The sequence below is a fragment of the cyanobacterium endosymbiont of Rhopalodia gibberula genome, from assembly GCF_003574135.1.
GTDB lineage: Bacteria > Cyanobacteriota > Cyanobacteriia > Cyanobacteriales > Microcystaceae > Rippkaea.
On sequence record NZ_AP018341.1, the window covers coordinates 807401 to 865071 of the forward strand.

A 57671-nucleotide genomic window follows, 5' to 3' on the forward strand; every position below is an offset into this window, starting at 1 on the left:
AACATGCCTACAAGAATTAATCCTCGACTCAATAGCCAAATTCCGATAATAAACCATAAGGGTTGTAAAAAAAATTTTCCTAACTTCTGAATACTGACTTTTAACTTCATCTTTATCTTAAATTGGAAACTCCTGGGAGAGTTACTAAATCAATCTGACTCTGAAACTCTGCAATCTTTCCTTGACAAATAGTAAGAACGTGAACCCATTTGTCTTGAAGGAATTTAGCCTTAAACTGTCGTTCTAAAGTTAGTCCATGCCGTCGACTCCTCAGTTAATAAAGGACTTAGCAAGCCGTAATTTCCTTCTTCCTCAACTTTGCAGAGTTGTTTGACAATTACTAAGTTTTTTGATTTATTCATTATCCTTATTATTTCGCTGTCTTTCAATTTAGCAAACTCCAGACTCAAAAAATACCTTAGTCACTTATTTGTTATCACAGATGTCGATAATAAACAAATGATCAAAATTAACCAACTTGGAAAAAAAGGAACTGCCAATTTAGATTGATTTAGAAGTTCTAAGAAATGATCAGTGATTTTATGTTTTTAAAAAAAAAATATTAAAGATGGTCTTAAAACAGGGTAAGCCTTAAGAAAACTTCTTTTTACCAAAAGGTAGATAATCCAAAGCTCACTCATATTTTTTGAATTTAGATCAATTTTTGATTATAGTTTTTTTATAATTTATAGTGTAATAGTACTACAGAAATATAGTGACGGCCTATAATTTTACCTATAACCAAGAAATCTTTCAATTTACAGTCTTATATTGGGATGGTTTACTAAACCTAATTACTAGTTTAGGTTAAGACTAGGGATAGATATTAGGGTATTGATTGTCAGAATCAAGTTTCGAGTTATTTTAAGACAAAACTATGTTCATCAGTCCCTTCAGCTTTATGTAAAAATAGGGTACTAACTAACTGACTCTAAGTTATGCTCGTTGTTGGAATCACTTCTATACTTGTTACTAAATAAGAAAAATAATTCAACAGTCATAGGACCATTCTTCCTCATCGAGTTTTACTCAAATCTAGCTTGTTTGTATAACAACTCGCCAATGGTCATATCTGTTTGATGTTTTTGCTCAAAGGCTTCTTCGACTTCAAATTTTTGAAATTAAACTTTTGTAAAAAAATAACCTTATCCTAATAAAGGAATATAATCTACTCGAGTCGTCAATTTTGAAACTTGTTCGAGGTAAAATTCGACAAATTATTCTAAAGTTCGATTCTTTTGTACGTTTTTAACATTAACATAAGCAAATAAAGGTCGCGACAAGGGCTAATATTCGTTCTTATCCACAGTTTGAGTTGAAATAAATACCCCGTTTTAACCATTATCAATAGCAATTGCTTTGAGTTTATCTTGGTTTTGTTGATAACAAAAGTAGCTAAAGTAACCCAAAGTATTATGATCTTGGGCAACCATAATTACTAATACTTCATCGTCCTTGCTGAAAACATAATTTGAGCAAATTTCTGTTGCTTCACCTATGAGCGCTTCGGTAAGATAATTATAGGTTCCCGAGCCTTTACCGGGACCGTAAATAGTTAAAAATCAATCAGGATAAAAGAAATAAAGTTGATTATAGCTAGAGAAATACCCTGTTTTTAGCTTTAAATTCCTATACTTGTGCTAATAAACTAACTTTTAGCGAATATATTTAAATATTTTGGATATTTGCCACAACTGTGATCGCATTAAAAGCAATAAGAGACTCAATGTAACAAACTATGTTGTCATTGCAAAATTTTGTTTCTGCAGAAGAAATGGGACAAGAGGCTGCTTGTATTTGAAAAATTATTTTCTATGGTCAGATCTTTAACTTGCTTATTATAGATAGGTTGTTTTTGACAGGTTTCTAACACTACTTCAGTTATCGGAAATACCGCACTTAAGCTATCTGTTTTGATTGGTTAAACATTATTGATATCACTTGGCTACAAGCTGGTATAACTACTATGGCTGCGATTACAATCGTTGCTTTCATAACATCTAAAAAACTATTAAGAGATGTAAACTTTATGAATCATCTCACAATTTATTTTGTATCAAAAATACAGTGATCAGATGCATATTATTTCATTATGGTTTTCAACTCATTTTTAGCAACCTAAATTTAAATCAGAGTTAGTTAATAATTCAAGCTTTACCTAACAAAATCACACTACGATCCTAAAAGTTAAGAGCTAAGATAAAAATAAATAAATAGTGAAGATTTATCTATTTTACTTAGACAGTTCATTAACTCTAGACTAAGAACTGTATTTCTTAACCTATTGTTTACCAAAATTCGTTAACTTCTGTTTGAATGTTCATTGTGTAATTAACTCAATTTACAAAACACCCAAATATGTTATACTTTTTCAAACTCGAACAACGTCCTTTTTGTTTAATATCTTCCCTATCAATATTGGCATTAATAGTAAGTTTAGGGGCTTGTGGTGGTGCGACCCATGATGATAGCTCTATCGATGAAACGGCTAATAACATAAACAAACCTCCATTAGAAGGTAAGGTCACTCTGACCGGTGCGGGGGCATCTTTTCCCTCACCTCTCTATCAAAACTGGTTTGTTCAACTCAATAGTGCAATTCCTGAGCTTCAAGTTAACTATCAGTCTATAGGTAGTGGCGCAGGGGTAGAACAATTTACTACCGGAACAGTAGACTTTGGTGCTAGTGATGTAGCGATGAAAGATGAAGAAATCGCAAAAGTTTCTAGAGGGGTGATATTGCTCCCTATGACTGCCGGAAGTATTGTAATAGCTTACAATCTTCCTGGGGTTGAAGGGCTTAAATTGTCTCGGAAGGCTTATGTAGGAATCATGCAAGGCAGTATTACTAACTGGAGTGACCCCGAAATTGTTGAGGCTAACCCTGATTTAAACTTACCTAGTCAATCAATTACCGTCGTTCACCGTTCTGATGGTAGTGGAACCACTGAAGTTTTCACCAAGCACATAAGTGCAATTAGTTCAGAGTGGGCAAATACAATCGGACAAGGAAAAAGTGTAGAATGGCCTACCATTAAGGGAAAATTCATCGGTAGCAAAGGAAATGAAGGAGTAACTGCCACTATTCAACAAATTGAAGGAGCCATCGGCTATATTGAGTATGGCTATGCTAAGAATAATGGTCTAACAATGGCAGCCTTAGAAAATTTATCAGGGAACTATATAGAGCCCAGTGACGAGTCAGCCGAACAGACCTTAGATGCGGTTACTCTTCCTGAAAACCTACGAGTCTTTATCACCGACCCTGAAGGAGATCAATCTTATCCCATTGTGACCTACACTTGGATGCTGGCTTACAAACAATATGACGATCCCCAAAAAGCTATCGCCATGGAGGCCATGGTTGAACATGCGTTAAACCATGGACAAGAAGCCAGTAAGAAACTCGGTTATGTTGCCTTGCCGCCTAGTGTCAAAGAGAAAGTAGCCGCGGCTGCTGATGTAATTAGCCCGGACTACACTATTAAGGTCAAACAAACAGACGATTTTCTAGATTGATAGTCCTACATTGACTAGATTAAATCACTTATAGATTTTTACTAGTCCCTTCTAAAAAACTAAACAACCTGAGTTCAGAGTTCAGGAATCTTTCGGTGTAAAAATTAGGAATAGGGACTTCTGATTGCTGCGAGTTTTCTGTGAACTTGGCTTATGCTGAACTTAGTCCAACAAATTATCTAGTCAAACTATTATTTCTTACTTTCGACTTGGTTATCCTTAATTATGATTGCACCTACTGCTTCTAAGTTTAAACAAACTGGAGTTGGCGTTCGCTCTGTTCTGGAGAAAACTTTCAATACTGGTTTTATTTGGCTGACTTTAGTCTTTGCCGTCAGTATTGGGTTCATTCTATTGTCCATTGCTATTGTAATCATTATGCGAGCCTGGCCAGCAATTCAAACCTACGGGGTTGGCTTTGTTACCAACAGTGCTTGGAATCCTGTTATAGGAAAGGAAAAATTTGGGGCGTTACCGGTTATTTATGGAACTCTAGTAAGTTCCTTCATCTCCTTATTCATTGCCATCCCTTTAGGGATAGGAACGGCACTGTTTTTAAGTGAAGATTTTATCCCTCTTAAATTCCGCACCCCCTTAGTGTTTATGGTGGAACTGTTAGCCGCTATTCCTAGTGTGGTGTATGGACTGTGGGGTATTTTTGTCTTAATTCCCATTCTCAACCCTATTAGTTTCTGGTTACACAACAACCTTGGCTGGGTACCCTTTTTTGCTACCCCCCCTGCCGGACCTGGAATGTTACCTGCAGGAATTGTTCTTTCTATTATGATTCTGCCTATTATCACTGCAGTTTCTCGTGATTCCTTAGCTTCTTTGTCTCCTGAATTACGCCAAGCTTCTTTAAGCTTGGGAGCAACCCGTTGGGAAACGATTTTCCGTGTGTTGATTCCATCAGCTATTTCAGGAATCGTTGGGGGAATTATGTTAGCTCTTGGCCGTGCAATGGGGGAAACTATGGCGGTTACGATGATTATCGGGAATGCTAATAAAATCAGCATCTCTCTACTTGAACCAGCAAACACTATTTCTTCTCTTTTAGCCAACCAATTTGCCGAAGCATCAGGAATGCAGGTTTCTGCCCTAATGTATGCTGCGTTGATTTTAATGGTTTTGACCCTAATTGTTAATGTTATAGCCGATTGCATTGTAACTCAAGTGAGAGCCAAGTATCAGTAATAGACGAATGGCAAAAATTGAGCTTTCGCTCCTCTTTTTCTACCGTTTTACTCCTCAAAAAAAATGACTGATTCAAGTGCAACCGAGATTGGTTTAAGTCTAAAAAAGAAACCAGGCAGTTCCCGCGCCCTATTCAATAGCTTCTGGACAGCTTTAGCTTCCTTATGTATGATTATCACTCTAATCCCATTAGTTGCGGTTCTTATCTTCGTGATGGTTCAGGGATTAGGGCAAGTTAACCTAGATTTATTTACTAAGCTTCCTCCACCGCCTGGATTGTCACAAGGAGGTATTGGTAACGCTATTCTTGGAACTTTACTAACTGTGGGTTTAGCGACTTTTATTGCTGTTCCTATTGGGGTACTCACTGCTGTTTATCTATCAGAATTTAGTGCAGGAAATCAAATTGCCCGTTGGGTTCGTTTTGCGACTAATGTTCTCAGTGGAGTTCCTTCAATTATTGCTGGTATTTTCGCTTATGGTTTATTAGTCGCCACAAAAATTGTTGGTTTTTCCGCCGTTGCAGGAGGAGTAGCTTTAGCTGTATTGATGTTACCCACTATTATCCGGACAACGGATGAAGCCTTACAACTTGTTCCTCAAGAAATCCGTTGGGCAGCCTTTGGACTAGGAGCTTATAATTACCAAACAGTATTAAAAGTTGTCCTTCCTGCGGCTGTTCCTGCTATTTTAACTGGAGTAACCCTAGCGATTGCCCGTGCTGCAGGGGAAACCGCTCCTTTAATTTTTACTGCTTTGTTTTCTAACTTTTGGCCTAAGGGAATCTTTGAGCCTATTGCTACTTTATCAGTGTTAGTTTATAACTATGCCATTGTCCCTTTTAAACCCCAACAAGAATTAGCCTGGGCGGGGTCCTTAATTTTAGTCTTGTTAGTGTTAACTACCAGTGTGGCTGCTCGTTGGGCAACTCGACAGAAAACTTATTAATTGATAGTGAACAGTTAATAGTGATAGAGGACTTTGATGATAGACAACGAAATTTCGGATTCTATTAAGATAGAAACAGTTTTCAGCTTAGAAAATGTTAATATCTTCTACGGAGATTATCGCGCAGTTCGGGATGTTACTTTCACCATTCCCAAGAATAAAGTGACTGCTTTTATCGGTCCTTCAGGGTGTGGAAAAAGTAGCATCCTGCGGTGTTTAAATAGACTCAACGATTTAATCGAAATCTTTCACCTAACGGGAACCATTGCCTATCATGGACAGAATCTCTATGCTCCTGATATTGATTCTGTAGAAGTAAGAAAACGAATTGGAATGGTATTTCAAAAACCCAATCCTTTCCCAAAAACTATTTACGATAACATAGTTTTTGGAGCGAGGATAAATAATTACAAAGGAGATCTCGATGAATTAGTAGAAACTTCTCTGAAACGATCTGCCCTTTGGGATGAAGTTAAAGATAAATTACAAGATAATGGCTTTTCTTTATCAGGAGGACAACAACAACGTCTGTGTATTGCGAGAACTATTGCTGCTCAACCAGAAGTGGTTTTAATGGATGAACCCTGCTCAGCTCTTGATCCTATTTCGACCTTAAAAGTTGAAGAATTAATACATGAACTTAAGAAACAGTACACTATTGTGATAGTTACTCACAACATGCAGCAAGCGGCACGAGTAGCCGACTTAACTGCTTTTTTTAGTACAGAAGTAACTGAGACAGGAAGCAAGGTCGGTTATCTTGTAGAATACGATGCAACCCAGACTATTTTTGGTAGTCCTCGTCAACAGAATACCAAAGATTATGTTAGTGGACGGTTTGGTTAGAAAAGATGAAGATAGAAAAATGGGAAAGTAGGTAAAAACCGTATGGTTCATTTCTACAAACTTCGATATCGTCTTTGTCGAAAGGGAGTTTAACAAAAAATCATGGTAGCTGATGTAGCAACAGAAACAGTTTTGAGAACTCGGAAACTTAATGTTTTTTACGGTACTAATTTGGCAGTCAGGGAAGTTTCCTTAGATATTCCCAAAAATAAAGTTGTAGCCTTCATTGGTCCTTCAGGTTGCGGAAAAAGTACTGTTCTCCGTTGTTTTAATCGGATGAACGATCTAATTCCCAGTGCTAGGATTGATGGCAAAATAACTTTCCATGGAAGCGATATTTATGCAAACAAAGTTGATCCTATAGACTTACGTTGTCGCATTGGCATGGTATTTCAAAAACCCAATCCCTTTCCTAAATCTATTTACGAAAATATTGCGTTTGGGGCAAGACTAAATGGATTTAAGGGGGATATGGATGAGTTAGTAGAAACATCCCTAAAAAAAGCTATAATTTGGGATGAAACTAAAGATAAATTAATGCAAAGTGGACTTGCTTTATCAGGAGGACAACAACAACGTCTGTGTATTGCGAGAACCATCGCCATCAAACCAGAAGTAATCTTGATGGATGAACCATGTGCTGCTCTTGATCCCATTTCCACCCTTAAAATCGAAGAACTAATTTATGAATTGAAGCAACAATACACTATTGTTATAGTTACTCATAACATGCAACAAGCATCACGGGCATCCGATTTTACTGCTTTTTATAATGTAGAAGCTACTGATAAAGAAGCAAAAGTAGGATATCTGGCAGAATATAATAAAACAGAGGTTATTTTTCAAAATCCTGCACGGGAAACAACGAGGGATTACATAAGCGGACGGTTTGGTTAAAACAGAGATAGGCTCTCGGTGTACTTATCGCACTCAAAAAATTCGATATTTTGCAACGTGGATTAGATACCTCTTAGTGTTGAGAGATAATGAATAAGTCTCTATCTGTACCGTAACTTACCAAAGTAGTTTTTGTAAATGATTACACGGTTTGTACCAAATTTTTGAAAGAGATCAATTTCTCTACAGATGATAAGGTCTCATAATTATCTAATATTTTGATTTTTTTACTTTATCAATGAATTTACACTTGTTTGTATTAATTAACCTTCTTGAATTTCGTTTTATCATTCATGATATTCTTTTATTTTATCTTTTAAAGATTTTAATCTATCACTAGTAGAAAAAATATTTGTCGTTGTTTGAGGTTTAACTAGTTTCATTTTTCCGAAGTTATTTAAGTATTATTAGGAGCTATATCTTCGCCATTGACTGGCTTAAAACCTTTTAATAAATAAAAAATGGTTTTTAAATGATTATTTTGATGTTGTTTCTAAAATTTTGCCGTAATTACAGCATTCTTATCCTGTTTATTATCCTATTGATGGTATAATTATCGGGTGTCCATCGAGATTTCTTTCAAACTGTAAATCTCGGTTATCTTGGCAAAGTTGATATAATTATTTGTCAGTAAGTTTAAAGAACTCAAATCTAACTTCCAGATGATTAACCATAGTTTAGATTTATCTTCATCGTTATATTGAATGTCAATTTTTAGTCTTTTTTAGCACTTACTATAGATTCAATCACCTGTAGTAGTTTTTCCTGAGTCCATTGATATGATAGGCTAGCGGCGATTGCACATCCTCCAGACCCGACACCCTCTTTAACAAACCCCTGTTCATATACCGATAATTGAGGATAGAAAGACTTAGCAAAACTCAACTGAGTCCCTAACAGGGGAACCTCACTGATCATATTAGCTAACCCTACTGTATCCCCTGTAGAATCTTCGGCAACCCAACGAGTTGTTCCTACTATAATTTGGTCTAGATTGGCTTTTTCTTGCAAATTTTTGATGATTGCCTTGATTAAGGCATAGACCGCTAACATTTGGGTCCCTCCAGCCAAAAGTACTCCTATCCGATGGCTAGCGGTAATTGCCATACCTGCCGCCACAATTTGCATAGGATCACCCACCGCGGCGACGAGAGAAAAAGGATTAATCGGCTGTAAAATAGGGTAAATTCCGGCTTGAGTAAGTCCCATCTGAACAATAGACCATTTTTGCTTATGATTGCACTTATAATGACTACTATTAACTTTTCCAATGGCATTAAAACCTAATCCTGTAAGAATAGCCAGGGCAGTAGTAGTTCCTCCTACAACACATTCACTCAGAATTAAATAGGAATTGGGGTATTTTTTAGCCATTTTTTCTCCCCATTGTAACCCTTGCTGAAATAGATGATTAATGACAGTTAAAGGTAAGGCTTTTCCTGTTGTAATACAATTGGCACTAATACCTTTTAAGTTAAAATTAGGAACAGAGGGAGGGAATGGCAAACCGGCATTAAACAGATAAATGGGAATATTAAGAGTCTCTAGAATAGCGCGTGTAATAAATACTGGTGAAACCCCCTTAGTTAAGGGAGGTAAGGGATGTTGATAACGAGATTGAATCCCCTTAAATAAAAATTCTGCATCAGCAATCGCGGTATATTTTCGGTCTTCTGGGGTGGCCCCAGCCGCAGAAATTCCTGGGATTAATCCTGTAGATGTAAACCCTAAAATACAGGCAAAAACTGGATCATGGTTTTGATTAGATTCCAGCCATTGTTTACCTTTTTTTTGTTGTGTATAAACTTGAATCACTTCTTTTTAAATACCCATTTAAAAAATAAATATGAAAACCACTTTTTACCTGCTTGAGATATTTAGTAATTGCTTATTGTTTATAATCCAAAATTGCTTGGATCCATCTGGGAGGTTGAGGTATAGGATTTCCTATCTTTTCTAAGACTAAGAAAGCGACTAAATGAACAGCAGATAAATAAATTAAACTGTTAAAAACAACTAATCCAATAGTTAGTAACTGAATCAAAGAAAAACTAGGTTGAGATAAAATCCCTGATTTAATAAATAACCATTGAGCTAATTCAGTGATTTGGATAATCATATACTGCCATAAATCTTCCCCTAATAAAATTGAAAATAACCAGAAACGAAAAAAGAAGCCAAACGTTCCAATTAACGCCCCTGTCACCATAGAAAACAGCCAATTTGTCCTACGTCTCCAACAATATCCTAATTGAACTCCCATCAAGCCATAGGGCATTAAAAAAACAACACTACGGGTAGGACCCATTAACACTGTTAATAATAACCCAGATACTAATGCTCCCATCCAAGCGGCGCGATATCCCCATCGTATATAAATTAAAGCAATAGGAATAGGAAAGAAAATCCTTAAAAAAGGACCGATAGGAAAATAATAATTAATTAACCAAATTAAGCTGCAAGCACTAGCTAAAAAAGCTGTTTCCACCATTGCTAGAGTGCTACTTTGTTTGATTTTAGACAGGGATAAAGGTTGAATATTTTTGAATTTAGACACAGGCGCAGTGACTGTTTCTTTGGTGTCATCATCAACCCAATTAGACTCACTATTCGTTAAAGCATTAGATTCCAAATCGGATTCTGGATTAGCATTATCAGAAGAGTAATTCATTAAAGAAAATCATCTCATTGAAATTTTAAGGAAAAACTAAGTAATAATTTTTTCTAAGTTATACATATTCTAATTCTTCTAGACTGAGTATAATGCATGTTAGTAACTAATAATTTACAAGACTATTATTGTGAGCTTATTCTACAACTTCAAAAAATTGATTGCTGTAAAAATTAGTCCATTTAAATTTTGAAATTCTCACAAAGTAAGACTTTCAGTTTTTTAAACTATGATATTGTCATAGCTAGTCTGGCAAAGACTGTATTATTAATACACAGAATATCGTGTGTTTCCGTAATTAAACCTTTTTTTCTAATTTTGTAAGTAGCTTCGTTACGGTTTCCTTCGCCAATTTACTAAAATTGCTTAATTCTCGATGGTATAAGTCAGCAATTTCTATAATGTCTATTACTAGATCGTTATAAAGAAGACTAATAAATTTATGAGTAGGAGTAATGTTAACAGTCATAGTTCTTAGGCTAACGGCATCTATGGAATAAGAAATCTCTTCTAAAGTAGTCATTTCTCCTCTATTCATGAGATCTAAAGTAACTTTTTTTGACCTCAACACTATAATTCTGGATTTTTACTTAATCTTCTAAAATTAAATAAACTGAGCTACCCCAATTATTTTCCACAAAAACTCCCCTATTAGGGAGTTAACTATAGATAATACAATATAGGATAAAAAATTGTCATTTTTATTCTATCAATCCAGTCAATAAAGAATAATCACCCCTAAATCTTCAATATTAAGGTTTTCATTATAGTGGCGGTTTTTATCTTTCATTTAATGCTCAAGCGGATTTTTGCTCTATCTGTTATGCTAAGCCTAGCAAAAATTGTAAGCCTAATTGTTAACTTTCAAAAGTTAGTTTGTTCTATTTAATTTTTTTTTGTGAGATTTTTAGCGAGTAACTGTGATTTTTCAAGACGATCTTGCCATTTTGATTGCTGACCTTGAGGAAATTCTCTGGGATAGTCAGTTATCAGAACATCCAGGCGTGTTGGCTTTCTTAGAGAGAGTACGATATTATTTGCTTACTCATCAGTTTTATAGAAAGCCTGAAAATTATCAAAAAAGGTCTGAAAAACTAAACGAAGATATTTTAAAAAGACTAGAGACCCAAATAATATCTTGGGTACAATCTGTAGAAAATAACCTAGAGGATTTACGCAATCAAAGACAGTCTCTGCTTCAAGAAATTCGGCAGTTAAAATATGAACGACAACTGATATCTGAGTTTTTAGAAAAGTTAACTATCGGTTGCACTCAAATTATCGAAGGACAATCTTCTAAGTATAAAAAAAGGAACTGTTTCGGTAAAGATTCCTTAAACGGTCTCTCAGTTTCTCCTGAAATGTCTTCAGAAAGGTTAGCCGGTCATATAGATTTAGCCCTAGGAAAAATTTTAGACAGTCTTGGACAAGATTTACAAACCTATTCTGATTGTCTGTCCCAAGGAGTCAAAGGAATATATAGTTTTGAAGAGCGAGGGGAAACTAAATTTCCAGCCTATTTTAGTCACTTACAGCAATCACTAGAAACAACAGTGGATAGGACTCCCTTAACTTCGTCATTTCCAGAACAATCTGCCAGAATAAAGTCTACTCAGGAAAGATGGTTTTTAGGAATTGATTTAACTTCTGAGCAATTTATGGCTGTTTTGTTAGTATTTGGCGCTAAAATCAATCCTAATATAGGAATTTCTACTTTAGAAGAAACAGTTAACCTTTCGTCGGTTATATCAGAAGATGTAACGAGTTCTTTAGCCACATGGGAATCAGCCTTAAAGACTCTCAAAACTCAGTTAATGGCTCGAACAACCTCTTTGATTTTAGGGGAAACAGAATATTCTGTAGCTCAGATCATCAATAAATTGCAGGGAATTATTGTAGTTTGTCCTAGTCAATGGAATTTGGTTGATCGCACTCAACTTCAAAGTCTAATTTTAGATACTTACTCGTTATCAACTTCAGATCAGATTGTCTGGGTGCCTAAAGCAATAGCTGTTGCTTTGAGTTATTTTTCTCCTACTGAAACAGCCAGAAACACCTTGATTATTGATGTGGGAGAAACCATGACAGAATTAGCTTTAGTGAATGTTAAAAACCCCTTTTCCAGTTTGATTAGCCGACAATTAACATATGCTTTTCAATCGATTGATCAAGATATTTTTTGTCAACTTATTTATCCCCAATGGCAATCTCAGATTACTAAGATATCACCCTGTCTTAAACCGCACTTTCCGCAAGTAGGAAATACTAACTTATTCTTACGAGGAGCTTTTAATCAACAACTAAAAAATCATCCTTTAGGGAATACTTTTTTAGAAGTGGCTCAATTAACTCGGTTTATTTTAAAACAACAAGATAGTTTTGTCTCTTCGTTAGGAGAAAAATCTTGGGGTGTAACTCGTCATGAATTTATACAACAGATTACTACTCACTGGATTAAAAAATTAAATGAAACTTCAAACAGTCTTTTCAGTTTAGGAGAAACTTCTCAATACGAAATAGGACAAATTATTCTTTTAGGAAAAGAAATAGAGACGGTTGATTATATTTTACATGCTTGGTTACATGAAAAATTTCTTCAAAATCCTGTTATTTTCAAGCCTAAAAAACAATCAGAAAATAAATTGACTCAAGGATTAGTTTACATACTAAATTTTCTTTAAATAAACAATGTACAACAGCTTACAGAGCTAAATTAATACTAATCTTTTTGTTCGTCATTAATATCTAGCATTCCTTTTTCGAATTTATGTTGGGGCGGAATAGCCGCAGTAATAGCATCAATCACTTTATTGATCGCAATAATTTCTAGTCCGATATCATCAGCAAAAGTCTGACCTTTAGGCACAATTGCTCGTTTAAAGCCCAACTTAGCTGCTTCTTTAAGACGCAGTTCCATTTGAGATACTAGCCGAACCTGTCCCCCTAACCCCACTTCACCAATCAAGACAGTGCGAGGATCAACTACCCGATCCCGAAAACTGGCTACCACAGCAATCGCTACTCCCAAGTCAGCGGCTGGTTCTTCCACCCCTAACCCACCGGCAGAGGCTACATAAGCATCCAATTTTGATAACGGAATCCCTACTCGTTTCTCCAAGACGGCTAAAATCTGTTGTAGGCGACTATAATCAACCCCAGTGGTGGAACGACGAGGGGAAGAATAACTCGTAGGACTGACTAATGCTTGCAATTCTACTACTAAAGGACGAGTTCCCTCACAAGCAACGACAGTAGCGGTTCCTGGAGCAAATTCATCACGGTTGCCTAGAAATAATTCTGAGGGGTTAAGGACTTCTACTAACCCATGTTCAACCATTTCAAAAATTCCGATTTCATGAGTCGCCCCAAAGCGATTTTTAACTGATCTGAGAAGACGATGGGAAGCATAGCGATCACCCTCAAAATATAAGACTGTATCGACCAAATGTTCAAGTACTCTTGGTCCTGCAATTGCCCCTTCTTTAGTGACGTGACCAACAATCAGTAGAGTGATATTCTCTCGTTTAGCTACTTGCATCAACGCTGAAGTACACTCACGGACTTGGGCAACTGAGCCGGGGGCTGAAGTGAGGGCAGCAAAATAGAGAGTTTGAATACTATCAATAACAGCAACTTGTGGCTTTAACGATTCTAACTCTCGCAGAATTTCTTCCAAATCTGTTTCTGGTAAAATGTAAAGGCTGGCATTGGTGTTGTTTCTCTCCGAATTTGCTGATTTGGAGTTTTTGGGTTCTTGACCATTACTGTTAACATCGGTGGTCGTTGTTGTTTCTTTGACCCCCAACCGAGAAGCCCTCAATTTCACCTGTTGTCCTGATTCTTCAGCAGACACATAGAGAATGCGAGGCAATCTTTGGGACAGTTGGTTAGCTGTTTGTAGTAAGAGAGTAGATTTCCCGATTCCTGGATCACCACCAATCAAAACAAGGGAACCAGGAACCATTCCCCCACCGAGAACTCGGTCTAATTCTTCATATCCCGACGGAAACCTAAGTTGTTCTTCTTGGGTAATTTCTGAAAATGGGATTGAAATGCGAGGTTTAGGGGGGGTGGTGGAGATGTTCTGCGAACGTGTGTTAGATTGCCATCCTCCCCGTAAAATTCCCCCTGATAGACTGGGGTTAACAATTTGTTCTTCCAGAGTCCCATAAACTCCGCAACTAGGGCATTTACCAAACCACTGAGGAGACTCTGCACCACAGGCACTGCAAATATGAATAGTCCGAGATTTTACCATAATGCCTTTTTTAAGAAAGGTTAAAAAAACTTAAAAAACTAGCTGGTTAGAGTCCAAAATAATTAAAAAATGATAAGGGGTATGCTGTTTCGTTATCCTATTTAAAATCCTTACTAAGGGGGAAATAATCTATAGTTATTGACTTAATCATAATAAGAAAGCGATATTCTAGAGACAGAAACATCGCTATGTAACTTAACGTTCAGAAATTTTACATCTAAGGAGTATTGGAGAAATTGGAAATTCATAAAGAGAAAATTCTAGTGGTTGATGATGAAGCTAGCATCCGTCGTATTTTAGAAACTCGTTTGTCTATGATTGGTTATGATGTGGTCACAGCTGCCGATGGAGAAGAAGCCTTAGACACTTTTCATAAAGCTGATCCTGATTTAGTCGTTTTAGATGTCATGATGCCTAAGCTTGATGGTTATGGTGTCTGTCAAGAATTACGCAAAGAATCGGACATCCCTATCATCATGTTAACTGCTTTAGGAGATGTTGCTGATAGAATTACAGGGTTAGAGTTGGGAGCTGATGATTATGTAGTTAAACCTTTTTCCCCTAAGGAATTGGAAGCGAGAATTAGATCCGTATTGCGACGGGCTGACAAGAATGGAACTCCAGGAATTCCTAGTTCAGGGGTCATTCACATCGGATCAATTAGAATTGATACGAACAAACGTCAAGTTTATAAAGGGGATGAACGCATCCGTTTGACGGGGATGGAGTTTAGTTTATTAGAGCTGTTAGTCAGTCGATCAGGCGAACCTTTTTCTCGTTCAGAAATTCTACAGGAGGTCTGGGGATATACTCCCGAACGCCATGTGGATACCCGTGTAGTAGATGTTCATATTTCCCGTCTCAGGGCAAAATTAGAGGATGATCCGAGTAATCCTGAGTTGATTCTGACGGCTAGAGGAACTGGCTATCTCTTTCAACGTATTTTAGAATCAGGAGAAGAGTTTTGACTATTCCCCGTCAAGCTCAAGCTGTGACGGGGACAAAATACTCAGTTTGTAATATGATGTAAAGTTAATTTCCGATTTGGAGTATGGAAATTTTACACAATATTTTTACTACTTACAGATTTCATTGCTCATAATTAGTTTTCCGTGATTACTGCTAACAATGATAGAGCGATCACGTCCAAATAAGACAGATCCTACTCTCACATTAACGTCAGTATGTTTACGAATATAAACTTGACTTCTTTGATCAATCGTCTGAGCTATAGATTGATAGATTTTTTCAGTCCAATTACTTCCCGTTTGTTCATCACAATCCCGCAATAATTTTAATCCATTTTCCGTTGTAGAACTTTTTAAAAGCTGTTGCAACTTAGTATTTGGACAACCTATTTTAGCTCCATGAGCAACTAAGATTTCTAATCGTCCATCCGCTAAATAATGATGGGTATGGAAAATTCCTCCAGCTAATTTGATTAGCTTACCATGATAACCAAATAGTAGAAGAGAAGCTAATTTTTGAACTCCAGCTGTTACTAATAAAGGGCCTAGCCAATTCGCAGTTTTAATTATTCTTTCAGGATTAATTCCTTGTTTTCTTGCTAACTCTAAGCCATTTTCCCCCAAACAAAATACTAAACTATTAAACTGTTTAGCTTTGGCAGTTAGTTCCTCTTGATATGCTGTTAATTGATTGGCAGCAGTTAAGGGTTGAGAAATACCAGTAGTTCCTAACAAAGAAAGTCCTTCTACCACTCCAAATGACTCATTAGATGTTCTTTTTGCTAATTGTTTTCCTTCCGGCAAGATAATAGTTACAATAATGCTCTCTGTGGGTTTAAGATATTTCTTAAGATTTTTATGTAATATTTTTTTCGCATAATGATAAATGGCGCATTTACCTTCATTATTAATCTGGATACCAATTCCTTCACCTCCTTTAATCAAAATTTGCTTACAAGAATTAGCTTGAGTTTGTTCAACTAATTCAACTAATACCCAAACTGGAGTATTTCTAGTTAAATCTAAATTATCTCCTGGATCACTTCTAGTAATTGCTAAAGCTGAATTTAATCCGATTCTAGCTACTTGTTCAATTGGAATATTAACCACTTTAGAAGGGTAAATTAAATCCACAGATACAATATTTTTAATATTTTTGTTTTGAATATGACTTAAAGCAGCGATTGCCGATGCGCAAGCAAATACAGGTAACGTATAGCCAGAACGAGATGATTGACTGATCATTATTTATTTCTTTTATTAGCAAATTTTAATTACTTTTTTTTCTGGTTGTAGTTCTATTTTTCTGTGATAAAACTAGAAATACAGTTAGAACAAGAGACTCCCTCTTCATAGTCTGAAAATAGCTTTTTTATCTTGGAAAGCGGATAACCACAGCTAGGACACATTTTATAATTTCCTTTTTTTAAGTTATGTTTAATTGCTATTCTTTGATCAAAAACAAAACATTCTCCATCCCATAAACTTTGTTCTAATTTTACTTTCTCCAAATATTTTAAGATTCCTCCTTTAAGATGATAAACTTCCTTGAATCCTTTGTTAACTAGCAAAGAAGTTGCTTTTTCACAACGAATTCCTCCTGTACAAAACATAGCTATTTTTTTATGTTTGGATGGGTGAAGATTTTGAGATACATAATTAGGAAATTCTCGAAAAGAGTTAGTTCTAGGATTAATTGCTCCTTTAAAACTTCCCATCTCTACTTCATAATTATTACGGGTATCAATAACTAAAATTTCTGGATCGGAAATTAAATAATTCCAGTCATTATACTCAACATAAGTACCGACCTTTTCAAGCGGATTAATGTCTGAAATTCCTAGAGTAACAATCTCTTTTTTTAGTCTAACTTTTGTCCGTTTAAACGGCAAATACTCTATAGAAGCTTCTTTTGTTTCTAAGTCAGTTAAGCGAGGATCACAACGTAAGTAAGCCATTACAGCATCAAGTCCCTGACGAGACCCCGCAATTGTTCCGTTTATTCCTTCTTGGGCTAATAAGATTGTGCCTTTAATGGCTTTTTGGTAGCAAAGTTCTAGTAAAGGTTTTTGCTTTGTCTCAAAATCTGTCAGTCTCACGAATTTATAGAAGGTAGCGACGATTTGATTCATGGTAGGTTTGCTCGAAAAAATTTGTCATTTTAAAGATTCTATGTGTATAATAGCGAGGGTGAACAAGTTGTTGGGGACTTCCCGTTAATTGTCCACTCAATGAATGTGGGGGTATAGCTCAGTTGGTAGAGCGCCTGCTTTGCAAGCAGGACGTCAGCGGTTCAAGTCCGCTTACCTCCATCAGGATATATTTAAATGAATCCTTTTTTTGGTATTTTTATTTTGTATTGTCCGTTTTTGGTTGGGGAACTACCAGATTTTAGTTTTTTGTAATTTGACCTAGTGTCTGGCTGACTGAGTCCCGAATAGCACCCACCGTGAAGTCGGGGTTATTGATTTAGATATCGCCGCAACCGTTGGGTTATCTTGAAGTGATACAAGCACTTCAAGATAACCCAACGGTTGTGTAACGTCAAAAACTTAGTCTTTATAAGATTAAGTTTTTATAGAATTGAAGGTTTTACATAGCAAAACTTTTAGCTTTTGTTTACTACAAAGTTGTCAAAGCTAGGTTAGAAAATTCTAAATTTTTTGATAGGATTTATTTCAAAAACTATTATCATGACAACGGACCTGACAACATTAATATAAAAAAAGGTTCTTTGCATTGTTTATTATAAATGTGAACGAGAGCAAAAGCAGAAATATTATGTTTAAATGTAAGAGTATGTAAAGTTTAAAAAACTACAGATTGACTGAGACTATCAGAAAACGCAATTAGACAAATAATTTATATAGATAGATTGTTAAAAAATAAAAAATAATTGTGAGATTTACTAAAAAATAAAAGAAAAGAACTTATATAGAAGAATAGATAAAATATTATGAATAGTTATCAGGATAGAATAGAACAATTTGTATTAATCGATAATGAACTAATTTGTAATATTAATAAATAAATTTTTTTTTTAAATGAAAAGTCAGAAATATAAATAAAGAAGAGTGAGTACAAGGATTATTCCATTTTTTTAAAAAAAGAAACAAAAAATAGAGAATTTTATATAAAGAAATAAATATGGTAATTGTTATTGATAATTACTCAGTTGATATAAGTAGTTTTTTTAAAAACTTGAATAATTTCAATAAAAAGAAAAATATTAATCATGGTAGCAATTTTTTTCTTCAAAAAACTAATTTAGCTAGTCTTTTTATTATTTATGTATAAAATTATATGGACAAATTTTCCGTTAAAAAATTTGTCCATGTTTAAATATATCTTTTATTTATTAAAAACACTTCTAGTTCTAGTTGATTTCTTTTTTAAAATTTTTCAATTATTTCTATTTACTCCAAATTTTTAGTAATAAAAATTTATATTATATTGGGTAATATTACTACCTCATAATTAAACCATCTTTATTTAAATTGTATAATTTTCTACTTAAAAAAGTAAAAATATTTTTTATCTTTAATTCCATTTAATTTTTCCTTTTCTTTGTACTCTACTAATCATTTTTTAGTATAAACCATTAAGTATAAGGTTTTAGTATAATTGATAGCGATTACTAGACTATTTGATTACTTCTTCTTTAGTTATAAAACTGTCTAAATATTTTTAGCTTTTATTACATTATCAATGATATTTTCCTTAAAAACTTCATTTACCGACTATTTTTTGTTATTTATACTTTGTGAGATTGATAATTTTAGTAAAGATCTTACAAATTTTTTTCTTGCCATCACTAATTTTTTTGAAAATAAAACCTCGTCCTAAAATGGTGAGGTTTAAAAACTGGTTTTTGGCTTAAAAGTCAGAGTTTTAGCGTTTTCTTCCACCAAAACTACGAGACCGCGACCTGGGATACCTACTACCAAAACCACTCTTGTGTTGGGTAGTAGGTTTAGATCTTCCAGAGGTTCTTAGCCTACTCGACCCCACTCCTGAACCGCTTGATTTACTGGAATTAGAGGAACTTTTGCGGGTTGACGAAGAGCTTCTTAGGTTCCCTGAAGTCCGTAAGGTTTCGCGATTTTGCACGGCTGCAGGGGGAGCATTGTATCTACTTCGGTAGCTATCAACTGCTTGAGTATAGGAGTTTCCATAACCGCCATATCCTCTAATAATACCTCCTGATTGATACATGGGAGGAACATAGTAACGAGGGCTAAACAGTAGATTCCCTACCGCTTGACCCACTAACGCTCCAGCAAAAGGAGTCCAAAAATTAGATTCCCGATGCATTACTACAGTTTGGGGTTGTCCAGTTTGAGGGTTAGTTTGAGTTTCAGTTACGGTATGGACGTATTCAATTTTAAAGTCTTTGGTGAGGAACATGATAGCTTCATTTCCAGTAACTTCTACTGAAGTTTTTTCCCCATTAGCAATCTGTTCATCTGTCAATCGTGCCATTTGTAAGTCAGCAGTCTGATAGATAGAAGATGTTCCTGGGGGTGTATTTAACAGCATCAGAGTATAGGTTCCGTCGGCATCGTCATAGCTTGCCTGTTGGACTGGATAAGTTCCTTTATTCACTTGGTTAGGAGAAACCGGTGAATTCTTATGAATAGAAGAAGACTGGGTTGGGGTGATTGATGAACTACAAGCTACTGTCGTCCAACATAAGGCTATGATCATCAAAATAGTAATGAATCTGCGTGGCATAAGTTTAAATTATTGGACTAGGATTGATTATAAGGAAACTAATTCTGAGAAATTAAGTAATAGCTGATCATTAGTAAGTTCATCACCTAATTGGGCGGGGGAAAAGTGGACTTGTATCGCTTCTAAAACCCCTTGATAATTAAGGTTAATGAGAGCTTTAAGTCCCTCTTCTAAGGCTAGGCGATCAGCTAAACTGGTTTCTAATTCAGGCGCTTCACCTTTAAAAGCTACTATGATCATAACAACCACATTACGGGTCATAGGAAGGGACAAAGGGGTGTTTTCCTCACTGGTAAAACCGTCAAATTCTGGTTCACTGAGATAACGTTGGGCAGAATCTGTAAATAATTCGGTGATATAATCTCCCGCCTCTTCTTCTTTCCAAAAAACATCTCCTTCATTAGCGGCTGATCGCCAATAAATAGACATATCTAAGAGTTTTTGGCAAATACTAGCTAAGCCATCTCCTAACACTCCTAAATCTCCTTCAGATTCTAAGGCGTCTTGGGCAGTCTGGTTGAGAACCCCTAGAAGGGGAGCGACTTCATCTCCAGCAAGATGGATAAAAATACGAGAAACTACAAAACGGTTCTTCCCTGTTAACTTGTTAAAGCGATTACCTAAAGAACTCATAATAGTGTTTTCCTTGACTATAGAGAATTGAGTGGGAGAGAGGGAAATTTTTAATGTATGACTTTCAACGGCTAACTTTATTTTTCATCGTTTTTATCTGACTTTCTGTTTTCTTCTTTTTCTTGAGTAAAACTTTCAAAAAAACCGGAAGTAGATGATTCTGTTTCAAAATTATCTGTGTCTAGGTTAGTCTCTTGAGAGCTTTCTATGATGAAGGACTCACTAATTTGAGATTGATCTTCTATGGTCATTGTTGGCGTCTTTTCAGATACTTCTAGGATAGTTTCCTCCGAAAAGATAGACTTTTTTGAGGTTTCCTCTTTATTTTTTTTTTGTTGTTCGCTCTCAAAAGTTTCTGGGGTAACTTCTATCTCTTCAACGATTATCGTTGTTGCTTGAGATTGTTCTGAAGGATCAAAATTCTCTTTCTTTACTTGTTGAGTTGCCAATTCTTCTCGCTTTCCTGATGCTTCTGTTACTTTATGTTCTATGACTACTTTCTTTCCAGGAACCGCTTCAAACGTTTCGGGTTTCTCCAAAGTCTCAGAATTTTCCCAGTCTTCTTTGTCTATGTCTAATTCCTGTTGGTTAGATGATTCAGTAATAATTTCTGATGGCGATTGGGGTTTCGGTTTTATAAACCTAAATAGAGAACTTAGGGAAAATCCCTTCTTCTTGGGTTTTTTAAGTTCTAATTCAATGGTCGTAGAAGATTTGGATTCGTTTTCTACCGTAGGGGTTTCTATTGGTTCTTCTGTTTGTTCTTCCGCCAGTTTTGGTAAAGGAAATCTTTCATCTGAAATTGACGATTCAGGTATTTCTTTATAAGAGGTTTCTAATGTTGCTGTTTCTCCCATTAGGGTAATCGCTTCTGTTGATTCTTGAATGAAGGTTTCTGCCATTTCTGGGAAGGTATCTTCTTCTATTACTTCTGCTGATTCTTGAATGAAGGTTTCTGCCATTTCTGGGAAGGTATCTTTTTCTGTAGATACTTCTTTAGAGATTGGACTATAAACTTCTCTCGTAAGAGGTTCTTGTACTTTTGTTACCTTTTCTACTACTGGAGGCGGTGTATCGGCAATATTAGAGTTTTTCTTACCTCTTAAACGGCTTTTTACCCAACTTAGGATGGAAAAATTATTAGGATTAGTTTGGTCCTCAGGATGAGTGATCACCCGTCTCAGCTGAACGGTTTGCCACCAGAAGGATACCACTAATATCACTGCCGCCGACTGTCCCAATAAGATTCCACCAGTGATGCGTTCAGCACATATCCATAAAACTAGGGCATAAAATAAACCAATACCACTCCAAAGAAAATCGTCTTGGCGATGCAATTTTGGTAAGAAGAAAGCTGATAGATACAAAATTATGCTAATGAAAGCGATGATAATTGCTAGGATGTAGTCCAACATCGAATAGGTTACTCCTTGAGTATTTTCTTTATCATTGTGAGGCATCTTGCCTCTTATTGTTCATGGGATTCATGATCCAGTTTTCCACTTAAGTAAGTTAGATTAGTTACCAAATTCTTTGACTACGGTTGTCTCCTTACACTTGATATTGTTTTTAAACCGTTAAGAAACCTCCATGAGTCAATCGCCGCTTCCTCCTGATTCTACGTCAAACTATTTGGGTCGTCTGCTAAGAATAGCGAAAAAACCATATAATATTGCGCTTGTACTTGCTTCTGTAACCGTTATTATCATTGGCTACACAGGGTTACGTCTTTTTCTTCAAAAATATCTTCCTCCTTGGTTAGAAAAACAAGTTAGTTACTTGATTAATCGTCCTGTTGATATTGATGAACTTCAAGGTTTTTCTCTCACTCGTCTTTATCTAGGATCTACTTCGGTTCCACAAACTTCTGAGCATCCTAATCAACTTACGGCTAGTCGTGTTGTTGTTCATTTTGATCCCATTGCTGTTCTATTCAAACGAACTTTAGTGATTAAAATTGTACCTAAAGATGTTGAAGTTGAGTTACATCAATATTCTGAAGGAGATTTACTTAAGGGAGATATAACGGATGAAATTATTCCTCTCAAGTTGGACCTTACTTTCGATCTTACAAATGTTGTCATAAATGTTTTTCCTCAAGGTATAAATAATTTCCTTGTAACAACTCTCAATGGACAAGCAAGATATAGTGAAGTTACGAAAGCAAAGTGGGATTATGATCTTAATTTAGCCTTACTGAATAGTGAGATTTCTCTCGAAGGAGAAACAGTTATTGATACCAAAGAAAGTCAGATAAAACTAGCTATTGCTAAGTTTGATTTTAGCCAATTAATGCCTCTTATCATTAATTCTCCTGTTCAACTGTATAAAGGAGATATTGAAGCGAATCTAAATCTTAATTTTCCTTCTATTGAAAAATTATCTGAAACCAGAGCTGAAGGGGAAGTCAACTTAGATAATCTTAAAGGGAGAGTTAAATTTTTAAAAAAACCTTTGCAGGCCGTTGCCAATATTTCTTTTCAAGCGGAAAAAGTTTTGATAAAAAAAACTCAAATAAATTTAGGTAATATTACTGCTAATTTATCTGGTCAATATGATTGGAATACTGGATTTAATTTAGAAGCTAAAATTAGCGGTTTAAGTGGGAATAATATTCAGCAAGTCTACCCAATTAAATTGCCCATAGGAGTTGAAGGAGAATTACAAGCTAAGTTGAACTTAATAGGAATGCTTAATGCCCCTTTATTAAGAGGGAAGATAGAAAATAAAAAAAATATAAAGATTGCTCAAACTAAACTTGAGAAGATTACTATTGATTTTCAGAGTAATTTAGATAATTTTTTATTGAAAGATTTATTAGTTATCCCTGAGGTTGGGGGGTGGATTGTTGCCCAAGGTATGGCTAAACCTAAAATTTTTCAATCTCTTATTAATGGCAAGCCAATTGATTGGGAAAATATTCCTTTTAAATTAGTTTTTAAGACTGAACTGCCAAGTAAAAAAATAGTTAATGACTATCATGAATTGCCAATGGAAGTAAACTTAAATCATCTAAAAGCACAAGGAGATATAAATGGAAGCTTTGCTAGTCTTAAAGGCATAATAAAATGGAATACAGCTGGAAGTTTGAACAGACCTAATACTCAAATTAGCAGTCAAGGTAATATTTTAGTAGACAAAAATAATCTTTTTTTAAAAAATCTAGAATTAGTGACCAAAAAAGGGAGAGTAGTTATAAACGGTAGTGGAAATTTTAAAAATAAAAAGTGGCAAGCTTACTTAAATTCTAATTTTCTAGATTTAACTCCATTTACTTCAACAATTTGCAGTATAAAACATACAAAATGTCCTAATAATATTTTCTTAGAAAATGCCGATGTTAAAATAGGAGGTAACTTTAATAAACCTTGGAAAAAATCAGTTGATTTATCGTCTAATTTAGCTCTATTATTAGACGATGGTAATCTTGTTATTAACAGTCAATTACAACAAGCTAAATTTACCACATCAGTAACGGGATTAGATTTACCTTTAAGTTTATTACTGGCTAATATTTTTATTCCAATTACATTAAGGAAATATAAATTTAATTTATCAGGAAACATAGAAGAAATTTTACAGGAATCAACCATTAATGTTAATGCGATTAAAGGTGATTCTAACTTAGAATTAGAAATAGCTAGAAGTCCCTTGAATGCCCAAGTAACCTGGAAAAATGGATTGTTTGAAGGAAACGCTGAGCTGAGATCTTTATCTCTCAATCAATTTTTACCCCAGTTAGCTATTCCTGTTCAATTAACTAACAGTAATATTAATTTTTTAGGAAGTCTACAATCACTACTATCTTTGAGTAAAACTCCTAACTTTAAAGACTTTCAAGTAAATGCTGACACACAGTTTAAAATTGAACTTGGAGTTACAAAAAAAGAAATTGCCACATCAATCCAATTGATTAATAATCAATGGCAGACTAATATTATTGCTAATCAACTAGATTTATCAACCTGGAAAAATCAATTATTGTCTTCACAAATAATTGAACCAATTGATGCAAAAATAAACCTATCAGGAACTTTAGAATCGTTATTATCGCCTAATTCTACAATTCCTATTCAAGCTAATACTATTTTAGTAGAGATGGGACAGCAAAACATAAAAGCTAATGGAAATATAACTCTAACTAATCTTCTTAATAATCCTGATATTACTTCTATCAATCTAAATGTTGAGACCCAAGCTGATTTGAGAATTTTACCTATTACAGAACTTTTATCCAAAATTCCTATTTATAAACAGCTTTTACCACAAACTATTGATTTAGCAGGAAAAGGCAAATTTAAAGGCAGTTTAGTTGGAAAAAATTTATTAACTTCTTCTCTATTTAATAGCAATTTAAAATTGAAAGGAAACTTAAGTTTATCAGATTTTGCATTTAATGAATTAGATTTTGAATCGATTTTAAAGGGAAAAATCGATTTAGTAATAGGAAAAAAGATTTCCATTGATTTACGAGGAAAAAAAGATGTTATTACTGCAATTTTTACTTCCTGTTTACAACAAAAATGCTTGTTTCCTTATATCCCATATTCCTTTGAAATAAGCCAAAAATATAAAAATTCTTCTCCAATAACTGTCAAAGGAAATCGTCAGGATGATCGCCTAGTCGCTAACATTCAAAACTTGCCTTTAAAACAATTAAAATTGTTCCCAGTTAGTGATTATGGTTTAACTGATTATTTAGGAGGGAAAGTTAATCTTAACTTGGAAATTGATTCATTAACTTTAATAGGTAGAGGAAAGTTAAATATCATTAATCCTAATTTAGGTGGAGTTTTTGGAGATAACTTACAAATTAATTGGGCTTACCAGAATGACTATGTCACTGTAACAAATACAACCTTAAAATTAGGAGAAAGCAGCTATAATATTAGAGGAAAAGTAGCATTAAAAACAGGAGAAATTCAGGGAAGTTTACGAGTAGATAAAGGTTATATTCAAGAACTTTTAAAAGTACTAAAAATCTCTAATTTTGATAGTATTTTACGATTTTTAAAATTTAAAAAAGATTCTTCAACACATTTTGAACAAGTGATTCCTCAACCCATTGGAGATATCAAGGCGCCGATTTCAGAACAAGTCAATCAGTTGTGGGAAAATGATCAAAAAATCAAGGAAATTGCTATTGAGAGACAAGCTAGCAAATTGCCACAAGAATTAGATATTAAAGGTGAATTTAATGGAGAAATCTTCTTGTTTGGAACTCTCAGAGCTCCAAAAATAACTTTCCAATTCGAAGGAGAAAGTTGGGAATGGATATCTCAACCACCAACCCCTTCTATCATTAATCCTTTAGGTTTTGTACTCGAAGATTCTCCGGTAATTTCTCTCGAGAAGTTAGTAATCAAAGGGAAGCTAGAAAATGGAATTGTTAACATAAATCCCATGATAAAGCTTAATGAAAGTTTAATTCAAGCTAATATTAACTTAATTTATAACAACAATCAGTTTAACTTACAACCTTCAACTTTCAGTCTTAATAATCTAACTCTAAATACAGTACGTAACTTAATAACTATTCCTGGGGATATTAATGGTAGTATTGATCTAGCAGGAAATCTTACTGGAAGTTTAATAAAACCAGAAATAAACGGAATATTTTCTTTAGAAAAAGTAATCATCAATGCTCGATTACTTAGACAAAGTTTTCAAGGTAATTTTACTTATAGTAATGCACAATTAGAACTACAAATAGATAAGCCAGATTTTATTAAGGCTCATGCTCATATTCCCTTACCTATTGAGATAAATAATGATAATCGATTTAAAATCAATATCAGACTAGGAACTGAGGCATTTTCTCTATTAGAAATAGTAACTCAAGAACAAGTAAGTTGGGTTGAAGGAGAAGGAAAAATAGATCTTGATCTGAGTGGTAAAATTACTATTAATGATGAAGTAAAAGTTAGTTTTGATCCTAACAGTCGGTCAATTTTAGATCTGAACTCGATAACATTTAAAAATTATTTATCACCAAATACTTTGACTTTAAATGGAGAAATAGCTATCCAAAATAGAAAAATAGAAGTAAATAAATTAACAGGTATAATTGGAGGAATAACTGTTAACGCTATGGGGGTATTACCCCTATTTTCTTCGTCGCTTGAAAATATTGATAGCACCATTCCTTTAAGCGTCACCTTGACTCCAAATAAGATAAATACTGGCAATTTATATCAAGGAATTGCTAATGCTTTAATTTTTATTAAAGGTACAGTTTTTAGCCCTATAATTGAGGGAGAAATACAGTTAAATCAAGGTAAATTCATAGTTCCTAATTTTATTTCTGATATTTATAAGAAAACAGAATCATCAATTTTAGAAGAGTGGATAAGAAGAATTAATCCCTTAGAAGAAGTTGTTATTCTTCCCAAATTTAATGACTTTAGAGTTTCAATTAAAGAAGTGGCAATTGAGCAGAGAAATATTAGTCCAAAATTTATTTTTAACGTAAGTGGAAATTTAGGTTTAAGTGGTCAATTAGCTAGTTTTTCTTTACCGGGATTACTTTCTTTAAAACCGTCTGGAAAAGTTCATATCAATAGTGGGAAAGTAGACATTCCTGTGACGCGTGTTTTTATCCCTCGTCAATCTAATAATACTATTACTTTTTTTCCACAAAAAGGGTTGTTAAATCCTTATATTGATCTAGAATTTAAACTTTATATATTGAATATTGCCCTAAGGGCAATTAATGCTAATGAAGTTGCTGATGATATTGTTCAAAGTGGTCGTTCCCAATCAGTAGAAATTACGCTAGGAATCAAAGGAGATGCTAACCAATTACTTCCTAATCTCGGTACTAAATTAGAAGAAGTTTGTAAACTAAGGCCAAATAATTATCGTCCTATTCCCCAAATTTCAGCGATTGATCCTAATAAATTAAGACAACTAGTTAACTGTATTAAGGTCAATAATTTAGGAACTAATTCAATTCAGGATTTACTACAATCCCCAATTGTTTCTTTTTCTAGTAGTCCCCGTTTAAGTAATAGTGAATTGCTAACACTTTTTGGGACACAACTTCCTAATCTAGTCGAGCAATTACAGCAACAAAATTCAGCCCAATTAGTGGAAGCAGGACTACCTCAAGTAGCAGTAGTCTTGTTTCCTTTTTTACAAGATTGGCTTTTTGAACTTAATGAAACAACTAATCAAGTGGGAAAGGAATGGGGGATAGGAAATTTGCGCTTATATCCTGTTTTAGAAAAAGTCTATGAACTTGAAGATAATTCACTAATTCGTTTTTCCTATGATTATTCATTTAATGAGGTAATTATCCGTTATGAGAATAAATTTTAGTACGACTTTAAACTCAAATAATGTATCTAGTCAAATATCTACTTGTTTCAGTAGGAAATAGGCAATAGGAATAGGAAATAGTTATAAAAATTCATGATTTCTCCATCACTAATTTAAAGTAAGTTCGGCTGAGTTCGGCGAGCTCTAAAAACATGGTTGTTATTCTCAATATTTGAGTTTAAATACGACGAGGTTGACAAACATCAAAAAGAGCAACTATTAATAATCATTTAAGAATAGCAGAAAGCGAGGTTAACTTAATATTTAATATTTTGAGCCTAAATTATGGAAAAGGTTTTTTAAGTAAATGAGTGTAAGCAATAAATCAAACCAAAAGGTTAATAAAAAAATATAAACACTTTGATTTGTAAAGTGTTTAATCTGAGAAATATATTAAGTTGATTGCTAATTGTTTCAATAAAAGAAAGCCTACGAAGTAAAATTTAACCAATCAGTTTTACTAACTTTCTTTATTTCTAAAATTTTGTTGAACTTAAATTTTGTTTCTTGAATTTTTTCTTGATAGCGCAAAATTTTGGTTCAATAAGTTTTGGATATCCTGACTTGTAAAAGGTCAGGGTTTCCAAAACTTAAACTAAACGAGAAGTGAATTATTTAGTTTCTGAAAATTCAGCATCAATTACGTCATCGCCACCTTCAGAAGAACCACTAGAACCTGTCCCACCCCCAGGTGTTGCACCATCAGGAGGAGTTTGTCCACCAGCTTGTTGATAGACACTAGTACCAATGCTATAGAGAAGTTGCTGTAGATCTGGCATGACAGTCTTGATGGTTTCTTCATCTTCCTTGTCGATAGCGTCTCTGAGTTGACTAATTAATCCTTCAGCCTTAGTCTTATCAGCTGCAGGGATTTTATCACCCAATTCTTTTAGTTGTTTATCGGCTTGATAGACCAAAGAGTCAGCCTCATTTTTGCGGTCAATTTTCTCTCGACGTTCCTTATCAGCTGCAGCATTTGCTTCAGCTTCTTGTACCATACGATCAACTTCTGTATCAGGTAGGGTAGAAGCCCCAGTAATGCTAATAGACTGTTCTTTCCCTGTTCCTTTATCTTTTGCAGTTACATTAAGAATACCGTCTGCATTTATATCAAAGGTGACTTCAATTTGAGGAACACCACGAGGTGCGGGAGGAATACCATCAAGGCGAAAAGTTCCTAAACTCTTGTTATCCCGCGACATTTCCCGTTCTCCTTGAAGAACGCTAATTTCTACATTTGCCTGTCCGTCTTGTGCAGTGGAAAAGACCTCAGATTTTTTGGTAGGGATAGTAGTGTTACGGGGAATAATCTTAGTCATGACACCACCAAGGGTCTCTACCCCAAGAGATAAAGGCGTTACGTCAAGGAGCAAGATATCTTTAACTTCTCCGGCTAGGACACCTCCTTGAATTGCTGCCCCTACAGCAACTACCTCATCTGGGTTAACTCCTTGATTGGGGTCTTTTCCTAAAACTTTTTTAACTAATTCTTGCACAGCAGGAATGCGAGTGGACCCACCCACTAAGACGACCTCGTCAATATCACTATTGCTGACTTTGGCATCTTTCATGGAATTTTTTACAGGAATTCCACAACGATCAATTAGGTCAGAGCAGAGGTCTTCAAATTTAGCTCGTGTTAAAGTTGTATCAAGATGTTTAGGTCCTTCTTGAGTAGCTGTAATAAAAGGAAGGTTAATTTCAGCCTGGGTAACGCCAGATAGTTCAATTTTCGCTTTCTCTGCAGCTTCTGTCAGACGTTGTAGGGCTTGTTTATCTTGTCTTAAGTCTACCCCTTCTTTTGCCTTGAATTCTGCGGCTAAGTAGTCCACAATTTTTTTGTCGAAATCATCTCCTCCTAAATGGGTATCTCCAGAGGTGGCTAGTACTTCAAAAACACCATCCCCGACTTCTAAGATGGAAACGTCGAACGTCCCTCCCCCTAAATCAAATACCAAAATAGTTTCGTTACTCTTTTTATCTAACCCATAAGCCAAAGATGCTGCAGTAGGTTCGTTGATGATACGTTTAACTTCAATTCCAGCAATTTTCCCCGCGTCTTTGGTCGCTTGACGCTGAGAGTCGTTAAAGTATGCAGGAACGGTGATAACTGCTTCTGTAACTGTTTCTCCTAAATATTTACTCGCATCGTCCACTAATTTACGGAGAACTTGGGCAGAAATTTCTTCAGGGGCAAATTGTTTGCCTTGCGATGGGCAGTCTAGCTTAACATTACCATTGCTGTCTTTGTCAACTTTGTAGGAGACTTCCGTAGTTTCAATTTTGACTTCGCTGTGTTTACGTCCAATGAAGCGTTTAACAGAATAAAATGTGTTTTCAGGGTTCATCACCGCTTGACGCTTAGCAATTTGTCCCACTAAGCGATCACCATTCTTGGCATAAGCTACCACTGAGGGGGTGGTACGAAATCCTTCAGTATTGGCAATGACAGTAGGTTTTCCTCCTTCCATAACCGCCACGCACGAGTTGGTAGTTCCTAAGTCAATTCCAACAACCTTTCCCATATTAAATTCAACTCCAAGATAACTATAAGAATGAACTGATACTGAACTTGAATAAAAACCATATAATACTTCAGGGATTATGTTAAGTAAGTTCAGTCACCCATATCTATAGTGACGGCAGTAGGTCAGTCTTCGGTAGTGTAGTTTTCCGAACCTAAGATGACGGGTGGACAAACAGGTAAAAAGTAAAAGACAAAAGCAAAATATCAAAAATTTAAGCTAACTTAGTATAAAAAGCATTTAATTCACGCAACTTATCTCCATACTTATGTAATGAATAACAGACAACCTTATTGTATTTTAATTCTACTTTCAAATAAAAAAATAATTTTTTTATTTGAAAGTAGAATTAACTTGATGTCTTTTTTAAAGAGACTTTAATAAAAATAGATAGTTATATTGACTGATGTATAATCATCTAGCAAAATGTAAAATCAAGAAACTTAAGAATTAAAAATAGATAACATTTAAGAATATATCAGCTCCCTTTATTGGTTGACTTAATTTAGTCACTAATACTTTGTGCTGTTTCCTTGTTAAAACAAGTAGTAGTTTTGTTATTTAACACTTAGTTAAGCTCTAGTTTTTAAATATAGAAAATAATATATAAAATATTAAAAATCTATTATATCAGAATATCTAAATTTTGTTTATTCTAAGAATTTATCTTAAGTCTTTTTTTTGACAAAGATATTCAAAAATAGTAGTTAAGTTTTGTACGTTTTTAAAATTCAATTTTTTATTCTATAATTTGCTTAACTTTAAGAAGGACAAATTTATCCTTATGCTAAATACAATTACTCTCTTCTTCTAAAAGAAGAGAGAGTATATAACTAAAAAGACTTATTATATCAATAATATAACTAATATGAATTTAAGAGTTATTTAATAAAATTTTTACTCTCTATTATTACTAGAATTATAGAGAGTAATTTTGTAAATTTTTCCCAATATTTTTTAAGAAAAATTTTTCTTTTTCTTAAATTACATACGCCACCATCATCTATGCAATAATACTTTTTTAGATAGCTCTATATTTTTAGACCAATGTTAATCAACTAAATTTAGCAATTTTGTATTTACTAACTGAAAAAATTTCATAATTTTTTCAGTTAGTACTTTGAAAAATAGGTAGATACATAACTATCGGTAGTCTCAGCCTGTTATAACAGTTAGTCTTTATTTTATAATACTCAAAACTTTTTTTCTAATTGACTTGAGTTGTACTATAAGTTTTTAAAAATATTTAACTAGATATATTTTCTCTTTATTTTAAAGTTTTAAAAAAAGAAGAATTACTTTCTTGTTTTAAAATACATCAAACTTTTTAAGGAATTTTTTTTATTTAAAAAACCATTTTTATTTTTGTATATATTCGTATATCTGCTAGTATTAATTTCGATTTTTAGTTTACTTTTTAAAGTAGCTTATTAGTTGATAATATTTTTTTATACATAATCAGATCTGTTAAGATTTTTTATTGAACTAGAATTTATTTATGCGGCGATAACACTATTTTTTAAAATCTATTTATAGAATAATTTGACAAGTAAATATCATCTTTTTAATTCTATAGTATTTCAGCTAAATAGTTCAATAAAACTTAAAATTTAGTAGCTTAAAATAACAGTAGTAGGTAAACCTGTAAGTTGTGTTTTTGTAAAAAAATATAAAAATACGACTTTTGTTTCTATAGATTATATTTATAGCTTAATAAACCATTAAATAATCCATGAATACACAAACCCCTAACCAGAGTTAGGGTATCAGCAGCTTTATTTTCTTAGTAAGAAAAACTTTTTTATTTATCTGTTTTTCGAAAAAAATAAAAAAAAACTCAATATAATAAACTCTTCAATTAAGGTAATACTTTCCCTAAGCCTATTTCCTTCAGTCGCTTTAACATGGTAACTATTCATACCTAAACCAACTTCAGTTTCGTAAATAAAAACTAGATCTTAAAATAGTTATTCAATACTTGAATAACTATTTTAATCTCAAAGTTTGAACTTTGTTTGTATAAGCTTTTAAGGGATGAAGTCTTTTTTATATACTCAGTTAAGTTTATGAATTAAATCACACACAGTAAGATATTAACTTTGAGATCTGTTTTTCTAGATAAGTGAACACTGAGATATTGTCAATAAACATCGTTATATTGTTATGTAATTATTGTATGATATTAAGTCTTTCTATCTCAATAAAAGGAGAGCTTTCTAAGCTAGAACAATACTTCCTATATTTTTATTAATTTTTAATAATCATAAAAATAATTAACGAAACTTTAATTGAATTAAAAATATCCTACTAATTGTTGAGTTGATTAATTAATTTTATTGTTAATTTATATGCCTTTAGTAGTATCTATAGAGTACAATTTTGTTCTTTAAAGTAACTAATATTCTTTTGTTTATTCACACTAATTTTTATAAAAAAAAAGTCACTATTAGTTTAAATATCTCCTGAAAAATAGCTTGTCTTAACTCAATGCAATAACTAACGCTCAACGGATGGAATTACATCAGGTGGATGAGACCTTGTAGGTAGGAGTCATTAATCTGGGTTGTCTTTCGATTGAAAACTTGCCCTAGAAATTTCTGAGCCTTTATGCTCAAAATTAAGATATCTATCAAAAGAAACAAATCTCGATTATTGACTCATCTAAACCTGAGAATTTATCTGGTACTTAGAATATTTCTAGCAATTGACCATTAAAATTATGGTACTAGTATCTTCATTAAAATACGGATAAATTTAGGGAACTTTCTAGATACATTATTATTAATAGTCTTGTATTTGGAATTACTCTGGACATGATTCACTATTGTTTTCAGGGAATTTGTTAGCCATTAGTTTTCGTTAAGTCTTCCTAAGACAAAAATTAAACTTTACTCATGGTAATTTTCAGGGTTATTTTGATAATTATGTGTTAAGAATAACTATAAAGACCACTCGTCCGCCCACTTTAACCCGTGACTATTTTTAATACTTTTAGGTCTCTTGACCGAGATAAAAGACGCAATCTTTCACTTTTATTTAGTGCAAATCTACTATTTTGGACAAGTTTAACGAGTCTTCTTCCCACCTTACCTATTTATATTGAAGATATTGGTGGGACAACAACTCAAGTTGGGTTAGTCATGGGAAGTTTTGCCATTGGGCTAATTTGTTCTCGCACTGGATTAGGATACTTAGCTGATGGGTATAGTCGTACATTAGTAGTTCGCATTGGTATGTTAGTTGCCACACTTGCTCCTATTGGCTATCTTTTAGTTCAGTCTATTTGGCCACTGATAGCTGTTCGCACCTTTCATGGCATCAGTTTAGCGGCTTTTACCACCGGTTATAGTACGTTGGTAATAGATTTATCTCCTATTAAACAGCGAGGACAACTCATAGGTTATATGAATTTGGGAGCTCCAATTGGCATGGCAATTGGCCCAGCCATGGGGACTTTTTTAAAGGAGTCTCGGGGATACCAATTGTTCTTTTTAACAACTGCTTGCATCGGATTTTGGGGTTATCTACTCGCTTCTCAGATTCAGGAGAAACCCCGTAATCGTAACATAAGTTTCGACTCAACGATATCTGACGTACCTCCTCGAAATTTTAGGCAACTGTTAAGTAGTCCCTCGATTTTGGTTCCGACTCTTATTCTGTTATTGATTGGATTAGTCTTTGGGACGTTAATGGCATTTTTACCGCTATTTTTACGGGAAACTGCCTTGGGATTAAGTGCCGGCTTGTTTTACACCACTGTTGCTGTTGCAAGTTTCATTATGCGGGTTGTTTCGGGACAAGCATCTGATCGCTATGGTAGAGGACTATTTATTACTATTAGTCTTGTTTGTTACGTAACCTCTATGGGTTTGTTAACCCAAGCGCACAGTTACAGAGACCTACTCCTAGGAGCTATTTTTGAAGGAATGGGAGCGGGAATTCTAATTCCCATGATGATTTCGCTTATTTCTGATCGATCTTCTCCTTCCGAACGAGGTCGAGTTTATTCGGTATGTATGGGAGGGTTTGACTTAGGACTAGCCATAGCTGGTCCAATTCTAGGAATTTTAGGACAAATGATAAGTTATCGTTCCATGTTTGCTTTAGATGGTAGTTTGGCTACCATCGCCATGATAATATTTATGAGTCGGTCCAATAAAAGTCTCAAACATTCCCTAGGTTTTGCTTTGGGACAGGAAAAAGACTTATATTCTCAGTCAAAGAATTAGGCTGAGTGATTAACCTAATCAATTTTTTCTAGGGATTAATTTTCAAATGTCTAGCTTTAAGATAAGTTTTCCTCTGTACACAGATGTAACTAGATGTTAATTTACGGTATATTGAATCTATTTAACTTAATTAAATCTCTTCATTTTAATGCATATTGCTTGGCTAGGGAAAAAATCTCCTTTCTGCGGAAATGTTACCTATGGTCGGGAAGTGACTAATGCTCTTCTAGATCGAGGATATAACGTTAGTTTTCTTCATTTTGCTCAAGAAGAAGTTCATTCTTCTAATTGGCCTGATTGTCCGGAAGTTTTTCTTCCATTTCTATATAAATCCCAAATTTATACGATTCCAACGCCCAGATCAAACAGAATTTTGATGCAGTCTTTGGAGGATCTCAAACCTGATTTGGTTCATGCTTCTCTAACTCTTTCCCCTTTAGATTTTCGACTTCCTGAAATTTGTCAAGCTCTCAATTTACCTCTAATAGCAACCTTCCATCCTGCCTTTGATAGTAAACTTCGTAATCTTAAATCAAGTACTCAATTTTTGACTTATCAGTTCTATGCACCATTTTTAGCTCACTATGATAAAGTCATCGTTTTTTCTCAGTTACAACGAGATTTACTAATTAAACTAGGAGTTCCTACTAAAAAATTAGCAGTAATTCCTAATGGGGTACATACAGACAAGTATTCTCCTGGTGTATCTCATCTTAAATCTAAGTTTTTTGCTAAACGTCTTTTCGTTTATGTGGGACGCATCGCTACCGAAAAAAATGTTGAAGCTTTACTCAAGGCTTGGAAACATACTAAAATGGGCTCGAAAAGTAAATTACTCATAGTGGGAGACGGTCCCTTAAAAGCATCGTTAGAACCGTTTTACGGAACAGAGTGTGGTATCCACTGGTTGGGGTTTGTCGCTGATGAACAACAACGCATCGACATTCTACGCGGAGCTGATGTCTTTATCCTTCCCTCGTTAGTGGAAGGGTTGTCTTTGTCCCTTCTTGAAGCCATGTCCTGTGGGTTAGCTTGTATAGCGACGGATGCGGGGGCTGATGGGGAAGTCTTGGCTGATGGGGCGGGAATTGTGCTTAATACCCAGGGCGTGACCACTCAATTAAAAACGTTGCTCCCTCTATTTCAAGATCACCCTGATATCACTCAACTTTTAGGACAAAAAGCACGACAACGAGTTCTAGAAAAATATAATCTCAATGATAACATCATCCACTTGGAGCAAGTGTACAGTCAAATGCTACAACAGTCCAGTTTTACTATTCTGGGTTCTTTATTTTAAACTTTGTATAAAGAGTAACTTTCATCTCAAATCGAGACCTTTATTGTCGGTGAATTACTTTATTGAAATGTCTTCATAAAAAATTTGAAGCTATAATTAAATAAGTTAAAAACCTTTCTTGTCCCTTTTCCAGAAAAACGATGGGTGATTGCCTCGAGTATGCTGATATTACTAACTGTAGGAACCAAGCGAATTTAAACCCTTAAATAAACCCAAGCCCAGTCATTAGGAGCAGTTAGCTTCCGACAGTTATGCCATTATTAAATACAGTCAGTGGGAAGGTCGAAGTGGACTAGCAAACAGTTAGTCTGGCTCGAGTAGGTTTAGCCATTATCAAAACAGATGGGAAATCAAAAAATTTAAGTACAAAAAGCTGCTATTGAATCTTTAGAAGCTAAATTAGCTGAGAGAGGTCCACTAATTCAGGTTAATTTGGCACGTCTCAAAAGAGAATTAATTGGGGAAAAACAGCAATCAACCATCATCGTTAAAGGTTTAGAAGCTGAATTAAAAGATATACAATCGGAATATGTAAGCCATAAAGTCTTAGCTATCAAGAAGATATTTTTTGAATGGGAGTTGAATAAGTGTTAGCTATTTTTAGATACAGTTAGAGAGATCTAAACAAAATATCAGGAGAAACTAAATAAAATTATTAATGTTCTTAGCGAACAAATTCAAGAAAGAAAAGTATAATTTACAAAAAAATCAATGATTTAACTAGAGCGATAAAATAAACAAAAGCCGCCTTGAATTGTATCGCTGAAGTTTGTGCTGTTGATGTCTAAAAAATCTGAGTGGAAGTAGATAAAGTCGTAGCTGAACTAAAAGAAGCTCAAACTAATTTAGACTTAGGCGATATTAAAGCTCCTAAGGATGGTAAAGTTCTGAAAATTGATCGCTATCTGGAGGGAAAGATTGATGATATTAATAAAATTGTTAAATTAAATTATACGTCAAAAAAAATTGTTGATATTTTAATAATTAGATAATTAGAGATTTTGACAGAATTAGTTAACTTTTTTTTGATGTAGTCTTTAGATACTTTATAAAAAATAAGAGACTAATAATATTGAATATATTGCTTATCTTTCTAATTAAATAGAAAGATACTTTTCTATAAAAAGAAAAAACATTTATTTTTATGGCAAGTTTAAATCCTGATAAAAATATAATCTATCCGGAACCAGAAAAAATACTTCGGTTATCAACCTATAGGATATTTTTTTATTTGATAGTCTTTTTTATTCATGCTTTTGTTTAATTGATAAAAATCATTTAAAACTTCAATTACTAATTAATGTCAGTTTTGAATAGCTTTTTCCAAAGTAGAAAAGGTGTTAACCTTTAATAATTTTAAATGAAAACTTCATGCTGATGTTGAGCAAAGATAAATTATTTTCTATAAAAAAATCATAAAAAATAATAAATACTTTTAGCACAATCAAACTATGATTAGTTTTTTGAGGAAAAAATAGGGTTTGCAATAAATACTCTTATTAAGAAGATAATATTATTTATTGAATTCTATATATAAATATAAACAATTGTCTGTACGAATAGACAATATTAAAGACTATAGAATATACATATTTCTATCTATTAATATTACTTTATAATAAGTAATTATTTTGAGTTATGTTGAATTTCTTATGAATTTTTATATATCAAAGTTTCTCTACAGAAAATGTACCTAAACCAATTAGATAGTTGATTATTGTAATGATAATATCTAAAGTAATTAATATGTTGCATGTCTAACACAGTAGCTTTTTATAAGCTTAAAATAGTTGACACAGAAGATATCATTTTTTAAAAAAAATTATTTAAAAGTAGACATAAAAATGTCATGATAAACATCAATCTTTTTATAAAAGAAAATCTATTTATTGAGATTTTCTTTTATAAAAATTAAATTTTAAAAAGCGGAAAAGTGGTAATTTTTAAATATAAACTAAATTTATAAGAAACAAATTTATCAATCATAATAAGAGGATTTAAATTACAATAAATAGGTAGTTTACAAGTTTTAGGACAGAAATTAGTAGAGAAAAACAGTTACTGGTTAAAATTTGTACTACTATAATGTTGGTAACTTCTTTCAAGAAAGATAATTTATTATGTCTATTAACTCCTGCACATACTTTAGTTAGTTATACTAAAGTACGTGTATTCAACAAATATACTGCTTACTTTGATAGTAAATCTGCTTATAATGTATTTGGTTTAAGGGTAAGGCTGTACTGTTTTAATTGTTACTTACAACAATTGGATTTTGGAGCTGGCTGCTCGTATTATTGTACTAGAATACGGATATTTAGTAACCGAAGCCATTCAATTTTAACTTTGGTCAGTCTGTAACTCAGTAGAGTGAGTAAGAGCAATCGAAGCTAAAAATCATTAAGGAAAAACAAAATTTTATGTCTACCCCAATAAAGTTATATGATATCTCGTTTTAAATATTGTTGTAAAACATCAGGAATCTTAACAGTTCCATCAGGCTTTTGATAATTCTCTAAAATTGCAGCCATAGTGCGACCAACTGCTAACCCTGAACCATTTAAAGTATGGACATATTGAGTGCCTTTTTTACCTTTTTCTCTAAAGCGAATATTAGCCCGTCTTCCCTGAAAATCTCCACAATTAGAACAACTTGAAATCTCTCGATAGGTTCCTGACGATGGCAACCAAACCTCCAGATCGTAACACTTATTCGCCCCAAACCCTAAATCACCAGTACACAATTCCAAAACTCGATAAGGCAATTTTAACGCCTTTAAAATGGCTTCAGCGTTGTTCACTAAGCTTTGGTGTTCTGCCTCAGACGTTTGAGGATGGACAATCTTCACCAACTCCACTTTATTAAACTGATGAAGACGAATTAGTCCACGGGTATCTTTTCCATAACTCCCTGCTTCTCGTCGAAAACAAGGAGTGTAGGCACAATGTTTGATAGGAAGTTGTTCCGCCTCCAATATTTCCTCTCGATACAAGTTAGTTAAAGGAACTTCCGCAGTGGGGGCTAACCAGAGGTCATCTTCGCTACATTTAAAGCTTTCTTCGGCAAATTTCGGTAATTGTCCAGTTCCTTCCAAAGAAGTGCTATTAATTAAGACAGGGGGCACCACCTCAAGATAACCAACTTCTATTTGGCGATCAAGCATAAAATTAACTAGAGCACGTTCTAGAGCCGCTCCTGCTCCCATTAGAGCAATAAAGCGACTTTTGGCTATTTTTACCGCCCTCTCTACTTCTAAAATTCCTAATTTTTCGGCTACTTCCCAGTGGGGGAGGACTTCAATTTTTGGTAGATATTCGTCTCCCCAGCGACGGACTTCTAAATTTTCTGTCTCATCTTTACCTAGGGGAGTCGAGTCACTCGGAAGGTTAGGAAGTTGAAGTAATAAAGTTTCTATTTCAGCTTTTAATTCTTTTTCTCGGGTTTCTAATGTGTTTATCTGTTTTTTTAGATAATTTCCTTCAGCTTTAAGGACTTCAATTTCTTCCCCTTTGGGGGTACTACCATTTTTAATCTTTTGTCCAATGAGTTTCCCAATTTCGTTGCTACGGGCTTGTAATTGAGTTCGAGTGACTTCTAATTCCCGTGAAGCACGATCACGGTCTACAATAAAACTTAAATCATATTCACTGGAACCACTGCGACGATTAAGACGTTCTTGAATGCGTTCTGGATTTTCTCGAATCTGTTTTAAGTCTAACACCGAAGACTCAACCCCTTAGCTAAAATTTTTCCTTTGTTAGGATAGCTGATTTTGAGCAACGTATTGAAATGGTCTTTATTTATTTTTAGACTTTAGGTTAAGACAAATAAAAAAGTTTAAAAAAAAATGGATAATCTAGTACTCACCCCATAAAACAACTCTTTATTAGGGGTCATAAAGTTAACGAGTATTTGTCTATTTCAATTCAGCCCAAATATCTTGTTCAGTGCTACTAAAATCTTAAGGAAGATTAAAATATTGAATAACTGCCATGTACGTACCTCAGATATTCTGCCATCTCTCGATTCAACTAGATTTATATTTTCGAGAAAATAACATGACTATCAAAGAATAAGCTATCATTGAAGCCATTTTTTTTGATAATTAATGGAACTTCATCTCTACTGTAAACTTCTTCATCGTTCAATTTTTTTTATTAAAAAACTAAACTCTTTAAAAGATCATAAATAGATTGTCTAATTTTTTTAAAAAATTAGACAATCTATTCTATTTTTAATCGGAACAATACCGGGTTTTAATTTTTGCAAACTGTGAATATTTTCTCTGATAAAATAGAACTAATTATTACTACGGGGAATGTTGGCAGTCATAATTAAAATTAGTTTTACTAAACCTAAATAAGTTAAACATAGAAAAAAATAACAGTTTAAATCAAATTAAATATTTCTTTTCAGATGTAGTTTTTAAAATTTAAATTTAATTACCTTTTTGACGAAAATATACTTAAGTATGATAATATCTGGTATTCGATGTATTCAATTATTTTTTTGATAAAGTTTGATACACTTAGATAAATTTTTATATCTGAATATTTTTATCTATAAATAGAAAACTTAAATATCAGTATTGATCAATTATCAATCAAGAGGTTAATTATGACATTAATTATTGAACTAGTGTTTGTTCTGCTATTGACTAGGCTATTTTAATTTGAAGTAAAATTTAGTCCATAAAAATCTAGTACAAGATCTCCTCAAGAAATCTACTTAGTTAATTGGGTGATCACTACTGTTCTTGTATTTTAGCTGAATTACTATCTTTCGACAGAATCTTCGGGTAAGAACTTGACCACTAATTATAATATTGTGGTAGTTAGTAACTATTAAATACAGTACATAAGTTCTAGTTTTTATTCATAGGAGTGATTGAATGATTATCTTATTTTTAAGTTTCTTAGGTTGGCTCAAAATCGCGCAATATTTTATATTGAGTTATGTTAAATGCTAAAAGCATCTTGTTAAGAACATTAAAATAAAAATTTTTTAAATTTTAATAAATATACTGATCATCTTATAGTCAAAAATGATGTTTATCGGGTATCTTATATTAAGATTTAATTAAAATTAGTTTTGCTTGATTGTTGTTGTCTATGAAATCACCAATTCTTCCTATCTATCCTGTTCTCTGGAATAAGGACAAGGTGTTGCTCATTGATCAAACGATGTTGCCTCATAAATATACCTTGGTAGAAATTACCCGTTATGAAGACATGGCTAAAGCAATTAAAACTATGATCGTCAGAGGTGCCCCAGCTATTGGAGTTGCGGCGGCCTATGGCATGTATTTAGGGGCAAGGGAGATTCAAACGCAACAAGTGAATAAGTTTTTAATATACCTTGAAACTGTAGCCCAAAAACTGCGAGAGACTCGCCCTACAGCCGTTAATCTATTTTGGGCAATTTCTCGGATGCTAAGGACAGCCTATGAAAGTGTGGGAACAGTCGAAGAGATTAAAAAAATTCTGCTGAAAACAGCTCAAACTATTCAAACAGAAGATTTACAAACTTGTTATAAAATTGGTCAGTATGGCTTAGAAGCATTGCCTAATAGTCCTCAACAATTAACTATCCTTACTCACTGTAATGCAGGTGCATTAGCAACGGCTGGATATGGTACAGCTTTGGGAGTAATTCGTTCAGCCTGGACTAGGGGAAGATTAAAAAGGGTCTACGCCGATGAAACTCGGCCTCGTCTTCAAGGAGCTAAATTAACCGCCTGGGAATGTGTACAAGAAGGTATTCCAGTTACTGTCATTAGTGATAATATGGCCGCTCACTGTATGAAACTTAGAAAAATTGATGCAGTGGTAGTGGGGGCTGATAGAATTGCTGCTAATGGGGATACTGCTAATAAAATTGGGACATATGCCCTAGCAATTGTAGCAAAAATGCACAATGTTCCCTTTTTTGTTGCAGCCCCTTTATCTACTATTGATTTTGACTTAGAGAACGGAGATAAAATTACTATCGAGGAACGTCACCCATCTGAAATTTATCAGGTAGGAGATACTCAACTTTGTCCTAAGGGTGTCGATTATTATAACCCAGCTTTTGACATCATGCCAGCCAGTTTAATTGATGCCATTTTTACAGAAAAAGGGGTTATTAAACCAAACGAACTTTCGAGGCTCAAAAAAGATTAATTCCTGTCGCTGAGTGTACTTACAGTAACAGTTATCTAATTGCTCAAACATTTTTTACCAAAGTGTTTGGTTAACTGTTACGATTGTAGTTCTTCTAAACTAATTTTACAATCTGATTTAGATGTGAGCTAAAAATATGAAACAATAAGAGGGATCTGATTAAATTTCGGATAACCAATCATCATAACGAAATTCTATGTCCACTGTAACTAATACTGATACGACTCAGACCTCTCAAGAGTTAAATAAAAATAAACAAGAATCGATGGAAAGTTCTTCCATTCGAACAACTTTGACCGTTCAAGAAATCCAAGAATTACTTCCCCATCGCTATCCTTTTGCCTTGGTTGATCGCATTATTGATTATGTTCCTGGAGAAAAAGCTGTCGGGATTAAAAATGTGACCATTAATGAGCAGTTTTTCACTGGACATATTCCTGCTCGTCCCATTATGCCAGGGGTATTAATTATAGAATCAATGGCGCAAGTTGGAGGGGTTATTTTAACTTTACTTCCTGGGATGAAAGGCCAGTTTTTTGCTTTTGCAGGCATTGATAAAGTACGTTTTCGTCTTCCTGTAGTTCCAGGCGATCAGTTAGTTTTGACAGTAGAATTATTAACGTTTAAACGGAATCGTATTGCTAAAATGAAAGGGCAAGGTGTAGTTGATGAACAAGTAGTTGTACAGGCAGAGATGTTGTTTTCTAGAATTGATTAACCCCTTAAAATTTGTAGTAGCAACCTAGCAGTTTTAAGACAAACTCAAATTATAGTTAATATCCATAATCATTATGATAAGTTGTGCGAATACTAAAGCAGTCTTTAAATTAAAATAAATAAATAAGAAAAGGTAACGTTGTCCTGCTTGCTGCTGCCAGGATACTAAATAATAGTTAAACCAAGACTAACGGTCATCTTCAGTTAAGAGAATATTCAAGATTCTTCTAGTCATTACATTCTCGTCAGATCACAAAACGAGGTTTTCTATAGTTAGATTTATCGATACTCAATCTCCGAATAATAACTGTTAAAGATAACGTCTCAATATTTCTCCTTGTATTAATTAATAATACAGTAGAAAATACTAAAATAACAACAGAATTCGAAACTGTTTTATAGAGACTTATACTGAATACAGTAGCCGAGTTAGTGATTAATAAATTAATAGCTAAAAAATACGCTAAATTACTTTTAAAGTAATCATACTCTTCTAATTATAGAGCTACTATTTTACATATGTTGTATATTTCTCTTTCTGATAATTTAAGGAAATAATTCTTAGTAGTTGGTGTAATTTGTCTGTTTTATCAAAAAAAATGAGTTCAAATATTTGAACTCATTGGTATATTCCTCCTTGTAATTCTTCTGCTGTTAATGTCTAGGTACCTTGGGTATACTGGGAAGTAATAAGATGCCCTGCAGTATGCTTAAGACAACTGAGTAACAATGAAGTGGCTTTTGACTTTAGATTGATTAGGAGTTAATTCTCTTATAAACCGCTACATAAGTCTCAAGAACAATTCATCAAACCATTAAACCGATACATCAAAAAACATACTGTATCTAAGTCAAAATACGACAAGGTCAGTGATTATCTGAAACAGTAATCATCAATAGTCAAAACCACAGTTGTTGTTTAAAAATAAAAGAGAACAAAGACGACTTACTTATTAACTCTAAATCTAGAGAATATTTTTCAGGCAAATAAGTATAAACTATTAGTCGATCAGAAAGGTTAACAAAATAGTTCCAAACACTTTAACATTAGAAACATTAAATCTGAGAAATATTTTTAAGTTTTTCGTTGATTGTTTCAATAACAGAATAATTGTAAAATACAATTTTATTAATTAGTTTTACCAACTTTTTTCGCTTGATATTGATGATAAGTAATTAATTGAAATTCTTGTTAATAAAGTCCTTCAAAAGGTTTTAAAACAATATGTTCTCGGTATCTAAATAATTTATTAAATTTTACCCTAACTCAAGAACAATTTTACGCTCATCTATGTTGCTTAAAGTTAACTTAAAAGACAATCATTCATCGCTGTTTTTTATATAAAAAAAGTTTATATACTTAATGCAATTATACAGAATTTTTATCTCATCTAACTAAGTCTTCAAAAATTTGGTGTGTTCTACTGTAAGATTGATGAAAGACTTCTATCCGAGTAGAATTTATAAAATTAATTACTATAATTTTTCTTAACAATAAAAAAACTCTTGAATGAGAAGCTAAATAAATTTTCAATACCAATCAAAAAAAAGAGCCTATAAATTTAGAAGACTTATCAATTTTTATCTTTAAAGTTTATTTACTTAGCATTTCACTAATTAGTTCTACATCAAAAGTTCGGTAAAATTCTAATAAAAAAGATGGTGCCCCTTTATAGTTTTTTATTCTAGTAGTAATCTAAGTTGACGACAGACGATATTTTTAAGATTACTTCTTGACTTGTTAAGAACTCTATTTTATGTATTAATTGTTAATTTTTAAATCTATTTTTCAGAAAAATAAATCTTATATACCTAGAAATAATTTGGCCAAATTAAGATAAATAATAATCCCTAAAATATCAACAATGGTAGTAATAAAAGGAGCAGACATCAAGGCAGGATCTAAACCAAAAGATTTAAAAATATAAGGGAATGCTGCCCCAGTTGTTGCAGCAATTATGGTAATTACTAATAAACTTATGCCTACCGTTAAACCCACTTCTTGGTGTCCCAAAAATAAAAAAATCCCAATAATCACTAATGGTCCTAAAATAATTCCCAATAATCCACCACTAACTAATTCGCGAATAATAACACTAATAGGTTTTTTATCCCGTAAAGCTTCTGTACTTAATCCACGAATAACAACGGTCGAAGATTGCGCTCCTACATTTCCTCCTGCGCCAATTAGTAAAGGTGTAAAAAAGGCTAGGGCAACAGCTTCATCTAATACCGCTTTATACTGACTTAAAATAATTACCGTTACTGAATTAGTTATTAACAATAATAACAGCCAAGGAATTCGTTTTTTTATTACTTCAAATAGCCCTACTTGGAAGTAGTTATCTCCTTGAGATTCTACCGCTACCATTTTATAAAAATCTTCGGTCGCTTCTTCTTGAATTATATCAATAACGTCATCAACAGTAATAACTCCTAAAAGATTTTCATCTTTATCCACAATCGGTAAAGCTAATAAATCATAACGTTGAATAAGTCTAGCAACTTCTTCTTGATCAGTATTAGTATAAGTATAAATTACATCCTGTGTCATAATTTCCCCTAAAGTTTGATCTGGTTCAGCAATAATTAAATCCTTAAGAGATAAAATACCAATGAGACGTTTATTAATATCCGTTACATAAATATAATAATTAACTTCTGATTTATGAGCTAATGTTCTTAGTTTTTCTTGTGCTTGGGTTGCTGTCAAATGTTCTTTAAGGGCAATATATTCAGGGGTCATAAGTCGCCCTGCATTGTCGCTTTGGTAACCTAATAGGAGAGCAGTGAACTCTCGTTCTTTTGGAGCAATTTGAGCAATTAACCTTCTGACTAATTTAGGGGGTAATTCATCAAATAATCTAGCTCGATCATCTGGAGACATATCATTAACAATAGCGATGGCTTCTTGATCATGAAATTCTTTAATTAAAGATTGTTGTACCATCGGATCAAGATATTCATAAACATCTATTGCTTCTGATTTTGTCAGAAGACGAAAGGCTATTATCTGTAAGGTTTTTGGCAAGTCTTCAATTGCTTCAGCAATATCTACAGGTTGAACAGGAACAAGCAAAGTTTTAACCCCTTCATAGTTTTTCTGCTCTAGTAAAAGTTGAAGTTGGACACGAACTAATTCTCTAAGTTTACTATGAGAACCAATAGAAGTGACAGTATCAGCATTCATCATTATTAATACTCCTTTATCTATGGATTTAGACTATACTCAGTTTAAATGCAAAACAGCTTATTCTTGAAAATTATTTAAACTCTGATTGTCAGGTTCTAATGTTTCGTCTCTATTCTTTTAAAAATCAAGATTTTTTATTCTTAAAATAAGTTATCGCAATTAATTATTTAATTTTTTATTATTCATTAATAAAAAATTAAACTCTCAGATAAAAATAGGGAAGATATTTTATATATTACGAATATCCTTGATTATGGTAGGATGATATGCTAAGGAGAAACTGATCATGTCATAGTAAGGTGTAGAATACAGCCTTTATAAAAATGGTTAGCCAGTCCGAACTTTGTAGCAGATTTAGTAATGAATTAAGCATGAAACATACCCTATCTGTTTTGGTTGAAGACGAAGCTGGAGTTTTGACTCGGATTGCAGGATTATTTGCCCGTCGTGGCTTTAATATTGAAAGTTTAGCTGTCGGACCCACTGAGACGGTGGGAGTCTCTCGTATAACTATGGTTGTCCCTGGAGATAATGACAGCATTGAGCAGTTGACTAAACAACTGTACAAGCTAATTAACGTTCTTAAAGTTAATGATATTACTCAGACTCCCTGTGTAGAACGGGAATTGATACTCGTTAAAGTTAATGCATCAGCTTCTAATCGTGCCGAAGTGATCGAACTAGCTCAGGTCTTTCGAGCCAGAATTGTTGATATTTCTGAAGAGACAGTTACCATCGAAGTGGTTGGTGACCCTGGTAAAATAGTGGCCATTGTCCAAATGTTAAACAAATTTGGGCTCAAAGAAATAGCACGAACCGGAAAGATCGCCCTAGTACGAGAATCTGGCGTTAACACGGAATACCTAAGATCTCTTGAGGCAAAACTTCAAAGTTTTTCTTGATAAATTGATTGAAGTAGGTTTTCCAATTGTTCTTCTCGACAAAGTTCAATCAGATTATAGAAAGCCTCCAATAATTTTGCGCAACTATCTCCATGCATGGGGCTTAACCCCCAAACGTCGTTGACCCAATCTTGGGGATGGATATCCTCAAAAATTAGGCGTTCTAGAAGTTGTTTAGCTTCAGTTTTGGAAATAGTCATTTTCGTTAAAAACTACTTAATCATTATCATCATCATGACCAAAAAAGCGAAGAGTGCAAGTCCTCACTTCTTACCTATGAGGATAAGACTGACAGGCAATTTGTTGCAGCTCCACAAGATCTATACTAGCCTATATTGACGCCAATACAATCAGCACTGAATGACAGTCTGTAAATTTGAAGTCAAAGAAAAAAGCTATCAATACCAAGCCATTGATGAAACAATGGGAAAGGCTCAATATTATCCGTAATGAATACTTACAGTCCTGGAATATTCTAAATAGAAACTTGGGTATGATGAGCAGCATCGGATTGGCTCCAAAGTGCGAACGCTTGTAGAGACCGGTCCGCTACTATTGGTGGTTTGCTGAAGTTATAGCAAAATAAATTTTTGAAAAAGAAATTCCCCGAATTATATTCGTGAGGAATATTAATTCAACTCATATTGTTTTAGGTCACTAAAAGAAAGTATTTCTAATGCTCTAACATGAGTTGCTTCCAGGATAATTTTGGGAGCAACCCCGACTTCTAAGGCTTCTCGCCAGCGTGAGGCACACAAACACCAGCGATCACCTGGTTTTAACCCAGGGAAATTGTACTGAGGAATAGGAGTGCTAAGATCATTACCCTGAGATTTAGTAAACCCAAGAAATGCTGAACTCATTTGGGCACAGACGACATGGACCTCATAATCTTGACCCCCTGTCCGACAATAGCCGTCTCGATAATATCCTGTCATCGGGGAAGTGCAACATGCAACTAATTTAGTCCCCAAGACATTTTTATGTTCTGTCATTTCCGTACTTTTATTAAGAGAACTACGCTTAAAATAATCGTATCATGTCAATGATAGCATTAAAAAATATGGATTGAACTTAACTTAAATATATTTCAATCAATCCATCATCAGTTATTAGAATATTTTTGGAAAACTATAAACTCCTCATGCTGAAGCTTAGAAATAGGTAACATAAGTAGTTCATCAGTATAAAAATTTTTGTTTTATACAATTCTATATAACTTTTATTCTGTAAAAAAATTACTAACAGCAGTTCTCAAAAATATGGTAAACTTCTCATTCTCTCTTGATATATTGAGCTTAATAGCAATTATATTTATACTCCCAATGGAAAGCAATCTTAAAAAACTTATCTCGTCTTAGAAACTCAAAAAATCTTTACTCTTATGAAAGACGTCGTTAAACAACATTATAGACTGCAATTATAGAGAATAATTAAGTAAAATTTATACTAAAAATAGTTATTTTATTGACAAATTTTCACAACTTAAAACCAATTAATGTACCAATAACCATGAAGAAATTGCGAGATTACTATAGTTCTTGAAAAGATTGATATAGTTAAAATAATTTGGCTAACTAGTTAAGTTGAGTTTCGTCTGTTTTCGTATTGAGTCACCTAATGATATAGCTTCTCCCAATTAATAATAAATAGAAATATTTATTATTAAATAATCAAACTACTAGAAACTAGTTTATTTTTATTAATTTTATAGGTTAGCTTTTATTTTTTATGAATAGATAATTTTGAGATACATTTAACAATCACTTAATCGAAAATTGTGGTTACATTTAAAAAATGGTAAGGAATCGATCAAAGAAGAAGATACAGTTTTTCCAAGCAATCTTTTTTATATATTAAGAATTCTGATTTATTAGAACGTTTTACTAGTGATTAGTCTTTAAAAGACTAAAGAGAATGTAGAAGATTAGTATTTTTTTACTAATTAGGTTCTATTTAACTAGATTTAAACTTTCTTAAAAAGAATAAGTATAGATATTTGTATCATAAGAAAATCCAATACTAGACTAAATATAATTTAACTTAATTAATAAACTTCACTACTATGGTGTTACTTATTACATTTTACCTTGCTATATTATAATGTTTATACTAACAAGAATTTATCTAGATTAGCCATAAAAAAGTTGTAATAAACGAAAGCTAAAAGTCTTGTTTTGCAAGGACTTTAAAACTTAAATACAACTTATTTTTTTATATATCTAAAAAGATTTAATCAAATTTAATGACATTTTTTTTATTTTTTAATATATCTATAATTTTGGAAATTAAAATCATTTATTATACTAATATATAGTTTTTTTATTGCAAAAAAAAACTTTTTAAGTTGTCAATTACAATAATAATATTGACTCCAATTAAAAACAACATTTAGCGTGCAAGTCAAATAGTTACTACTAACTTAACATTAGATTTATATTTTTTTCTAAAAAAATATAAATCTAATGTTATAGAAATAATAAAACAGTTAAGAAAAATCTCAATATACTCCAGGTAATTAATACTAAAAATTTATAAAGTAATAAGCAAAAAATACATCAAAAAAGAGGTCTATTATAAAAAATAAAGACCTTTAAAAATTTCCTAAACAAATTGAAGATAATCTCCAAGAGGGATTGAAAAATAAAAGAAGTAAATTTGAAACAAAGTTCAACCCTAAACTTAGATTAAAAAGCTTATTTAGACACAAGATAACAGTAGATAACAGTAAACAGTTAACAAAATAATTCAAAGTAGGATGTAACGGTCATTGCTTCATCAGCTGATGATTAATATCAAGTTACAAAATCTAGCATATCTTGTTAAATTAAAGAGTAGACATAATCAATCACTCAATAGGAGACAAGTATTATGGCTTGGCGTGGGTCTATAGAGATTAAAGATCGCATTTTTGGAACCTTAGTTTATTGTTTCGCTATTTTCGATACAATATTTTTTAGTACCTTTTTAGTTAACCAATTTCCTGTTTTTAGCTTCTTTTTACTACCAGGGTTTCCCATTGCATTTGTTTACAGATTTTCCGTTCAATTGTTTGGGATGTTTGGTAGTTTTCTAGTTTTTATGATCCTCTTTTTGGGAGTAGTTCGCAATGATAGGATCAGCCACTTTGTCCGCTATAATACTATGCAGACTATTCTGATTGGAATTCTACTATCGTTGATTCAACTAGTTATGCAATGGGTTCTCGTGCCTGCTTTGGGCAATAGTGGTCTATTCATAGAAACTCTGTATAACGTTGTATTTCTAGGTTCCATTGCGGCTTCCTACTATTCAATGATTCAGTCAGTTTTAGGGCGTTACGCTGAAATTCCTACGATTTCTGAGGCGGCATATTCTCAAGTTCGTTACTAGAAATTTGAGGTACAAAAGCAGGCATTACAGGATTTTCTAAACTACCAATTCCTTCAATTTCAACTCTAATCTTATCTCCTACTTTAACTGGACCTACCCCTTCTGGTGTTCCTGTAAAAACTACATCCCCTGGCATTAAGGTCATAATATGGGAGATATAAGAAACCACAGCTTGCGGTGAAAAAACCATTTCATGAATTAACGCTGATTGTCGAGGCTCAGGATCATCATTTACAAAAGTCTGTATTCTAGCTCCTGCACTTAATTCTCGCACAATCCAAGGACCGAGGGGACAGAAGCTATCAAACCCTTTAGCCCTTGTCCACTGCTCATCTTTTCTTTGTAGATCGCGGGCGGTGACATCATTGGCAATGGTATATCCCCAGATTTTGGTGCGAGCTTGTTGAGGGGAACAATTTTTAGTAATCTCACCCATCACTAGAGCTAATTCCCCCTCATAGTCAACCCGTTGGGACTGAGGAGGATAGTAGATTGGCTGACTATCAGGAGTTAAAGTTGAAGGAGGCTTAAGAAATAATAAAGGTTCTTGAGGAACCATATTCCCAAGTTCAGCAGTATGGGCACGGTAATTTCTCCCCACTGCTATGATTTTAGAAGGAAAACAAGGGGCTAACAAATGATAATTATCAGCTCCTAAAATAATGTCAGTAAGTTGTCCCCCTTGCCAGGGAGCAGCATTTAAAACTGTCACTGTGCGGTTGGGATTAAGGGAGCCGTAGTGGATTTTTCCTTGAGCCGTTTTGACTCTAACATAGCGTTGGGCCATAGCAGTATACGGTCAGTTAAATAGATTTAAGTCGATAAGGGTAACAGATATACTAGCGTTAAATCTTTTGATCGTAGTATGATCTTATCTGGATCTGTATCAAAAGACTTCCCTTGCTTCTCGAGCCTAAAGTCATAGAGGAGCCAATTTGTCCACAAGGAGATTACCGTTATGAGTGAAAGTTACGAAATGTTATACATCCTGCGCCCCAGTTTATCAGAAGAGCAGGTGCAGCAAGAAGTGAGTAAATATGAAGATTTTCTAAAAGAGTACAATGTAATCGATCTCCAAACTAAGATTTGGGGTAAACGGCGGTTAGCTTACCCGATTCAACGGTACTTTGACGGAATTTATGTTCAAATGAACTACCAAGGCGAAGGACCTCAAATAGCCCCCTTAGAACGAGCAATGCGTTTAAGTGAGGAAGTAATTCGCTATTTGACTATTAAAGTCAAGAAAGTTGCGTCAAAAGAGCTAGATGCCGACGTGGGAGCCCAGGAAGAACTTGAACAAGCTGTCGACAGTTGAAGGCTAACGGGGTAGTTTAGGAGACAGAACTCGTACATATGGGTCAGAGGTAGTATATCCATGAATTTATGGTTGATCCTCTGCCTCAATACCGTTCCAATGTTTTAACCGTAAGCAGTGTCTATCTCAAAAACCTTGTGTTAAAATCGATACGCCTATAAAATTTGTTTATAAACTAGTTTGTTGTTGTAAATATTAGAACAACTAGCGCAGTTCTTGGGGGAATTCTGTCTTGAAGTGATTCTGTTGCCGATCTGACAAACCTCACAGAAAACCAATTGAACATATTCATCAGGAGCAGTCTGTACTAATGGACTATTTGGAGAAAGTTCTGGAAAAGCTCAAAGAATGGGCACAAAAGTTGATTGAGACCTTACTAGGTCCGCAAGCTGAGCCTGAACCTGAGCTGCTCCCTGTCCCTGTCAACGATCCACAACACCGCCGTTAGGCACAGTTGATCTGAAGTGTATTCTGAAACTTTTAAGCGACTCAATATTTTAGTTCTTCACGGTCCTAACCTAAATCTTTTAGGAAAACGGGAACCACTTGTTTACGGTTCTGTCACTTTGGATAGTATAAACTACCTTCTAACAGAAGAGGCAGATAGTCTTGGCGTTAATCTAGAATGTATGCAATCCAATCACGAGGGAATTTTAGTAGATGCTATTCATGATTCTTCGGATAAATACCAAGGGATTATCATTAACGCCGGAGCCTACACCCATACTAGCATTGCCATTAGGGATGCTTTATCTGCAGTGAAAGTCCCCACTGTTGAAGTTCACATGAGTAACGTTTATAAACGGGAAGATTTTCGCCATCATTCTTATATTGCTGCTATTGTTATCGGACAAATTAGTGGTTTTGGTGTGCAGAGTTATAAACTAGGATTATACGCTTTGGTTGACATTCTTAGGAGTGGAAAGTAAGAAAATTTTTCCTGTAGGGTGAGAATAGGATTGACTATTTTCTGTTAGATTGTAGTCAGAACATGGTTTATGAAAAATAGCGGAATTAAGCCTTTAGTCCTCAAATTATTCTTAAAATAACTGTATTACTGATAAGTAGACTATTTGTGACTATATTAACGGTGATATCCAACAAAGACTAATGCTTCAAGGACAGTGAAATAAACTTCAATATAAGTTATATGATACTGTCAATAAAATGGCAGAAACAATATAAGTAGCTTATGCTTCATTGGAACTGCACTATGATGTTCAATGAGTATTGTGTCGATTTTTCTACACATCAATGTATAGAAAAATCGACACATCGAGTAGATAATTGACTCCCTAGAGAACGATATAGGTATAGTTGTGGAAATAACAAAACTCCTTAGGGATAGAGAATCCCCTTTTAGTGAGTTAATTGTTCAGTAATGATTTCTCCTAATCAGAATGAATTACAGAATTTACTAGTTAACATACTACAGTCAGAATAATTAATTATTGGTGGCGTTTTCTAGCCTTATGATCAATGTTCAATTGGAGGCATTATCGTTTGCTCTGTAGCTTCTAATAATTCTCTACTGGAAGATAGAGGTGATTACACCTCGGTTTCACGTCAGCTGGGGAACAATCTCAAGCTCAAAGTAAACAACAAAACTTTAAGGATAGTTATTAGTTAATTGCTTAGAAATTTATTTTTTCTATATAAACAAAGATAAAACTAAAAATAATGATAATTTTCAAAAAATATCTGAAATTTTTTAAAAAAATGAACTAATTATTAAAGACAAAGTTAAGAAAAACAAAGGAATAACAATATATAAAAAAGTTATTTATAGAAATTAATAGAAAAATAACAATAAGTTTAAATTCAAAAATCTAAAAAAAATATAGAAAGTTAGTTGCTTAAAATAGCTAACTAAATTGATTTTAATTGAAAAATAATTAATTTTAAAAAATAATTTAAGGTAATTTATTCAATATTTGAAATAAGTAATAATCAACCTAATTTTTAAGTTTTTCTCTAGAAAACTAGGTTGACATAGCATACAACAATCCTGAAAATCTATAGCAAAATCAACTCTCTTCAATCTTTTTTTGCAGACGTTTTAGGGTCTGGTACATTTCAGGAAGGCGTTTATAAATAGCAGAAACTTTCAGATACAATTTATTAGGAACTGCCGGACTACTAGAAATTATTTCTCCTGGGGAAACATTACTAACAATACCTGTTTGGGCTGTGGCAATAACCCCATCTCCGATGTTAGCTTGATTAGCCACCCCTACCTGTCCAGCTAAGATTACTCCACTTCCTAACTTGACGCCTCCCGCTAAACCAACTTGTCCGGCCAAAGCACAATTTTCGCCAATTTGGCAACTATGGGCAACGTGGACTAAATTATCCAGTTTAGTGTTACGTCCAATACTGGTAGTCGCTACAGCAGGGCGATCAACCGCGCTATTACAGCCAATTTCTACTCCATCCCCAAGAATTACATAACCTGATTGTTCCATTTTAAACCAACCTTGAGGGGTTGGAACAAATCCAAAACCTTCCGAGCCGATAACTGCTCCACTATGAATTACGCAATTAGACCCAATTTGTGTACGTTCGTGGATAGTACAGTTAGCATGAAGAATAGTACGAGCTCCAAGGAAAACCTGTGGATAAATGACTACATTAGGATGAATACAGACGTTGTTTCCTATAGTTACATCATGTTCAATAACGACATGGGGACCAATATAAATATCTTTACCAAGCCTAACAGAGGGATCAATGACAGCACTCGGATGAATCCCGGGAGCGGGGTGAAAAGGTTGATAAAACAGATTAATCGCCTGAGCGAACATTAAACGTGGTTCTTTGGTAGCTATCCAAGCAATCCCCTTTTCGCTAGCTTGGTTTTGTAATGCCTCATCAAGAGGTAAAATCAGGGCACTGGCTGCTGTTTTATTAACCATAGCAGCAAATTTATTTCCCTCAATATAGCTAAGTTGTCCTGTTATCGCTGCATCGACGGGGGCGACTCCAATAATGTTAGGGTTATTATTGGGGTGATTAGTTAAGCTGGAATTGATGACTGAGGAATTAAGCTTTTTGGTAATTTCATTGAACTTCATCATTAATTTTCCTTGAAATCTGATTAACTTGAAATCTGATTAAATTTTAGGAAGTTGTTGGTCATTCTTCTGTAGACCTCTGTCTACGATAATTGTGGCAATGATTTAAGAAAACTTTTAACTAAGTAACTAGACCGAGATGAAACCCTATTATCCTTCAGTTACCTTTAAAGGAAAAAGTTAGTTAACTCAGTAGGCTAAGTCTAGAGTAAGTGATAAGCTGGTTTAGATGTTATCTAAATAATTACTCACCACTTATTATCATCAACAATAGATGATTGACAGTGAGCTTTATACCCTTAACCGTACAATTAAGAACACACATGAAAGTTGGCGATCACGTCCGTGTTATGGCATCTACTATTGTTTACCATTACCCCCAGCACAAAAAACAGCCTTTCGATCTCAAAGGGATGGAAGGAGAAATCATTGATATTATTACAAATTGGCAAGGAAGGCCGGTTAGCAGTAATTTTCCCGTATTAGTCAAATTTGATAAACGGTTTAAGGCTCATTTTCGAGATCATGAACTAGAAGTGATCAAACCAGAATAGGTATTTAGCTAAACTTGGGGAGAATAATTTTTAAACACTTCCCAAAGATTATTCACCTACAGTTTGTGGCACAGTTAGACATTATTAACAATCTTCTGTTGCAGCTTTAGCGTAGTAATTTCTAAGTTTGTTAACTTCCATAAACTTTATGAGAGTATTTTTTGTATTCTCTAGATAATAAAGGTTGCCACCAATCTTTATTATCTAAATACCATTGAATCGTTTTTTTCAATCCTCCTTCTATAGTTTCTTGGGGAATCCATCCTAATTCGGTTTTTATTTTTGTAGCATCAATAGCATAACGACGATCATGACCAGAGCGATCCTTAACGAAAGTAATTAACTGTTTAGCTGGTTTGACAGGTGAGTCTGGAGCTAATTCATCCATTAAGTCACATAACATAGTAACTAGATCAAGATTTTTAACCTGATTATCGCCGCCAAGATTATAAGTTTCTCCTGGGTTTTCCTTATTAATAACTATCTCTAATGCTGAACAATGATCGCCAACATATAACCAGTCTCGAATATTTTGAGTATCTCCATAAACAGGTAAAGGTTTTCCTAATAAGATATTAATACACGTTAAAGGAATTAATTTTTCAGGGAAATGATAGGAGCCATAATTATTAGAACAGTTCGTAATAATAGTTGGGATAGCATAGGTATGATAATAAGCGCGGGCTAAGTTATCAATACTAGCTTTTGATGCAGAATAAGGGCTGTTTGGTGCATAGGGTGTAGTTTCTGTAAAAGCTGGATCATCAGCCTTTAGACTGCCATAGACTTCATCAGTAGAAACATGAAGAAAACGATAATTTTCTGGTTTACCCTGAGTATTCCAATGATGACGGAAACTTTCTAATAAGATGAAGGTTCCGAGAACATTAGTTTTGATAAACGCATCAGGTTCTAGAATAGAACGATCTACATGGGATTCTGCCGCAAAATGAGCAACTGTATCAATATTTTCCTCTTTGAGCAACTCATCAATTAAGGGATAATCGCAAATATCTCCTTGGACAAAGCGAAAGTTCTCTTTGTCTTCTAAACTTGTTAAATTTTTACGGTTTCCAGCATAGGTTAAGACGTCAAGAACAATAACACGGTCACTTGGATAATTTTTATGCCAATGACGAGTGAAGTTGGAGCCAATAAATCCTGATCCCCCTGTAATTAACAATTTACGATATTGCTTTGCCGAAAAATTTAACATAGGATTAAGAATTCTGTTCAATTTTTCTGTTTGTCAATTAAGTTTCACAATTTAGTATTTGTCACTTGCTAAAAACCTTAGTTTGATATTAATTGAAATACTTCTGTCTTTTCTATTAGTGTCATCATACTATTTTGTTGTTCGGGTGACAGTTGATTTTTTCATTTATCCCGTGATATCTTTGAATACTTAAAAAGACCAAAATAAGGATATATAAAAATTTTCCCAACTACCATTTTCATTATATTTTGTCTTCCTCAAAGAGAGAATATAATATGCCAAATTTATTCTCAAATAAGATTAATTATGATAGTGACCTTTTTTATTATCATTTAAATATTTCAACTAGAGATCAACTCCTATAAATTTGCAAGCCCTTTTTAAGGCGATATTAGGAGCAACTGCAATATCTTCTTAATTGATTCATATGATTACTTTTTTATAGTTAAAAAAATTGAAGTAAGACATTAATTGTCTATAATATAAGCCTCGGAAAAAAATGAATGACTTTAGAGAGAAAATGACCTTCTTAAAATCTGCATTGGGGAAAGTATACCCCTTACTCAGTAAATGGTCAAGATGAGATAAGGCACAGGTAACTAGGTTTTTAGTGCAAAAATTGACTTGATATCCGAGAGGTGTTCCTTAATTCGTTCATGCAATTTTACAATATATATATTCAGGAGTCTTTTTTCCTATAGCTAAATAATTGTTACCTCTTATAAAAGGACTTTTATACCAATCAAGACCTTTCCTAAAATTTTCCCTAAAAAAATTGATTTCACAGTCAACTAAAAATATTTCTGGATGTTGAGTTAAATTGTATCTAAACCAGGTTGTTCTGACTCTTTGTACTCCTATAATTAGAAATTTAGGTAATGTTCTTAATGTTTCCATTTACCATTTTTATTTTTGGTTTAATTATTCATAGTTTACCATCATAAATCGTTGGGCATAAATAATCAGAACTATGTTGGTATATATTGCAAATTTATTATCCATAATAACTCTGATTAACTAATGTTATTTCTTTGTTGTGGTAAGGTTTTTAAAAAATCAAAGATAGATATAAGTACATTGGTTTAAATAACTGTAAAACAAAGAAGTGTAGCACTAAGCAA

Annotated in this window: 38 protein-coding genes and 1 tRNA gene (1 of these 39 cut by a window edge); 21 read left to right on the forward strand and 18 right to left on the reverse strand. The window is 33.7% G+C overall.

Annotation, left to right across the window (positions count from 1 at the left end):
• Nucleotides 1–110, reverse strand: partial view of a mannosyltransferase family protein gene (locus RGRSB_RS02570; protein WP_269460793.1) — the 5' portion only. Its footprint begins 1171 nt before the window's first position; only the first 110 of its 1281 coding nucleotides appear in the window; it begins with the start codon at nucleotides 108–110; its stop codon lies off the left edge, out of view.
• Between the two features lie 2248 nt (nucleotides 111–2358).
• Between RGRSB_RS02570 and pstS the strand changes: the two genes are divergently transcribed.
• The 5 genes from pstS to pstB (RGRSB_RS02600) all read left to right on the forward strand — a co-directional run bounded on the left by pstS (nucleotide 2359) and on the right by pstB (RGRSB_RS02600) (nucleotide 7404).
• Nucleotides 2359–3519 (forward strand): phosphate ABC transporter substrate-binding protein PstS, encoded by a 1161-nt coding sequence (pstS, locus tag RGRSB_RS02580; protein ID WP_119259710.1) that lies wholly within the window; start codon nucleotides 2359–2361, stop codon nucleotides 3517–3519.
• 225 nt (nucleotides 3520–3744) lie between these two features.
• Nucleotides 3745–4713 carry a phosphate ABC transporter permease subunit PstC gene (gene pstC / locus RGRSB_RS02585; RefSeq protein ID WP_119259711.1) on the forward strand — a complete coding sequence of 323 codons (969 nt, stop codon included), beginning with the start codon at nucleotides 3745–3747 and terminating at the stop codon, nucleotides 4711–4713.
• Nucleotides 4714–4776: 63 nt separating this feature from the next.
• Nucleotides 4777–5661: a phosphate ABC transporter permease PstA gene (pstA, locus tag RGRSB_RS02590; RefSeq protein WP_119259712.1), complete on the forward strand. Its 885-nt coding sequence runs from the start codon at nucleotides 4777–4779 to the stop codon at nucleotides 5659–5661.
• A gap of 36 nt (nucleotides 5662–5697) precedes the next feature.
• Nucleotides 5698–6507 (forward strand): phosphate ABC transporter ATP-binding protein PstB, encoded by an 810-nt coding sequence (pstB, locus tag RGRSB_RS02595; protein WP_119259713.1) that lies wholly within the window; start codon nucleotides 5698–5700, stop codon nucleotides 6505–6507.
• A gap of 102 nt (nucleotides 6508–6609) precedes the next feature.
• Nucleotides 6610–7404 (forward strand): phosphate ABC transporter ATP-binding protein PstB, encoded by a 795-nt coding sequence (gene pstB / locus RGRSB_RS02600; protein ID WP_119259714.1) that lies wholly within the window; start codon nucleotides 6610–6612, stop codon nucleotides 7402–7404.
• A gap of 714 nt (nucleotides 7405–8118) precedes the next feature.
• Here the strand turns inward: pstB (RGRSB_RS02600) and cobT are convergent.
• The 3 genes from cobT to RGRSB_RS02615 all read right to left on the reverse strand — a co-directional run bounded on the left by cobT (nucleotide 8119) and on the right by RGRSB_RS02615 (nucleotide 10598).
• Nucleotides 8119–9219, reverse strand: coding sequence for a nicotinate mononucleotide-dependent phosphoribosyltransferase CobT (gene cobT / locus RGRSB_RS02605; protein ID WP_119259715.1), 1101 nt, complete (start codon nucleotides 9217–9219; stop codon nucleotides 8119–8121).
• Nucleotides 9220–9292: 73 nt separating this feature from the next.
• Nucleotides 9293–10075 carry a DUF2232 domain-containing protein gene (locus RGRSB_RS02610; protein WP_119259716.1) on the reverse strand — a complete coding sequence of 261 codons (783 nt, stop codon included), beginning with the start codon at nucleotides 10073–10075 and terminating at the stop codon, nucleotides 9293–9295.
• Nucleotides 10076–10373: 298 nt separating this feature from the next.
• On the reverse strand, nucleotides 10374–10598 hold the full coding sequence (locus RGRSB_RS02615) for a hypothetical protein (RefSeq protein ID WP_145961877.1): 225 nt from the start codon (nucleotides 10596–10598) through the stop codon (nucleotides 10374–10376).
• 397 nt (nucleotides 10599–10995) lie between these two features.
• Between RGRSB_RS02615 and RGRSB_RS02620 the strand changes: the two genes are divergently transcribed.
• Nucleotides 10996–12756 (forward strand): hypothetical protein, encoded by a 1761-nt coding sequence (locus RGRSB_RS02620; RefSeq protein ID WP_119259718.1) that lies wholly within the window; start codon nucleotides 10996–10998, stop codon nucleotides 12754–12756.
• 38 nt (nucleotides 12757–12794) lie between these two features.
• On the opposite strand, the gene radA is transcribed toward RGRSB_RS02620, so the two are convergent.
• The gene (gene radA / locus RGRSB_RS02625) at nucleotides 12795–14333 is read right to left on the reverse strand and encodes a DNA repair protein RadA (protein ID WP_119259719.1); all 1539 of its coding nucleotides are present in this window, start codon (nucleotides 14331–14333) and stop codon (nucleotides 12795–12797) included.
• Between the two features lie 236 nt (nucleotides 14334–14569).
• On the opposite strand from radA, the gene rpaB reads away from it, so the two are divergent.
• On the forward strand, nucleotides 14570–15301 hold the full coding sequence (rpaB, locus tag RGRSB_RS02630; RefSeq protein ID WP_119259720.1) for a response regulator transcription factor RpaB: 732 nt from the start codon (nucleotides 14570–14572) through the stop codon (nucleotides 15299–15301).
• A 108-nt stretch (nucleotides 15302–15409) separates the two neighbouring features.
• Here rpaB and cbiD read toward each other — a convergent pair whose 3' ends face one another.
• On the reverse strand, nucleotides 15410–16546 hold the full coding sequence (gene cbiD / locus RGRSB_RS02635; protein WP_172582017.1) for a cobalt-precorrin-5B (C(1))-methyltransferase CbiD: 1137 nt from the start codon (nucleotides 16544–16546) through the stop codon (nucleotides 15410–15412).
• A 53-nt stretch (nucleotides 16547–16599) separates the two neighbouring features.
• Nucleotides 16600–17433 carry an oxygen-dependent tRNA uridine(34) hydroxylase TrhO gene (gene trhO / locus RGRSB_RS02640; protein WP_119259721.1) on the reverse strand — a complete coding sequence of 278 codons (834 nt, stop codon included), beginning with the start codon at nucleotides 17431–17433 and terminating at the stop codon, nucleotides 16600–16602.
• Nucleotides 17434–17540: 107 nt separating this feature from the next.
• Between trhO and RGRSB_RS02645 the strand changes: the two genes are divergently transcribed.
• Nucleotides 17541–17613 (forward strand) — tRNA-Ala (locus tag RGRSB_RS02645).
• Nucleotides 17614–19192: 1579 nt separating this feature from the next.
• On the opposite strand, the gene RGRSB_RS02650 is transcribed toward RGRSB_RS02645, so the two are convergent.
• From RGRSB_RS02650 to RGRSB_RS02660, 3 genes are all read right to left on the reverse strand, one after another.
• Nucleotides 19193–20035, reverse strand: coding sequence for a hypothetical protein (locus RGRSB_RS02650; RefSeq protein WP_119259722.1), 843 nt, complete (start codon nucleotides 20033–20035; stop codon nucleotides 19193–19195).
• A gap of 27 nt (nucleotides 20036–20062) precedes the next feature.
• Nucleotides 20063–20668, reverse strand: coding sequence for a DUF1517 domain-containing protein (locus tag RGRSB_RS02655; protein WP_119259723.1), 606 nt, complete (start codon nucleotides 20666–20668; stop codon nucleotides 20063–20065).
• Nucleotides 20669–20745: 77 nt separating this feature from the next.
• Nucleotides 20746–22128, reverse strand: a complete 1383-nt coding sequence (locus RGRSB_RS02660; RefSeq protein WP_119259724.1) for a Ycf66 family protein — start codon at nucleotides 22126–22128, stop codon at nucleotides 20746–20748.
• 130 nt (nucleotides 22129–22258) lie between these two features.
• Between RGRSB_RS02660 and RGRSB_RS02665 the strand changes: the two genes are divergently transcribed.
• Complete coding sequence (locus RGRSB_RS02665) at nucleotides 22259–27988, forward strand: hypothetical protein (RefSeq protein WP_119259725.1); 5730 nt, start codon at nucleotides 22259–22261, stop codon at nucleotides 27986–27988.
• Nucleotides 27989–28599: 611 nt separating this feature from the next.
• Here the strand turns inward: RGRSB_RS02665 and dnaK are convergent.
• Nucleotides 28600–30513: a molecular chaperone DnaK gene (gene dnaK / locus RGRSB_RS02670; RefSeq protein ID WP_119259726.1), complete on the reverse strand. Its 1914-nt coding sequence runs from the start codon at nucleotides 30511–30513 to the stop codon at nucleotides 28600–28602.
• Nucleotides 30514–33485: 2972 nt separating this feature from the next.
• Between dnaK and RGRSB_RS02675 the strand changes: the two genes are divergently transcribed.
• The 4 genes from RGRSB_RS02675 to RGRSB_RS02685 all read left to right on the forward strand — a co-directional run bounded on the left by RGRSB_RS02675 (nucleotide 33486) and on the right by RGRSB_RS02685 (nucleotide 37034).
• Complete coding sequence (locus RGRSB_RS02675; protein WP_119259727.1) at nucleotides 33486–34742, forward strand: MFS transporter; 1257 nt, start codon at nucleotides 33486–33488, stop codon at nucleotides 34740–34742.
• A 148-nt stretch (nucleotides 34743–34890) separates the two neighbouring features.
• Nucleotides 34891–36042 (forward strand): glycosyltransferase family 4 protein, encoded by a 1152-nt coding sequence (locus RGRSB_RS02680; protein ID WP_119259728.1) that lies wholly within the window; start codon nucleotides 34891–34893, stop codon nucleotides 36040–36042.
• 432 nt (nucleotides 36043–36474) lie between these two features.
• Entirely contained in the window at nucleotides 36475–36636 is a 162-nt protein-coding gene (locus tag RGRSB_RS09975; protein WP_172582018.1) for a hypothetical protein, read from the forward strand.
• Nucleotides 36637–36839: 203 nt separating this feature from the next.
• Nucleotides 36840–37034: a hypothetical protein gene (locus tag RGRSB_RS02685; protein WP_119259729.1), complete on the forward strand. Its 195-nt coding sequence runs from the start codon at nucleotides 36840–36842 to the stop codon at nucleotides 37032–37034.
• 1446 nt (nucleotides 37035–38480) lie between these two features.
• Here the strand turns inward: RGRSB_RS02685 and serS are convergent.
• Nucleotides 38481–39764, reverse strand: a complete 1284-nt coding sequence (serS, locus tag RGRSB_RS02690) for a serine--tRNA ligase (RefSeq protein ID WP_119259730.1) — start codon at nucleotides 39762–39764, stop codon at nucleotides 38481–38483.
• 1390 nt (nucleotides 39765–41154) lie between these two features.
• Between serS and mtnA the strand changes: the two genes are divergently transcribed.
• Nucleotides 41155–42207 carry an S-methyl-5-thioribose-1-phosphate isomerase gene (mtnA, locus tag RGRSB_RS02695; RefSeq protein ID WP_119259731.1) on the forward strand — a complete coding sequence of 351 codons (1053 nt, stop codon included), beginning with the start codon at nucleotides 41155–41157 and terminating at the stop codon, nucleotides 42205–42207.
• A gap of 265 nt (nucleotides 42208–42472) precedes the next feature.
• Nucleotides 42473–42925, forward strand: a complete 453-nt coding sequence (gene fabZ / locus RGRSB_RS02700) for a 3-hydroxyacyl-ACP dehydratase FabZ (protein WP_232014598.1) — start codon at nucleotides 42473–42475, stop codon at nucleotides 42923–42925.
• Between the two features lie 1803 nt (nucleotides 42926–44728).
• Here fabZ and mgtE read toward each other — a convergent pair.
• Complete coding sequence (gene mgtE / locus RGRSB_RS02705; protein ID WP_420823000.1) at nucleotides 44729–46117, reverse strand: magnesium transporter; 1389 nt, start codon at nucleotides 46115–46117, stop codon at nucleotides 44729–44731.
• Nucleotides 46118–46488: 371 nt separating this feature from the next.
• Between mgtE and ilvN the strand changes: the two genes are divergently transcribed.
• Entirely contained in the window at nucleotides 46489–47019 is a 531-nt protein-coding gene (gene ilvN, locus RGRSB_RS02710) for an acetolactate synthase small subunit (protein ID WP_119259734.1), read from the forward strand.
• Here ilvN and RGRSB_RS02715 read toward each other — a convergent pair.
• Nucleotides 47004–47219: a hypothetical protein gene (locus tag RGRSB_RS02715; RefSeq protein ID WP_119259735.1), complete on the reverse strand. Its 216-nt coding sequence runs from the start codon at nucleotides 47217–47219 to the stop codon at nucleotides 47004–47006. The genes ilvN and RGRSB_RS02715 overlap by 16 nt on opposite strands.
• A gap of 429 nt (nucleotides 47220–47648) precedes the next feature.
• A complete protein-coding gene (locus RGRSB_RS02720) occupies nucleotides 47649–48014 on the reverse strand; it encodes a DUF2237 family protein (protein ID WP_119259736.1) in 366 nt (121 codons plus the stop codon).
• A gap of 1876 nt (nucleotides 48015–49890) precedes the next feature.
• Between RGRSB_RS02720 and RGRSB_RS02725 the strand changes: the two genes are divergently transcribed.
• Nucleotides 49891–50391, forward strand: coding sequence for a Tic20 family protein (locus tag RGRSB_RS02725; protein ID WP_119259737.1), 501 nt, complete (start codon nucleotides 49891–49893; stop codon nucleotides 50389–50391).
• Here the strand turns inward: RGRSB_RS02725 and RGRSB_RS02730 are convergent.
• Complete coding sequence (locus tag RGRSB_RS02730) at nucleotides 50351–51178, reverse strand: fumarylacetoacetate hydrolase family protein (protein WP_119259738.1); 828 nt, start codon at nucleotides 51176–51178, stop codon at nucleotides 50351–50353. The genes RGRSB_RS02725 and RGRSB_RS02730 overlap by 41 nt on opposite strands.
• Nucleotides 51179–51349: 171 nt before the next feature.
• On the opposite strand from RGRSB_RS02730, the gene rpsF reads away from it, so the two are divergent.
• The 3 genes from rpsF to aroQ all read left to right on the forward strand — a co-directional run bounded on the left by rpsF (nucleotide 51350) and on the right by aroQ (nucleotide 52635).
• Entirely contained in the window at nucleotides 51350–51706 is a 357-nt protein-coding gene (gene rpsF, locus RGRSB_RS02735; protein WP_119259739.1) for a 30S ribosomal protein S6, read from the forward strand.
• A 310-nt stretch (nucleotides 51707–52016) separates the two neighbouring features.
• Nucleotides 52017–52154 carry a hypothetical protein gene (locus RGRSB_RS09980; protein ID WP_172582019.1) on the forward strand — a complete coding sequence of 46 codons (138 nt, stop codon included), beginning with the start codon at nucleotides 52017–52019 and terminating at the stop codon, nucleotides 52152–52154.
• A gap of 16 nt (nucleotides 52155–52170) precedes the next feature.
• Nucleotides 52171–52635 (forward strand): type II 3-dehydroquinate dehydratase, encoded by a 465-nt coding sequence (gene aroQ / locus RGRSB_RS02740; protein ID WP_119259740.1) that lies wholly within the window; start codon nucleotides 52171–52173, stop codon nucleotides 52633–52635.
• A gap of 1098 nt (nucleotides 52636–53733) precedes the next feature.
• Here aroQ and lpxD read toward each other — a convergent pair.
• A complete protein-coding gene (lpxD, locus tag RGRSB_RS02745) occupies nucleotides 53734–54780 on the reverse strand; it encodes a UDP-3-O-(3-hydroxymyristoyl)glucosamine N-acyltransferase (protein WP_119259741.1) in 1047 nt (348 codons plus the stop codon).
• Between the two features lie 323 nt (nucleotides 54781–55103).
• Between lpxD and RGRSB_RS02750 the strand changes: the two genes are divergently transcribed.
• Entirely contained in the window at nucleotides 55104–55334 is a 231-nt protein-coding gene (locus tag RGRSB_RS02750) for a ferredoxin-thioredoxin reductase variable chain (RefSeq protein ID WP_119259742.1), read from the forward strand.
• Between the two features lie 130 nt (nucleotides 55335–55464).
• Here the strand turns inward: RGRSB_RS02750 and rfbB are convergent, their stop codons facing one another.
• Nucleotides 55465–56550 (reverse strand): dTDP-glucose 4,6-dehydratase, encoded by a 1086-nt coding sequence (gene rfbB, locus RGRSB_RS02755; protein WP_119259743.1) that lies wholly within the window; start codon nucleotides 56548–56550, stop codon nucleotides 55465–55467.
• Nucleotides 56551–57671 lie beyond the last annotated feature (1121 nt).

Bases quoted from the DNA above. Each gene is read 5' to 3' on its own strand.
- pstS (WP_119259710.1), top strand. From the start codon at position 2,359: ATGTTATACTTTTTCAAACTCGAACAACGTCCTTTTTGTTTAATATCT.
- pstC (WP_119259711.1), top strand. From the start codon at position 3,745: ATGATTGCACCTACTGCTTCTAAGTTTAAACAAACTGGAGTTGGCGTT.
- pstA (WP_119259712.1), top strand. From the start codon at position 4,777: ATGACTGATTCAAGTGCAACCGAGATTGGTTTAAGTCTAAAAAAGAAA.
- pstB (WP_119259713.1), top strand. From the start codon at position 5,698: ATGATAGACAACGAAATTTCGGATTCTATTAAGATAGAAACAGTTTTC.
- pstB (WP_119259714.1), top strand. From the start codon at position 6,610: ATGGTAGCTGATGTAGCAACAGAAACAGTTTTGAGAACTCGGAAACTT.
- RGRSB_RS02610 (WP_119259716.1), bottom strand. From the start codon at position 10,075: ATGAATTACTCTTCTGATAATGCTAATCCAGAATCCGATTTGGAATCT.
- RGRSB_RS02615 (WP_145961877.1), bottom strand. From the start codon at position 10,598: ATGACTACTTTAGAAGAGATTTCTTATTCCATAGATGCCGTTAGCCTA.
- radA (WP_119259719.1), bottom strand. From the start codon at position 14,333: ATGGTAAAATCTCGGACTATTCATATTTGCAGTGCCTGTGGTGCAGAG.
- cbiD (WP_172582017.1), bottom strand. From the start codon at position 16,546: ATGATCAGTCAATCATCTCGTTCTGGCTATACGTTACCTGTATTTGCT.
- trhO (WP_119259721.1), bottom strand. From the start codon at position 17,433: ATGAATCAAATCGTCGCTACCTTCTATAAATTCGTGAGACTGACAGAT.
- RGRSB_RS02650 (WP_119259722.1), bottom strand. From the start codon at position 20,035: ATGCCACGCAGATTCATTACTATTTTGATGATCATAGCCTTATGTTGG.
- RGRSB_RS02655 (WP_119259723.1), bottom strand. From the start codon at position 20,668: ATGAGTTCTTTAGGTAATCGCTTTAACAAGTTAACAGGGAAGAACCGT.
- RGRSB_RS02660 (WP_119259724.1), bottom strand. From the start codon at position 22,128: ATGCCTCACAATGATAAAGAAAATACTCAAGGAGTAACCTATTCGATG.
- RGRSB_RS02665 (WP_119259725.1), top strand. From the start codon at position 22,259: ATGAGTCAATCGCCGCTTCCTCCTGATTCTACGTCAAACTATTTGGGT.
- dnaK (WP_119259726.1), bottom strand. From the start codon at position 30,513: ATGGGAAAGGTTGTTGGAATTGACTTAGGAACTACCAACTCGTGCGTG.
- RGRSB_RS02680 (WP_119259728.1), top strand. From the start codon at position 34,891: ATGCATATTGCTTGGCTAGGGAAAAAATCTCCTTTCTGCGGAAATGTT.
- mtnA (WP_119259731.1), top strand. From the start codon at position 41,155: ATGAAATCACCAATTCTTCCTATCTATCCTGTTCTCTGGAATAAGGAC.
- fabZ (WP_232014598.1), top strand. From the start codon at position 42,473: ATGGAAAGTTCTTCCATTCGAACAACTTTGACCGTTCAAGAAATCCAA.
- mgtE (WP_420823000.1), bottom strand. From the start codon at position 46,117: ATGATGAATGCTGATACTGTCACTTCTATTGGTTCTCATAGTAAACTT.
- ilvN (WP_119259734.1), top strand. From the start codon at position 46,489: ATGAAACATACCCTATCTGTTTTGGTTGAAGACGAAGCTGGAGTTTTG.
- RGRSB_RS02715 (WP_119259735.1), bottom strand. From the start codon at position 47,219: ATGACTATTTCCAAAACTGAAGCTAAACAACTTCTAGAACGCCTAATT.
- RGRSB_RS02720 (WP_119259736.1), bottom strand. From the start codon at position 48,014: ATGACAGAACATAAAAATGTCTTGGGGACTAAATTAGTTGCATGTTGC.
- RGRSB_RS02725 (WP_119259737.1), top strand. From the start codon at position 49,891: ATGGCTTGGCGTGGGTCTATAGAGATTAAAGATCGCATTTTTGGAACC.
- RGRSB_RS02730 (WP_119259738.1), bottom strand. From the start codon at position 51,178: ATGGCCCAACGCTATGTTAGAGTCAAAACGGCTCAAGGAAAAATCCAC.
- rpsF (WP_119259739.1), top strand. From the start codon at position 51,350: ATGAGTGAAAGTTACGAAATGTTATACATCCTGCGCCCCAGTTTATCA.
- RGRSB_RS09980 (WP_172582019.1), top strand. From the start codon at position 52,017: ATGGACTATTTGGAGAAAGTTCTGGAAAAGCTCAAAGAATGGGCACAA.
- lpxD (WP_119259741.1), bottom strand. From the start codon at position 54,780: ATGAAGTTCAATGAAATTACCAAAAAGCTTAATTCCTCAGTCATCAAT.
- RGRSB_RS02750 (WP_119259742.1), top strand. From the start codon at position 55,104: ATGAAAGTTGGCGATCACGTCCGTGTTATGGCATCTACTATTGTTTAC.
- rfbB (WP_119259743.1), bottom strand. From the start codon at position 56,550: ATGTTAAATTTTTCGGCAAAGCAATATCGTAAATTGTTAATTACAGGG.